At 73.3% G+C, this 57,179-nt stretch carries 49 protein-coding genes (2 of these 49 only partly in view); 30 read left to right on the forward strand and 19 right to left on the reverse strand.

Annotated elements, in window-relative coordinates:
- Window positions 1-852, forward strand: the end of a protein-coding gene (lepA, locus tag FH609_RS05795) for a translation elongation factor 4 (protein ID WP_139666088.1). 1,011 nt of this gene lie to the left of the window's left edge; the window shows 852 of its 1,863 coding nt (coding positions 1,012-1,863); its start codon lies off the left edge, out of view; the stop codon is at window positions 850-852.
- A 160-nt stretch (window positions 853-1,012) separates the two neighbouring features.
- Window positions 1,013-2,884, forward strand: coding sequence for an AMP-dependent synthetase/ligase (locus FH609_RS05800; RefSeq protein ID WP_193317781.1), 1,872 nt, complete (start codon window positions 1,013-1,015; stop codon window positions 2,882-2,884).
- Window positions 2,885-2,968: 84 nt separating this feature from the next.
- Here the strand turns inward: FH609_RS05800 and hemW are convergent, their stop codons facing one another.
- On the reverse strand, window positions 2,969-4,201 hold the full coding sequence (gene hemW, locus FH609_RS05805; RefSeq protein ID WP_139666089.1) for a radical SAM family heme chaperone HemW: 1,233 nt from the start codon (window positions 4,199-4,201) through the stop codon (window positions 2,969-2,971).
- 55 nt (window positions 4,202-4,256) lie between these two features.
- Here hemW and FH609_RS05810 point away from each other — a divergent pair, with 55 nt between their 5' ends.
- On the forward strand, window positions 4,257-4,520 hold the full coding sequence (locus FH609_RS05810) for a hypothetical protein (RefSeq protein WP_122183820.1): 264 nt from the start codon (window positions 4,257-4,259) through the stop codon (window positions 4,518-4,520).
- Between the two features lie 65 nt (window positions 4,521-4,585).
- On the opposite strand, the gene FH609_RS05815 is transcribed toward FH609_RS05810, so the two are convergent.
- Both FH609_RS05815 and FH609_RS05820 read right to left on the reverse strand, forming a co-directional pair.
- The gene (locus tag FH609_RS05815) at window positions 4,586-5,152 is read right to left on the reverse strand and encodes a GNAT family N-acetyltransferase (RefSeq protein WP_139666269.1); all 567 of its coding nucleotides are present in this window, start codon (window positions 5,150-5,152) and stop codon (window positions 4,586-4,588) included.
- Between the two features lie 56 nt (window positions 5,153-5,208).
- Window positions 5,209-6,081, reverse strand: a complete 873-nt coding sequence (locus FH609_RS05820; protein WP_139666090.1) for a DUF3097 domain-containing protein — start codon at window positions 6,079-6,081, stop codon at window positions 5,209-5,211.
- Window positions 6,082-6,228: 147 nt separating this feature from the next.
- On the opposite strand from FH609_RS05820, the gene FH609_RS05825 reads away from it, so the two are divergent.
- Complete coding sequence (locus tag FH609_RS05825; RefSeq protein ID WP_139666091.1) at window positions 6,229-8,352, forward strand: SpoIIE family protein phosphatase; 2,124 nt, start codon at window positions 6,229-6,231, stop codon at window positions 8,350-8,352.
- A 27-nt stretch (window positions 8,353-8,379) separates the two neighbouring features.
- Here FH609_RS05825 and FH609_RS05830 read toward each other — a convergent pair whose 3' ends face one another.
- On the reverse strand, window positions 8,380-9,147 hold the full coding sequence (locus FH609_RS05830) for an MBL fold metallo-hydrolase (protein ID WP_139666092.1): 768 nt from the start codon (window positions 9,145-9,147) through the stop codon (window positions 8,380-8,382).
- Window positions 9,148-9,473: 326 nt separating this feature from the next.
- On the opposite strand from FH609_RS05830, the gene hrcA reads away from it, so the two are divergent.
- From hrcA to FH609_RS05855, 5 genes are all read left to right on the forward strand, one after another.
- Window positions 9,474-10,490 carry a heat-inducible transcriptional repressor HrcA gene (hrcA, locus tag FH609_RS05835; RefSeq protein WP_139666093.1) on the forward strand — a complete coding sequence of 339 codons (1,017 nt, stop codon included), beginning with the start codon at window positions 9,474-9,476 and terminating at the stop codon, window positions 10,488-10,490.
- Complete coding sequence (gene dnaJ / locus FH609_RS05840; RefSeq protein ID WP_139666094.1) at window positions 10,491-11,621, forward strand: molecular chaperone DnaJ; 1,131 nt, start codon at window positions 10,491-10,493, stop codon at window positions 11,619-11,621.
- Window positions 11,618-12,364, forward strand: coding sequence for a 16S rRNA (uracil(1498)-N(3))-methyltransferase (locus FH609_RS05845; RefSeq protein ID WP_139666095.1), 747 nt, complete (start codon window positions 11,618-11,620; stop codon window positions 12,362-12,364). Before dnaJ ends, FH609_RS05845 begins: the two co-directional genes overlap by 4 nt.
- Before the next feature lie 175 nt (window positions 12,365-12,539).
- Window positions 12,540-14,570, forward strand: coding sequence for an elongation factor G (locus tag FH609_RS05850; RefSeq protein WP_226961428.1), 2,031 nt, complete (start codon window positions 12,540-12,542; stop codon window positions 14,568-14,570).
- An 89-nt stretch (window positions 14,571-14,659) separates the two neighbouring features.
- Window positions 14,660-15,838, forward strand: a complete 1,179-nt coding sequence (locus FH609_RS05855) for a helix-turn-helix domain-containing protein (protein ID WP_139666096.1) — start codon at window positions 14,660-14,662, stop codon at window positions 15,836-15,838.
- Window positions 15,839-15,903: 65 nt separating this feature from the next.
- On the opposite strand, the gene FH609_RS05860 is transcribed toward FH609_RS05855, so the two are convergent.
- The gene (locus FH609_RS05860) at window positions 15,904-16,041 is read right to left on the reverse strand and encodes a methionine/alanine import family NSS transporter small subunit (RefSeq protein ID WP_139666097.1); all 138 of its coding nucleotides are present in this window, start codon (window positions 16,039-16,041) and stop codon (window positions 15,904-15,906) included.
- The gene (locus FH609_RS05865) at window positions 16,041-17,609 is read right to left on the reverse strand and encodes a sodium-dependent transporter (RefSeq protein ID WP_139666098.1); all 1,569 of its coding nucleotides are present in this window, start codon (window positions 17,607-17,609) and stop codon (window positions 16,041-16,043) included. Before FH609_RS05865 ends, FH609_RS05860 begins: the two co-directional genes overlap by 1 nt.
- 281 nt (window positions 17,610-17,890) lie before the next feature.
- Between FH609_RS05865 and FH609_RS05870 the strand changes: the two genes are divergently transcribed.
- Window positions 17,891-18,250: a histidine triad nucleotide-binding protein gene (locus tag FH609_RS05870; RefSeq protein ID WP_139666099.1), complete on the forward strand. Its 360-nt coding sequence runs from the start codon at window positions 17,891-17,893 to the stop codon at window positions 18,248-18,250.
- A gap of 13 nt (window positions 18,251-18,263) precedes the next feature.
- Entirely contained in the window at window positions 18,264-19,172 is a 909-nt protein-coding gene (locus tag FH609_RS05875) for a ribonuclease Z (protein WP_139666100.1), read from the forward strand.
- A 260-nt stretch (window positions 19,173-19,432) separates the two neighbouring features.
- Here the strand turns inward: FH609_RS05875 and FH609_RS05880 are convergent, their stop codons facing one another.
- Window positions 19,433-20,803 carry a 6-phospho-beta-glucosidase gene (locus FH609_RS05880; RefSeq protein WP_139666101.1) on the reverse strand — a complete coding sequence of 457 codons (1,371 nt, stop codon included), beginning with the start codon at window positions 20,801-20,803 and terminating at the stop codon, window positions 19,433-19,435.
- Between the two features lie 82 nt (window positions 20,804-20,885).
- Between FH609_RS05880 and FH609_RS05885 the strand changes: the two genes are divergently transcribed.
- The 6 genes from FH609_RS05885 (at window position 20,886) to FH609_RS05910 (ending at window position 26,321) form a co-directional block, all read left to right on the forward strand.
- Window positions 20,886-22,010, forward strand: coding sequence for a carbohydrate kinase family protein (locus FH609_RS05885; protein WP_139666271.1), 1,125 nt, complete (start codon window positions 20,886-20,888; stop codon window positions 22,008-22,010).
- A gap of 162 nt (window positions 22,011-22,172) precedes the next feature.
- Window positions 22,173-23,180: a PhoH family protein gene (locus FH609_RS05890; RefSeq protein WP_139666102.1), complete on the forward strand. Its 1,008-nt coding sequence runs from the start codon at window positions 22,173-22,175 to the stop codon at window positions 23,178-23,180.
- Between the two features lie 12 nt (window positions 23,181-23,192).
- Window positions 23,193-23,690 (forward strand): rRNA maturation RNase YbeY, encoded by a 498-nt coding sequence (gene ybeY, locus FH609_RS05895; RefSeq protein WP_122183804.1) that lies wholly within the window; start codon window positions 23,193-23,195, stop codon window positions 23,688-23,690.
- Entirely contained in the window at window positions 23,687-25,021 is a 1,335-nt protein-coding gene (locus FH609_RS05900) for a hemolysin family protein (RefSeq protein WP_139666103.1), read from the forward strand. Before ybeY ends, FH609_RS05900 begins: the two co-directional genes overlap by 4 nt.
- Before the next feature lie 112 nt (window positions 25,022-25,133).
- Window positions 25,134-25,847, forward strand: coding sequence for a sensor domain-containing protein (locus FH609_RS05905; protein ID WP_193317782.1), 714 nt, complete (start codon window positions 25,134-25,136; stop codon window positions 25,845-25,847).
- 96 nt (window positions 25,848-25,943) lie between these two features.
- Window positions 25,944-26,321 (forward strand): cytidine deaminase, encoded by a 378-nt coding sequence (locus FH609_RS05910; protein ID WP_139666105.1) that lies wholly within the window; start codon window positions 25,944-25,946, stop codon window positions 26,319-26,321.
- Window positions 26,322-26,334: 13 nt separating this feature from the next.
- Here the strand turns inward: FH609_RS05910 and FH609_RS05915 are convergent, their stop codons facing one another.
- Entirely contained in the window at window positions 26,335-27,543 is a 1,209-nt protein-coding gene (locus FH609_RS05915) for an RNA-guided endonuclease InsQ/TnpB family protein (RefSeq protein ID WP_139666106.1), read from the reverse strand.
- Between the two features lie 161 nt (window positions 27,544-27,704).
- Between FH609_RS05915 and era the strand changes: the two genes are divergently transcribed.
- Entirely contained in the window at window positions 27,705-28,652 is a 948-nt protein-coding gene (era, locus tag FH609_RS05920; RefSeq protein WP_139666107.1) for a GTPase Era, read from the forward strand.
- A 208-nt stretch (window positions 28,653-28,860) separates the two neighbouring features.
- Here era and FH609_RS05925 read toward each other — a convergent pair whose 3' ends face one another.
- On the reverse strand, window positions 28,861-29,502 hold the full coding sequence (locus FH609_RS05925) for a TerB family tellurite resistance protein (protein ID WP_226961429.1): 642 nt from the start codon (window positions 29,500-29,502) through the stop codon (window positions 28,861-28,863).
- Between the two features lie 196 nt (window positions 29,503-29,698).
- On the reverse strand, window positions 29,699-31,459 hold the full coding sequence (gene leuA / locus FH609_RS05930; RefSeq protein ID WP_139666108.1) for a 2-isopropylmalate synthase: 1,761 nt from the start codon (window positions 31,457-31,459) through the stop codon (window positions 29,699-29,701).
- Between the two features lie 657 nt (window positions 31,460-32,116).
- On the opposite strand from leuA, the gene FH609_RS05935 reads away from it, so the two are divergent.
- From FH609_RS05935 to FH609_RS05945, 3 genes are read left to right on the forward strand one after another with little or no spacing between them, the layout of a single operon-like run.
- The gene (locus FH609_RS05935; protein WP_226961430.1) at window positions 32,117-34,279 is read left to right on the forward strand and encodes an MMPL family transporter; all 2,163 of its coding nucleotides are present in this window, start codon (window positions 32,117-32,119) and stop codon (window positions 34,277-34,279) included.
- 7 nt (window positions 34,280-34,286) lie between these two features.
- Window positions 34,287-35,504: a sensor histidine kinase gene (locus FH609_RS05940; protein WP_226961431.1), complete on the forward strand. Its 1,218-nt coding sequence runs from the start codon at window positions 34,287-34,289 to the stop codon at window positions 35,502-35,504.
- Complete coding sequence (locus tag FH609_RS05945; RefSeq protein WP_226961432.1) at window positions 35,501-36,214, forward strand: response regulator transcription factor; 714 nt, start codon at window positions 35,501-35,503, stop codon at window positions 36,212-36,214. Before FH609_RS05940 ends, FH609_RS05945 begins: the two co-directional genes overlap by 4 nt.
- Window positions 36,215-37,239: 1,025 nt before the next feature.
- Here the strand turns inward: FH609_RS05945 and FH609_RS05950 are convergent.
- Window positions 37,240-38,202 (reverse strand): hypothetical protein, encoded by a 963-nt coding sequence (locus FH609_RS05950; RefSeq protein ID WP_139666111.1) that lies wholly within the window; start codon window positions 38,200-38,202, stop codon window positions 37,240-37,242.
- 215 nt (window positions 38,203-38,417) lie between these two features.
- Window positions 38,418-39,590, reverse strand: a complete 1,173-nt coding sequence (locus FH609_RS05955) for a PP2C family protein-serine/threonine phosphatase (protein ID WP_226961433.1) — start codon at window positions 39,588-39,590, stop codon at window positions 38,418-38,420.
- A gap of 117 nt (window positions 39,591-39,707) precedes the next feature.
- On the opposite strand from FH609_RS05955, the gene recO reads away from it, so the two are divergent.
- Window positions 39,708-40,457: a DNA repair protein RecO gene (gene recO / locus FH609_RS05960; RefSeq protein ID WP_193317783.1), complete on the forward strand. Its 750-nt coding sequence runs from the start codon at window positions 39,708-39,710 to the stop codon at window positions 40,455-40,457.
- Between the two features lie 166 nt (window positions 40,458-40,623).
- Entirely contained in the window at window positions 40,624-41,466 is an 843-nt protein-coding gene (locus tag FH609_RS05965; protein WP_139666113.1) for an isoprenyl transferase, read from the forward strand.
- Between the two features lie 32 nt (window positions 41,467-41,498).
- On the opposite strand, the gene FH609_RS05970 is transcribed toward FH609_RS05965, so the two are convergent.
- The 4 genes from FH609_RS05970 to FH609_RS05985 form a co-directional block, all read right to left on the reverse strand.
- Window positions 41,499-41,930 (reverse strand): Fur family transcriptional regulator, encoded by a 432-nt coding sequence (locus FH609_RS05970; protein ID WP_139666114.1) that lies wholly within the window; start codon window positions 41,928-41,930, stop codon window positions 41,499-41,501.
- A gap of 120 nt (window positions 41,931-42,050) precedes the next feature.
- Window positions 42,051-42,983, reverse strand: coding sequence for a metal ABC transporter permease (locus tag FH609_RS05975; protein WP_226961434.1), 933 nt, complete (start codon window positions 42,981-42,983; stop codon window positions 42,051-42,053).
- On the reverse strand, window positions 42,983-43,759 hold the full coding sequence (locus FH609_RS05980; RefSeq protein ID WP_139666115.1) for a metal ABC transporter ATP-binding protein: 777 nt from the start codon (window positions 43,757-43,759) through the stop codon (window positions 42,983-42,985). Before FH609_RS05980 ends, FH609_RS05975 begins: the two co-directional genes overlap by 1 nt.
- A gap of 148 nt (window positions 43,760-43,907) precedes the next feature.
- A complete protein-coding gene (locus FH609_RS05985) occupies window positions 43,908-44,984 on the reverse strand; it encodes a metal ABC transporter substrate-binding protein (protein ID WP_139666116.1) in 1,077 nt (358 codons plus the stop codon).
- A 217-nt stretch (window positions 44,985-45,201) separates the two neighbouring features.
- On the opposite strand from FH609_RS05985, the gene FH609_RS05990 reads away from it, so the two are divergent.
- From FH609_RS05990 to FH609_RS06000, 3 genes are all read left to right on the forward strand, one after another.
- Window positions 45,202-46,584, forward strand: a complete 1,383-nt coding sequence (locus FH609_RS05990) for a glycine--tRNA ligase (RefSeq protein ID WP_139666117.1) — start codon at window positions 45,202-45,204, stop codon at window positions 46,582-46,584.
- A gap of 108 nt (window positions 46,585-46,692) precedes the next feature.
- Entirely contained in the window at window positions 46,693-47,838 is a 1,146-nt protein-coding gene (dusB, locus tag FH609_RS05995; protein WP_139666118.1) for a tRNA dihydrouridine synthase DusB, read from the forward strand.
- Between the two features lie 64 nt (window positions 47,839-47,902).
- On the forward strand, window positions 47,903-48,445 hold the full coding sequence (locus FH609_RS06000) for a hypothetical protein (RefSeq protein WP_139666119.1): 543 nt from the start codon (window positions 47,903-47,905) through the stop codon (window positions 48,443-48,445).
- A gap of 56 nt (window positions 48,446-48,501) precedes the next feature.
- Here FH609_RS06000 and FH609_RS06005 read toward each other — a convergent pair whose 3' ends face one another.
- Window positions 48,502-49,764 (reverse strand): DUF3500 domain-containing protein, encoded by a 1,263-nt coding sequence (locus FH609_RS06005; RefSeq protein ID WP_139666120.1) that lies wholly within the window; start codon window positions 49,762-49,764, stop codon window positions 48,502-48,504.
- A 151-nt stretch (window positions 49,765-49,915) separates the two neighbouring features.
- Between FH609_RS06005 and FH609_RS06010 the strand changes: the two genes are divergently transcribed.
- The 3 genes from FH609_RS06010 to FH609_RS06020 all read left to right on the forward strand — a co-directional run bounded on the left by FH609_RS06010 (window position 49,916) and on the right by FH609_RS06020 (window position 52,839).
- Complete coding sequence (locus FH609_RS06010; protein WP_139666121.1) at window positions 49,916-50,647, forward strand: response regulator transcription factor; 732 nt, start codon at window positions 49,916-49,918, stop codon at window positions 50,645-50,647.
- The gene (locus FH609_RS06015) at window positions 50,644-52,116 is read left to right on the forward strand and encodes a sensor histidine kinase (protein WP_226961435.1); all 1,473 of its coding nucleotides are present in this window, start codon (window positions 50,644-50,646) and stop codon (window positions 52,114-52,116) included. Before FH609_RS06010 ends, FH609_RS06015 begins: the two co-directional genes overlap by 4 nt.
- Before the next feature lie 105 nt (window positions 52,117-52,221).
- Window positions 52,222-52,839: a DUF4291 domain-containing protein gene (locus FH609_RS06020; protein WP_139666122.1), complete on the forward strand. Its 618-nt coding sequence runs from the start codon at window positions 52,222-52,224 to the stop codon at window positions 52,837-52,839.
- 168 nt (window positions 52,840-53,007) lie between these two features.
- Here the strand turns inward: FH609_RS06020 and FH609_RS06025 are convergent, their stop codons facing one another.
- A complete protein-coding gene (locus tag FH609_RS06025; protein ID WP_139666277.1) occupies window positions 53,008-54,909 on the reverse strand; it encodes a glycogen debranching N-terminal domain-containing protein in 1,902 nt (633 codons plus the stop codon).
- Between the two features lie 99 nt (window positions 54,910-55,008).
- Window positions 55,009-56,466, reverse strand: coding sequence for an MGH1-like glycoside hydrolase domain-containing protein (locus FH609_RS06030; RefSeq protein WP_139666123.1), 1,458 nt, complete (start codon window positions 56,464-56,466; stop codon window positions 55,009-55,011).
- 128 nt (window positions 56,467-56,594) lie between these two features.
- Between FH609_RS06030 and FH609_RS06035 the strand changes: the two genes are divergently transcribed.
- Window positions 56,595-57,179, forward strand: partial view of an ROK family protein gene (locus tag FH609_RS06035; RefSeq protein WP_139666124.1) — the start only. It continues 612 nt past the right edge of the window; 585 of the gene's 1,197 nt are visible here — the first part of the coding sequence; its start codon is at window positions 56,595-56,597; the stop codon falls past the right edge of the window.

The raw sequence follows: 57,179 nt of genomic DNA on the forward strand, positions 1-57,179 counted from the left end.
GCGCTGGTCTACGAGCCGGAGACCTCGGCCGCACTCGGCTTCGGCTTTCGGGTGGGCTTCCTCGGCCTGCTGCACCTTGAGGTGATCCGTGAGCGGTTGGAGCGCGAGTTCAATCTGGATCTGATCGCCACCGCTCCGAACGTGATCTATGGCGTGACCATGGAGGACGGTTCGGAGCACACCGTGACCAACCCCAGCGAGTTCCCCGGCGGGAAGATCGCCGAGGTCCGCGAGCCCGTGGTGCGGGCGACGCTGATCGCGCCCAGCGAGTTCATCGGCGCGATCATGGAGCTGTGCCAGAACCGCAGGGGCGCGCTCCAGGGCATGGACTACCTCTCCGAGGAGCGCGTCGAACTGCGCTACACCATGCCGCTGGCGGAGATCGTCTTCGACTTCTTCGACGCCCTGAAGTCCAAGACCAGGGGCTATGCCTCGCTCGACTACGAGCCGACCGGCGAGCAGGCCGCAGCGCTGGTGAAGGTGGACATCCTGCTGCACGGCGACAAGGTGGACGCGTTCTCCGCCATCGTGCACAAGGACAAGGCATATGCGTATGGCGTCAAGATGGCAGGAAAGTTGCGGGAGTTGATTCCCAGGCAGCAGTTCGAGGTGCCGATCCAGGCCGCCATCGGATCGCGTGTGATCGCCAGGGAAACGGTCCGCGCCATCCGCAAGGACGTGCTCTCCAAGTGCTACGGCGGTGACATCTCGCGGAAGCGGAAGTTGCTGGAGAAGCAGAAGGAGGGGAAGAAGCGGATGAAGATGGTGGGCCGGGTCGAGGTGCCCCAGGAGGCGTTTATCGCCGCGCTCTCCTCGGACTCCGACGGCGGCGAGGCCAAGGCCAAGAAATAGCGTGCGCACGGTCCACTCCTGTGGAGGCCCCTGCCCTCACGGCCGGAGCCACTGTTGACCATCCCCCTTACGGAAGTGGGCCGCTCCGCTTAGTCTGTTCGCCCCGGCGGAAAGTTACCCGCAGGTTACCCCCGTCGCAGCGTGGCACCCGGAGGAATTCGTGAGCGTGAGTGAGCAGGCCATGGAGAACCGGCCCCCGTCCGTGGCGCATCTCTTCCTGGAACGGGTGGAGACCACGCCCGACCGGGAGGCGTACCGCTACCCGGTGCCCAGCTCCTCGGGCCCGGACGACTGGCACACCTACACCTGGGCGGAGGCCGGCTCCCGGGTCTTCGCCATCGCCGCCGGGCTGATGGACCTGGGCGTGCGCCCCGAGGAGCGGGTCGCCGTCGCCTCCAGCACCCGGGTCGACTGGGTGCTGGCCGACTTCGGGATCATGTGCGCCGGCGCCGCGACCACCACGGTCTACCCGCAGACCGACGCCGAGGAGACGGCGTTCATCCTGGCGGACTCCGGCAGCCGGGTGCTGGTCGCGGAGAACGCCGAGCAGCTGGCCAAGGTGCGCGAGCGCCGCGCCGAACTGCCGGACCTGGCGCACGTGGTGGTGATCGAGAGCGCCGACGCGGCGCCGGCCGAGGGCGACCCGGAGGGTTGGGTGCTGTCGCTGGCCGAGCTGGCCGAGCGCGGCGCCCGCTATCTGGAGGGGAAGCCGGACGCGGTGAAGGACACCGTCTCCGCGCTGCGCGGAGACCAGCTGGCGACCCTGATCTACACCTCGGGCACCACAGGACGCCCCAAGGGCGTGCGGCTGCGCCAGGACACCTGGTCCTACATGGGGTACGGCATCGAGCGGATCGACATGATGCTGCCCGACGACGTCCAGTACCTGTGGCTGCCGCTGGCCCACGTCTTCGGCAAGGTGCTGCTGGCCGGCCAGGTCAAGGTCGGTCACGTTCTGGCCGTCGACGGTCGAGTAGACAAGATCATCGAGAACCTGCCCATGGTGCAGCCGACCGCGATGTGTGCCGTTCCGCGCATCTTCGAACGCGTCTACAACGGGGTCGCGGCCAAGGCCAAGGCGGGCGGCGGCGCCAAGTACAAGATCTTCACCTGGGCCGCCGGCGTCGCCCAGGAGTACGCCAAGGTGGCGCAGGACACCAGGCGCCGCACCGGCCGGGCCACCGTGCCGCCGGCCCTGGCGCTCAAGCACCGGATCGCCGACCGGCTGGTCTTCGCGAAGATCAGGGCCGCCTTCGGCGGACGGATGAAGGCCTGCGTCTCCGGCTCCGCCGCGCTCACCCCCGAGCTTGGCTTCTTCTTCGTCGGCGCCGGCATCCCCGTCCTGGAGGGCTACGGGCTCACCGAGTCCGCCGCCGCCAGCTTCGTCAACCGCAGGGAATCCAACCGCGTCGGCACCGTCGGCAAGGCGCTGCCCGGCCTCGAGGTGCGGATCGCCGACGACGGCGAGGTGCTGCTGCGCGGCCCCGGCATCATGGACGGCTACCACGGCCGACCGGATCTGACCGCCGAGGTGCTGACCGAGGACGGTTGGTTCCACACCGGGGACATCGGCGAGCTGTCGGACGACGGCTATCTGACCATCACCGACCGCAAGAAGGACCTCTTCAAGACCTCGCTGGGCAAGTACGTGGCGCCCACCGAGATCGAGGGCCGCTTCAAGGTGCTCTGTCCGCTCGCCTCCCAGATGCTGGTGATCGGCGCCGGCCGCAAGTTCTGCTCCGCGCTGATCGCCCTCGACGAGCCGGCCCTGATGAACTGGGCCAAGGAGAACGAGGTCCCCGGCGACTACGCCCAGGTGATCGCCGACCAGCGCACCGTGCAGGCGGTCGAGGGCTATGTCGACCAGCTCAACGCGACCCTCCAGCGCTGGCAGACGATCAAGACCTTCCGGCTGCTACCCCGCGAACTGGACGTCGAACACGGCGAGTTGACCCCGAGCCTGAAGCTCAAGCGGCCGGTCGTCGAGGGCGAGTACCAGCACCTGATCGACGAGATGTACCCCACGCCCTGAGCCCGGTGCCCGGGCGGGCCCACGACCCGGGCCAGGTGCCCGGCGGGGCCCCGCCCCGAACCGTGTGGGGGCCGGGCGGCGCGTTCAGTCCACCAGGTCCCGCACCAGGGCGTCCGCCAGCAGGCGGCCGCGCAGCGTCAGCGCCGCGCGGCCGTCGGCGAAGGCGTCCGCCACCAGCAGCCCGTCGTCCAGCGCCCGCCGCGCGGCGGCCAGCCCGGCCGGCCGCAGCAGCGTCAGCGGGCACCCATCGACCAGCCGCAGCTCCAGCAGAACGCGTTCCACGCGCCGGTCCTCCTCGGTCAGGACCTCGCGGCCGGCCCCCGGGGAACGCCCCTCCGCGAGCGCTTGGGCATATGCGCCGGGGTGCTTCACGTTCCACCAACGCACCCCGCCGACGTGGCTGTGCGCCCCCGGGCCCGCGCCCCACCAGTCGGCGCCCGTCCAGTACAGCTCGTTGTGCCGGCACCGACCGGCCCGCGTGGTGGCCCAGTTGGAGACCTCGTACCAGCCGAAGCCGGCCGCGCCCAGCACCCGGTCCGCCTGGAGGTAGCGGTCGGCGTGCACGTCGTCGTCCGTCATCGGCACCTCGCCGCGCCGCACCCGCTGCCCGAGCCGGGTGCCCTCCTCGACGATCAGCGAATAGGCCGAGATGTGGTCGGGGCCGGCCGCGACGGCGGCCTCAAGCGACGCCTGCCAGTCGGCCTCGCTCTCGCCCGGCGTGCCGTAGATCAGGTCGAGGTTGACGTGGTCGAAGCCCGCCGCCCGCGCTTCGGCGACCGCGCGCTCCGGCCGGCCCGGGGTGTGGGTGCGCTCCAGCAGCCGCAGCACATGCGGGCTGGCGCTCTGCATCCCGAACGAGACCCGGGTGAACCCGGCCTCCCGCAGCGCGGCCAGCCCGGCGCCGTCCACCGAGTCGGGGTTGGCCTCCGTGGTCACCTCGGCGTCCTCGGCCAGCCCGAACTCCTGGCGCACCGCGTCCAGCATCGCCGCCAGGTCGGCCGGCGGCAGCAGCGTCGGGGTGCCGCCGCCGACGAAGACGGTGATGACCCGGCGCGGGTCGTCGCCCAGCACCTTGCGGGCCAGCCGGATCTCCTCGGTCAGCACCGCCGCGTAGTTCTCCCGGGAGGCCAGCGCCCCGCCCGAGCCGCGCAGCTCGCCGGCGGTGTAGGTGTTGAAGTCGCAGTAGCCGCAGCGGGTCGCGCAGTAGGGCACATGGAGATAGAAGGCGAGCGGCCGCGTCTCGGCGCCGGCCAGCGCGGCGGCGGGCAGGGCGCCGTCGCGCGGCATGGGGTCGCCTTCGGGCAGGGCGGAGGGCATACTCGCCATTGTCCGGCATCGAGGAGGCAGGACCGCGAGGCGGGGAGGAGGCACCGTGTTCGATCTGCGGATCTCCTTCACCACGGAGGCCGCCGAGTCCGCCGAGCGGATGGCGCCGCACCGCAAGGAGCTGCTGGACCGGGGCCTGGCGAAGCTGGCCAGGGACCCGTACCACAAGGCGAGCGCCCCGGTCGGCACCCACGAGGACAACCGCAAGGCGCAGGTCGCCCCCGGCATCCTGATCGAGTACCTGATCGGCCAGGGGCTGATGGTGGTCGTGGTGGTGACCGTCTTCGACGAGGACCTGTTCCTGGTGTGACCGAGTCGGTGCGAGTGACCGGCCACGGACCGACCGGCGCCCGACCGGCGACCGGTCAGCGCCGGTCAGCGCACCGGGGGCCGCTCCCGGGTGGCCCAGAACTCGTCGGCCGTGATGCCCAGCAGCACGACGTCGTGTCGGCGTCCCGCGAGGAACTCGTGCTCGCGCAGCCGGCCCTCCTCGACGAAGCCCAGCGAGCGGTAGAGCGCCAGCGAGGCGTCGTTGAACGCGTACACCTCGACGGCGCACTTGTGGTGGCGCTGCTCCGCGAACATGTAGGCGAGCACGAGTTCGGTGGCCTCCGCCGCGTAGCCCCGGCGGCGGTGCGCGCGGACGATCTCGACGCCGGTCAGGAACCGCCCCGCGCGGCTGTCCGCCAGGCCGACGGTCACCGACCCCGCGAAAGCGCCGTCCGCCAGCACCTCGACGACCAGCCGGAACGTGTCCCCGCCCGGTGGGCGCTCGGCCCGCTCTGCGGTCCAGGTCCGCCAGCCCGCGTCGGAACGCGGCGGGCTCACCGCGCCGGCGGCCCGCACGTCGACGCTGTGCCGGGCCAGCTCCCTGAAGCCCGTCCAGTCCTCCGGCTCGACGGCGCGCAGCCGCACCCGCGCGCCGGTCCACAGGTCGTCCACGGCGCGCCGCTCCCTCCCGTCACCCGTCACGGCGCCGCCCGTCACGGTGTCACCCGTCACGGCGCCAGCTCCCCGACCGGGCCCGCCGGCGAGCCCACGGTGACATGGTCGATCAGGTGCTCCACGGGCCCCAGCAGCCCCGGGTCCAGATCGCGGTAGTCCCGCACGCTCCGCAGCACCCGCTGCCAGGCGGCGCCCGTGTTCTCCGGCCAGCCCAGCGCCCGGCACACCCCCGTTTTCCAGTCCTGGCCGCGCGGCACCTCGGGCCAGGCGGGGATGCCGACCGCCGCCGGCTTCACCGCCGCCCAGATGTCGACAAAGGGATGCCCGACGACCAGCACCACCTCCTCGCCGTGCGCCGCCCGCACCGCCTCCGCGATCCGCCACTCCTTGGAACCCGGCACCAGATGGTCGACCAGCACCCCCAGCCGGGCGTCCGGCGTCGGCCCGAACTCCTCGACCACGGACGGCAGATCGTCCACGCCCGCCAGAAACTCCACCACCACGCCCTCGACCCGCAGGTCGTCGCCCCAGACCCGTTCCACCAGCTCGGCGTCGTGCCGCCCCTCCACAAAGATCCGCCCGGCGCGCGCCACCCGCGCCCGCGCCCGGGGCGCGGCGACGGAGCCCGAGGCGGTGCGCGCCGGCGCGCGCTTCCCCGCGCCCGCCGGCTTCGGGCGCACCAGCGTGACCTCGCGCCCCTCCAGCAGAAAGCCGCGCGCCACCATCGGAAAGACCCGGTGCGCGCCGAAGCGGTCCTCCAGGGTGACCGTCGGCCCCTCGGCCGTCTTCTCCCAACGGATCACCGCCCCGCAGAAGCCGGTGGTGACCTCCTCGACCACCAGCCCCGGATCGGCCGGCACCTCGGGCGCGGCCCGGGGGCGCTTCCACGGCGGGGTCAGGTCCGGATCATAGGAACGCGCGCGCATGGGCCCATTCGATCACGGCCGGCCCGCCACCCGACCGGCCGCGTCGGCCCTAACTCCGGGCGCGGTCCGGCCACCCGGAAGCGCCCCGAGGACCCGGGCCGCCCAGCAGAACGGGCGCCACCGGCCGACCCGTCGCATGATCGTGCCATGGACGTCCCAGGCGGTGGTCGAGACGAGACGGCCCGCGTGACGGCGGGCGGTCTCCCCCTGTTGCCCGACGGGCCCGAACGCGAGGCGCGGCTCGACGCGGCCGTGCTGCGCGCGCTCTTCGAGAGGTCTCCGACGGGCCTGCACGTGCTCGACACCGAGCTGCGCATCGTCCGGTTCAGCACGGCGGCGCCCGGGATGCGACACGTCGACCTCGACGCTGCCAGGGGCCACACCTGGGCGGAACTGGGCCTGCCCGGCGCCGAGCCGTTGCAGCGGAAGCTGCGCGGGGTCCTCGCGACCGGGGACGCGGTCCGGGACCACTTCTACGCCCACCGCGTCGAGGAGGACGAACGGCCGCGTCGCCTCTATCTCTCGGCGTACCGGCTGGAGGAGGCCGACGGCCGGGTCCTGGGCGTCGTCGTCACCGTCGCCGACCGCACCGACCGGGACCGGTACCGCGAGGGGCTGCGGCTGGTCAACGAGGCGGGGCGGCGCATCGGTTCGACGCTGGACCTCTTCCGCACCGCGCAGGAGCTGGCCGAGCTGGCGGTGTCCGACTTCGCGCAGGTCGCCTCGGTCGACATCCTGGACCTGACCGTGCACGGCGACGCCCCGGCGCGCGGACCGTTGCCGCACACCGTCACCCTGCGCCGCGCCGGCTTCGCCCACGCGCTGCGGCCCGAGGCCACGGGCGTGGTGCCCGTCGGGCAGGTCAGGCTCCTGGACTTCGGCACCCCGCAGGCGCAGACCCTGATGGACCCGCGCCCCCGCCTGGTGCGCCAGGTGCGACCCGACGACGACTGGCTGCTCCGCGACCCGGTGCTGGCGCGGCTGCTGCGGGCCGGCGTCTACTCCCTGCTGGTGGTGCCGCTGGTCGCCAGGGGCATGGTGCTGGGCCTGGCGACCCTCTACCGGCTCCCGGGGCGGCCCCCGTTCGACGAAGAGGACCTGACCGTCGCGGCCGAACTCGCCGACCGCACCGCGCTGTCCCTGGACAACGCCCGCCTCTACACCCGCGAGCACTCCCTGGCCAGTCTGGTCAGGCGCCGCATGATCCCCTCCGGGCTGCCCCGCCACAGCGCGGTGGACACCGCCCACTCGTATCTGCCCGCCCACTCGGCCGGCACCTGGTACGACGTGCTGCCCCTCTCTGGGGCGCGCGTCGGGCTCGGCGTCGGCGAGGTGCTGGGGGAGGGGCTGGCCGCCGTGACGGTCATGGGGCGGCTGCGGGCCGCCGTCAGCGCGCTGGCCGCCCTCGATCTCGACCCCGCCGAGCTGCTGCACCGCCTGCACGAGCTGACCACGCGGCTCTTCGCCGAGCGCCCCGACCCGTCCGACGACGCCGCCACCGAACCCCTGCGGGCCCGCTGCCTGGTGGTGGTCTACGACCCGGTCACCACCCGCTGCGCCCTGGCCTCCGCCGACCACCCGTTGCCGCTGCTGCTGTCGCCCGGGGAGCGGCCCCGGCAGGTCGGGCCCACGCCGGGGCCGCCGCTGGGGCAGGACGAGCCGGACTACGCCGTCACGGAACTCGACCTGCCCCGGGGCAGCGTCCTCGCCCTGCACAACGCGCCCTGGTCCGACGCGTCCGCCGAGGCGCTCCGGGGCGCGCTCGCCCGCGACGCCGAAGGACCGCTCCAGGAGGCGTGCGACCGGGCGGCCGGCACCCTCTTCCCCGAGCCGCCGCCCAAGGACATGCTGCTGCTCCTGGCCCGCACCCGACGGCTGGCCGACGACCGGACCGTGCGGTGGCAGCTCACGAACGACCCGGAGAGCCCGGGCCACGCCCGCCGACTGGCCGTCGGGCGGCTGCACGAGTGGGACCTCGGGGACCTGTCCTTCGCCACCGAGATGATCGTCAGCGAGCTGGTCACCAACGCCGTCCGCTACACCGAGGGCCCCATCAGCCTGCGGCTGATCAGGGAGTCCGCCCTCATCTGCGAGGTCAGCGACGGCAGCAGCACCGCCGCGCACGTGCGGCACGCGGCACCCGACCACGAGGGGGGACGCGGGCTGTTCCTCGTCGCCCAGGTGGCCTCCGCCTGGGGAACGCGGTTCCACGCCGAGGGCAAGACCATCTGGGCCGAACAGCCGCTGCCCGAGCACGTCGAGGCCCCCTGACCGCCCGCGCCACACGCCCGCGCCACCTCAGCCGTCCGGCACGCCGAACCGCCGTGCCAGCGCCGCCCGTTGGGCCCGGACGAACGCCGCGTCCACCACCGCGCCATGCCCGGGAACGTAGGCGGCCCGCTCCCCGCCCAGCGCCAGCAGCCGGTCCAGGGCCGCCGGCCAGCGCGCCGGCTCGGCGTCGGAGCCGGCCTGCGGTTCGCCCGACTCCTCGACCAGGTCCCCGCAGAACACCACCGAGGGCTCCGCCCCGCCGTCGCGCACCGCGACCACCAGGTCATGGCCGGAGTGGGCCGCGCCCAGGCTCACCAGCTCGGCTGCGCGCCCGCCGCCCAGCGGCAGCGTCAGCCGGTCGGCGACCAGCCGGCCCGGCTCGGGCAGCGCGGCGGCCGAGCGTTCCGCCGCCGCGCGGTCCACCCCCTGCGCCACCGCGTCGCCGGCGACCTCCGCGTCCCCGCGCGTCCAGGGCGGCCGGCGGCCCGCCGCCGCCAGCACCTCGGCGTCGGCGAACGCGCCGGCGCCCAGCAGATGGTCGAAGTGCGGATGCGTCACCGCCAGCCAGCGCACCGGGGGCCAGCCGCGTTCCGCCAGCTGTGCGCGGAGCGCGGCGCCCGCCGCCAGCGAGGGCCCGGCGTCCACGAGCAGCGTGCCCCCCGGCCCGGACACGGCGCCCACCGTCTCGTCCCAGCCCGACAGCCGCCGGCGCACGACCCCCGGCGCGATCTCCTCCCACCCGCGCCCCGGCGCACCCGCCTCGTTCCCCGCGCCCCCGCCGTCTGTCGCCGTCATGGCCCACGACCGTACCCGGGCGGCAGCCGGCCGCCGGGCCCAACGGCCGCCGTCGCGCGCCGCGTTCACGCACCGTCGCCCGACGGTTTCCGGCCGTTCTCCCCCTGACTTCCGGTCGTTCTCCCCGTAACTTCCGGTCGACTTCGGCCCGCGCTCGCCGCCCGCAGCACATCCCGTTCACTCCCCGTCTTTCTCCACCGCCGCTCGTTCCCCGCGCGGGCTACCCCGCCGTACACTGGACCAGGCGTTGGCACTCTGTCCGCCTGAGTGCCAGGAGCCGACAGGCACGGGACGAGTTGGACCGGATGGGACGGGAGGTGTGCGGCGTGCTCAGTGAGCGCAGGCTGGAGGTGCTGCGGGCCATCGTCCAGGACTATGTGGGCACCGAGGAGCCCGTCGGTTCGAAGGCGTTGACCGAGCGGCACAACCTCCAGGTGTCCCCGGCCACCGTGCGCAACGACATGGCCGCGCTGGAGGAGGAGGGCTATATCGCCCAGCCCCACACCAGCGCGGGACGGGTGCCCACGGACAAGGGCTACCGCCTCTTCGTCGACCGGCTCGCCGGCGTCAAGCCGCTGTCCTCGCCGGAGCGCCGCGCGATCCAGAACTTCCTCGACGGCGCGGTCGACCTCGACGACGTGATCGCCCGCACCGTGCGGCTGTTGGCCCAGCTCACCCGCCAGGTCGCCGTCGTCCAGTACCCCTCGCTCAGCCGCTCGACGGTCCGCCATGTCGAGCTGCTCGCGCTCGCGCCGGCGCGCGTGATGCTGGTGCTGATCACCGACACCGGCCGGGTCGAGCAGCGCATGATCGACTGCCCGGCGCCGCTCGGCGAGACCTCGCTCGCCGACCTGCGAGCCCGGCTCAACAGCCGCATCGTGGGCCAGCGTTTCTCCGAGGTGCCCCGGCTGGTGGCCGACCTGCCCGAGGCGTTCGGCCTGGAGGAGCGGGGCGCGGTCGCGACCGTGCTGTCCTCCCTGCTGGAGACCCTGGTCGAGGAGACCGAGGAGCGGCTGATGATCGGCGGCACCGCCAATCTGACGCGCTTCGCCCAGGACTTCCCGCTCACCATCCGCCCGGTGCTGGAGGCGCTGGAGGAACAGGTGGTGCTGCTGCGGCTGCTGGGGGAGGCCAAGGGCTCGGAGATGACGGTGCGCATCGGGCATGAGAACCCTCACGAGGGCCTGACCTCCACATCGGTTGTGTCGGTCGGCTACGGTTCAGGGGACGAAGCGGTCGCGAAGCTCGGAGTCGTCGGACCGACCCGGATGGACTACCCCGGAACGATGGGAGCGGTGCGCGCGGTGGCACGGTACGTCGGACAAATCCTCGCGGAGAACTAGGTGGCGACGGACTACTACGCGGTCTTGGGTGTGCAGCGTGACGCCTCGCAAGACGAGATCAAGAAGGCCTTCCGCCGGCTGGCCCGGGAGCTGCACCCGGATGTGAACCCGGACCCCAAGACGCAGGAGCGGTTCAAGGAGATCAACACCGCCTACGAGGTGCTCTCCGACCCGCAGAAGAAGCAGATGTACGACCTGGGCGGCGATCCGCTCGGGGGCGCCTCCGGCGCGGGCGCCGGGTTCGGCGCCGGCTTCGGGAACTTCTCCGACATCATGGACGCCTTCTTCGGCACCGCGTCCCAGCGCGGCCCCAAGTCGCGCACCCGGCGCGGCCAGGACGCCATGATCCGGCTGACCATCGACCTCAACGAGGCGGCCTTCGGCACCACCCGCGAGATCCAGGTGGACACCGCCACGGTCTGCAACTCCTGCAACGGCGAGGGCGCGGCGCCCGGCACCTCGGCCCAGACCTGCGACATGTGTCGCGGCCGGGGCGAGGTGTCCCAGGTGACGCGCTCGTTCCTCGGCCAGGTCATGACCTCGCGGCCCTGCCCGCAGTGCCAGGGCTTCGGCACCGTGGTGCCCAACCCGTGCCCGGAGTGCGCCGGCGACGGCCGGGTCCGCACCCGCCGCCCGCTGAACGTCAAGATCCCGGCCGGCGTGGACAACGGCACCCGCATCCAGCTCGCCGGCGAGGGCGAGGTCGGCCCCGGCGGCGGCCCACCCGGCGACCTCTATGTCGAGATCCAGGAGAAGCCGCACGCCGTCTTCCAGCGGCGCGGCGACGACCTGCACTGCACGGTCACCATCCCGATGACGGCGGCGGCGCTCGGCACCCAGGTCCCGTTGGACACCCTGGACGGCCGCGAGGAGGTGGACATCCGCCCGGGCACCCAGTCCGGCCAGTCCATCCCGCTGCACGGCCGGGGCATCACGCACCTGCGTGGCAACGGCCGGGGCGACCTGGTGGTGCATGTCGAGGTGCAGACGCCCCACAAGCTGGACCCGGAGCAGGAGGAGCTGCTGCGGCGGCTGGCCAAGCTGCGCGGTGAGGAGCGGCCGACGGGCCAGTTCCAGCCGGGGCAGCAGGGGTTGTTCTCCCGCCTGAAGGACGCGTTCAACGGTCGATGAGCAGCGCTCCGGTCTTTCTCGTCGGGTCGCTGGCGGGCGCCGAGCCCGGCGCCTCGCTGACCCTGGACGGCGCCGAGGGGCGGCACGCGGTCGCGGTGCGCCGGCTGCGGGTCGGCGAGGAGATCGTGCTGAGCGACGGCGCGGGCGCGGGCTGGCTGGGGCGGGTCGCCGAGGTCGGCGGCCGGGACCGGCTCGCGGTGACGGCCCTGGAGCGCCGCGCGGAGCCCGAGCCCACGCCGCACATCACGGTGGTGCAGGCGCTGCCCAAGGGCGACCGGGGCGAGCTGGCCGTGAGTACCATGACGGAGACCGGAGTGGACGCCATCGTTCCCTGGTCCGCCGACCGCTGCGTCACCCAGTGGCGGGGCGAGCGCGGCGCGAAGTCGCTGGCGCGGTGGCGGGCCGCCGCCCGCGAGGCGGCGAAGCAGGCCCGCCGGCTGCGGGTGCCCGAGGTCACCGAGGTGCGGGACGCGGCGGGCGTGGCGCGGCTGTTGGCCGACGCGGCGTTCGCCGGCGTGCTTCACGAGAGCGCCACGCTGCCGCTGGCCGCCGCCCAACTCCCGGCCGAGGGACGGCTGGTGCTGGTGGTCGGCCCCGAAGGGGGCATCACCGAGGCCGAGTTGACGGCCTTCGCCGCCGCCGGCGCGACCCCCTACCGGCTGGGCCCCACGGTGCTGCGCACCTCCACGGCTGGCCCCGCCGCCACGGCCCTGCTGCTGACCCGCACCGGCCGCTGGTCCTGACCCGTCCCCCGGTACCCGCCACCACCCGCCGCCGATAAGTCGGTTGCGACCGCGACGCGGCGCGTGAGACAAAGCTCCGCGACCCGACGGACGGCAGGAGAGGAACGAACGATGAGGCAGACGTCTGTGTCCCGACCGGAAGGATTCACCTCGAACCCAAGGACCAGACGTTTCCGTGCGTATCTCGCAACGTGTTCTCAACCTCGGCATCCTGGCGCATGTTGACGCCGGCAAGACATCCCTGACCGAACGGCTGCTGTTCTCCGCCGGCGTCATCGACGCGGTGGGCAGCGTCGACCGGGGCAGCACCACCACCGACTCGCTCGCCCTGGAGCGGGAACGCGGCATCACCATCCGGTCGGCCGTCGTCTCCTTCCCGCTGGGCGCCACCGGCACCACGGTCAACCTGATCGACACCCCGGGCCACCCCGACTTCATCGCCGAGGTCGAGCGGGTGCTCGGCGTGCTGGACGGCGCCGTGCTGGTGGTCTCCGCCGTGGAGGGCGTGCAGGCCCAGACGCGGGTGCTGATGCGCACGCTGCGGCGGCTGCGGGTGCCCACCCTGATCCTCGTCAACAAGATCGACCGCGCCGGCGCCAGGGACACGTCCCTGCTGGCCGAGATCGCGGCCCGGCTCAGCCCGGGCGCCGTCGCCCTCGGCCGGCCCGAGGGGCTCGGCACCCGGGGCGCGCATTACGTTCCGCACGCCCCCGACGATCCCGCCTTCCGCGAACGGCTCCAGCTGACGCTCGCCGAGCACAGCGAGCCGCTGCTCGCCGCGTATGTGGAGGACGTCCAGGTCGCCCCGGACGCGCTGGCCGCCCAACTCGCCGCCCAGACCGGGCGGGCGCTGGTCCACCCCGTGCTCTTCGGCTCGGCCGCCACCGGCGCCGGGATCGAGGAGCTGACGAACGCCGTCGCCCGCCTGCTGCCGCCCGCCGAGGGCGCCCCCGAGGCCCCGCCGTCCGGCGCCGTCTTCGCCATCGAACGCGGCCCCGCCGGCGAACGCCTCGCCCTCGCCCGGATGTTCGCCGGCACGGTCCGGGTCAGGGACCGGCTGCCCTACGGCCCGCCGGGGGCGACCGTCGAACCGGCGCGGGCCAAGCTCACCTCCCTCGCTGTCTTCGAACGCGGCACCGCCCGCCCCGCCGAGGCGGCAGGACCGGGCCGGATCGTCCAACTGCGGGGCCTGCCCGGGGTCCGCGTCGGCGACGTGGTGGGGCGCGCGCCCGAACGCGCGGCGGGCGCCCGGCACTTCGCGCCCCCAACGCTGGAGACCGTGGTGGTCCCCGAACGGGAGGCGGAACGCGGGGCGTTGCACGCCGCGCTCAGCCAACTCGCCGAGCAGGACCCGTTGATCAACCTGCGCCAGGACACCAGGCGCCGGGAGATCTCCGTCTCCCTCTACGGCGAGGTGCAGAAGGAGGTCATCGAGGCCACGCTGCGCGACGAGTTCGGCCTCGCGGTCGGCTTCCGGGAGACCACCACGCTCCACATCGAGCGGCCGGTGGGCACCGGCGAGGCGGTCGAGTTCATCAAGAAGGACGGCAACCCGTTCCTCGCCACCGTGGGCCTGCGCGTCGAGCCGGCGCCGGTGGACGCCGGGGTGAGCTTCCGGCTCGGCATCGAACTCGGCGCGCTGCCCCTCGCGTTCCTGCGGGCCGTCGAGGAGACGGTGCGCGGCACCCTCGCCGAGGGCCTGTGCGGCTGGCCGGTGCGGGACTGCGTGGTGACGCTGACCACCTCCGGCTACTGGGCGCGGCAGAGCCACGCCCACGCGGTGTTCGACAAGAGCATGTCGTCGACGGCCGGGGACTTCCGTGGCCTGACCCCGCTGGTGCTGATGGACGCGCTGCGGCGGGCCGGAACGCGGGTGCTGGAGCCGTGGCACCGGTTCCGGCTGGAGTTTCCCGCCGCGATGGCCGGCACGGTGGTGCCGGCCATCGCGCGGCTGGGCGCGCGACCCGGCGAACAGCTCACGGAGGGCGCGGCGCTGGTGGTCGGCGGCGTGGTGCCGGCCGGCCGGGTGCACGCGGTCGAGCGCCGCCTGCCCGAACTCACCAGCGGCGAGGCCCTGTTCGAGACGGAGTTCGCCGACTACCGCCCCGTCCCCGGCCCCCACCCCCCGACCCGCGCCCGCACGGACGACGACCCGCTGCACCGCGAGGAGTACCTCCTGACGGTGGTCCGCCACGTGCGGAAGTGACCGGACACCGCGCCGGCCCGGGGGGCCGACGCGGCGGGGGGCTGCGCCGCTTCCGGGGCCGGCGGCCCGGTGTGGGGAAGGCTCAGTCCATGACCGCGAAGAGGACTCCGGGACCGGGTGCGAACGTGGCTCTCTGCCGCAAGGCGCGGGGGCTCAGTCAGGTGGCTCTCGCCCGCCGGGCGGGCATGTCCGTGTCCCTGCTCAGCAAGGTCGAGATCGGCGACCGGGCCCTGACGCACGGGATGGGCGCCGCTCTCGCCCGGGCCATGGGCATGACGCTGGACGAACTCCTCGGCAAGGCGCCCGTCACACCGACAAACGAGGAGGGCCTGACCGCCCTGAGCTTTGCCATCCGGCGGTTCGACCTGCCCGGCGAGCCCCCGGCGCACCCCGAGGAACTGCCCCGCGCCCTGGCCGAGTTGAACGAGCACCGCCACCGGACCGAGCTGGCCGCCGTGTTCCGGAAGCTCCCTGGCGTGCTGGCGGACGTGACCAACCACGCGCACGCGTTCCCGTCTCCCGACGCCTGGACGCGCGTCGCCGACACCTACTCGGTGGTCTACTGGTTGGCCGCCCGGCACCGCTGGATGCACCTGGCCGAGCTGGCCGTCCTCAAGCAGCGCCTCGCGGCCGAGCGCGGCCACCCGGTCGCCGCGACCGTGGCGGCGCGCGACGAGGCCGGGACGTTCCTCAACTCCGGTGACTTCGCCGGAGGTCTGGCCGTCATCGACCGGGCCGTGGTCCAGGCCGAGACGACGCTCCGGGGGCGCGACCGCGCCTACGGCCTGGGCATCCTGCACCTGCGCGGGCTCACGCTGGCCGGGCGGGCCAGGGAGCGCGGCGCCGCCGAGCGCCATATCGACGCGGCCTGGCGGGCGGCCGAGGAGTTCGCGGGGAACGCCGGGGACGTCGAGGAGCACGGCCTCCACTTCGGCCCGGAGAACACCGCCGTCCATGTGATCGCGACCTCGACCGACCTGGAGCGGCACCGGGCCGCCCTGGAGACGGCCCGCGACCTGCTCCGCTCCGGAACCTCCCTGCCCGCCACCCGGGTTGGCCCGTTGCACATGACGCTGAGCCGTTCCCACCTGGCACTCGGGGACCGCGACGCGGCGCTCTCCTCGCTTGAGGACGCCTGGGAGGCGGCCCCCGAGCTGGCGCGCGTGCACCCGACCTGCCAGGAACTCGTCCGGGTCCTGACCTCCCTGCACCGCCGCGCCAACCCCCGCCTCACCCACCTCGCCCGCCGGGCCGGGGTGCCGCTCTGACCGGGTACGGCCCCCGGGCCGTCCGGGGCCCGTGCGGGCCGTCAGGCCGCTACAGCTGGGTGGGCCTACAGCTGGTGGGGCACGTCGTCGGGGCCCGGTTCCGGTTGGTCGGGGTTGCCGCGCAGGTTGAGGACGGCCAGGGCGAGGCCGCCCCACACCACCAGCATGGCGACGATCATCATCACGATGGCCGAGGTGGACATCAGCCGTTCCTCTCCGTCGGGTTGGCGGCGTCGGAGGCCGCGGCGGCGTCCCAGCGGGTCGCCGGGCGGCGGCGGGAGAGCAGGGTCAGCAGGACACCGACCAGCAGCGCCCCGCCGGCCACGCCCCAGCCGGCCCAGAGCAGGAAGGAGGTCGAGTAGCCCGCGTAGTTCTCGTCCAGCTCGGTGACCAGGCTGTCCACCATCATCCAGGCCAGCACCACCGGCGTGATCACGCCGAGGCAGATCCGCCACCACACGCCCAGGCCGATCGACGAGGTCGCGTCGGCGTTCCGTTGCAGCGCGGGGAGTTGGCGCAGGCCCCAGCTGACCGTGATCAGCACCACCAGGCCGGCCAGCGCGATCCCGTACTGGTTGATGAAGTGGTCGGCGACGTCCAGCAGATACAGCCCGCTGTCGTTGGCGAACAGCAGCACCGAGACCACCGTCACCGCGCCGCCGACGCTCAGCACGGCGGCCGTGCGGCCAAGACCGGTCCGGTCCTGAACGGCGGCGATGATGACCTGAACGATGCTGATCAGCGAGGTAAAGCCCGCGATCACCAACGAGACAAAGAAGAGCACGCCGAAGAACGCACCCATCGGCATCTCCGAGATGATCTGCGGGAACGCGACAAACGCCAGCCCGACGCCGCTGGACGTGACGTCCGCGACGCCGACCCCGGCGGCCTGCGCCATGAAGCCCAGCGTCGCGAACACCGCGACGCCCGCCAGGATCTCGAACGAGCTGTTGGCGAACGCCGCCACCATCGCCGAGCCCGACAGGTCGGACTTCCGGTGCAGATAGGAGGCGTAGGTGATCATGATGCCGAAGCCCACCGACAGCGAGAAGAAGATCTGCCCGTAGGCCGCCACCCACACGCTGCCCTCGGTCAACGCGCCCCAGTCGGGCGTGAACAGCGCGTCCAGGCCCTCGGCCGCGCCGTCCAGCGTGAGCGCCCGCACCACCAGGATCAGGAAGAAGCCGACGAGCAGCGGGATGGTCACGATGTTGGCCCGTTCGATCCCGCGCCGGATGCCCAGCAGCAGCACCGCCAGCGTCAGCACCCAGATCAGCAGCAACGGCCAGGCCACGCCGGGAACGAACGTCGAGATCTCGCCGGGCGTCTCGTTCAGCTTCAGGAACTCGTTGTTGAGGAAGCCCTCGGGGTCGTCGCCCCACGCCTGGTCGAACGAGAAGCCGGTGTAGCGCACCGCCCACGCCAGGATCGCCGCGTAGTAGGTGGCCACCACGAAGCAGATCGCCACCTGCCACCAGCCGATCGTCTCGGCCGGCCGGGCCAACTGCCGCAGCGCGCCCGGCGGCGAGGAACGGTACTTCCGGCCGATCGTGTACTCCAGGATCAGCAGCGGGATGCCGGCGGTCAGCAGCGCGGCCAGGTACGGGATCAGGAACGCGCCGCCGCCGTGCTCGTAGGTCACGGCGGGGAAGCGCCAGATGTTCCCCAGCCCGATGGCCGACCCGATGGCGGCCATCAGGAAGCCCAGACGGCTGCTCCACTGTTCGCGCTGCGGCTGTCCGCCCTGCGGCTGGGTGGCCTTGGTCGACATGGTTCCGGCGGGCTCCTCGCTCCTCGGAGGGTGCTTTCGTGGCTTGTTCGGTGCTTATCCGGTGGTTGTTCGGCTTTGGTGGGTAGATGCGACGACTGGGGCACGTTACCAGCAGGTCACTTCGGGCGGCGGTCGACTCCGGCCCTCGCGTACCCGACCTCGCCGCGTCCGCAAACCCAAGGGCCCGTGCGCGGCGCCGCTCGACGGGCCGTCAGCGCGGCGGGAGGCGGTACCATCCTTCGGTCACTGCCCAGCGCCAAGGCCGAGGAGGACCCCGGGGGATGGCGGGAGAACCGCAGGCTGACTGCCTGTTCTGCAAGATCGTGGCCGGCGACGTTCCGGCGACGGTGGTGCGGGAGACCGAGACCACCGTCGCGTTCCGGGACATCAACCCGCAGGCCCCCAGCCATGTGCTGGTGATCCCCAGGGCGCACTACCCGGACGCCGCCTCGCTCGCCGAGGCCGAGCCCGAGATCGCCGCCGACGTGCTGCGCGAGGCGGGCGCGGTCGCCGCGCAGGAGAAGGTCGCCGACGGCGGGTACCGCGTCGTCTTCAACACCGGTTCCGGCGCGGGGCAGACCGTCTTCCACGCGCACGCCCACGTGCTGGGCGGGCGCGGCCTCAACTGGCCGCCCGGCTGACCGGGGCGGCGCGGTGTCAGCGCGCGAGCTGGTGGTGCTCGGCACCGCCAGCCAGGTGCCCACGCGCCGGCGCAACCACAACGGCTATGTGCTGCGTTGGGACGGCGAGGGCATCCTCTTCGACCCGGGCGAGGGCACCCAGCGCCAGTTGACCCTCGCCGGCGTCAGCGCGCACGCGCTGACCCGGATCTGCGTCAGCCACTTCCACGGCGATCACTCGCTGGGGCTGGCCGGGGTCATCCAGCGGATCAACCTCGACCGGGTGCCGCACCCGGTGCCCGTGCACTATCCGGCCAGCGGGCAGCGGTACTTCGACCGGCTGCGCTACGCCACCGCCTACCAGGAGACCGCCGAGCTGCGGCCGGCGCCGGTCGCCGGGGACGGCGTGCTGGAACGGACGGTCGGCTTCACGCTGAGCGCGGCGCGGCTCTCCCACCCGGTGGAGGCGTTCGGCTACCGGCTGGAGGAGCCGACGGGGCGGCGGATGCTGCCGGAACGGCTGGCCGCGCTCGGCGTCACAGGCCCCGAGATCAGCCGGCTGCGGCGGACGGGGCGGCTGCGCGGGGTCACGCTGGAGCAGGTCAGCGAGGAACGTCCCGGGCAGCGCTTCGCGTTCGTGATGGACACCAGGCTCTGCGAGGCGGTGTACCAACTGGCCGACGGCTGCGACCTGTTGGTGATCGAGTCCACGTTCAGGGCGGGGGACGCGGCGCTGGCCGAGGAGTACGGGCACCTGACGGCCGGGCAGGCCGCGCGGGTCGCGGTGGAGTGCGGGGTGCGGCATCTGGTGCTGACGCACTTCTCGCAGCGGTACCGGGACCCGGAGGGGTTCGCGGAGGAGGCGAGGGCGGCCGGGTTCGTCGGGGAACTCACCGTGGCGGAGGACGTGACACGCATCCCGGTCCCCCGACGGAGCCCCTGAGGAGCCCTCGCAGCCGACCACGCGCCGTGGCCGCCCCCGGACCGTTGTCGTCTGCGGCCCGTCCCGAACACTTCGCGCAGTTCCCCGCGCCCCCGAGGTGGTGCCGGGCGAGCGACCGTCGGCGTCCGGCAGTCGACCACGCGCCCTGGCCGCCCCCGGACCGTTGTCGTCTGCGGCCCGCCCCGAACACTTCGCGCAGTTCCCCGCGCCCCTTCAGGTGCCACCGGCTTCAGGGGCGCGGGGAACTGCGCGAGCAATGGTCAACGGCCCGCAGACGACCACGCGCCGTGGCCACCCCGGGGACCGCCGCCGTCAGCGGAACGGGCCAGCACCCGTTCCGCGACCCGCGCCGAGTCGACCAGCGGGTGGAGCGTCAGCGCGTGCCGCGCCAACTCGGCGGAACCCGTCGCCGCCGCCTCGATCGTGGTCCGTTCCACCGCCTTGACCTGGAGCATCAGCCCCACCTCGGCCAGCCCGAGGCGCAACGCCGGCACCGGATGGGCGCCCTGCGCGTCCACGTCGCAGACGGTCTCCACGATCGCGTCGTCCGGCAGCTCCGGAACGGTCCCCGCGTTGCGCACGTTGAGGATCAGCCGGGTGCGGCGGTCCTCGGCGATCGCCCGCATCAGCGCGAGCGCCACCCCGTCGTAGCCGCCGCCCTCCAGGTCGTGGCTGTCCCGCTCCCCGCCGCCGGCGGCCGCCCGCTGCTCCGCGCCATAGGTGCGCTCGCGCTCACGCCGGGCCTCCACCCACAGCGCCGGCGCGCGTTCCAGGTCGCGCGCCGCCTCGGCGAAGAACGCGCCCTGCTGGGCGGCGAGATACGCGCCCCGCGTCTGCTCCGCCTCCGCCACCGCCCGCCGGGTCTCCCGCGCCAGGTAGTAGTAGTGCAGGTACTCGTTGGGCAACGCGCCCAGCGCGCGCAGCAGTTCGCCGCCGAACAGCCGCCCCTCCTCGAAGCTCGCCAGCGCCGCGTCGTCCGCGAGCAGCCCGCTCAGCAGGTCAACGCCCCGGTGGCTGAGCGAGTTGAGCCAGCCCAGGTGGTTGAGCCCCACATAGCCGTAGGACACCTCCGCCGGATCGACCCCGACCGCCCGGGCCGCCCGGTGCAGCAGTCCCACCGGCGAGTCGCAGATCCCGATCACCCGGTGGCCCAGCCGGGCGGCCATCGCCTCGGTCACCATCCCCGCCGGGTTGGTGAAGTTGATCAGCCAGGCGTTCGGCGCCAACTCCGCGACCCGGTCCGCCACTTCGAGCGCCACGGGCACCGTGCGCAGCCCGTAGAGCACCCCGGACGCGCCCACCGTCTCCTGCCCCAGCAGGCCCTCGTCCAGCGCCGCGCGCTCGTCCCGCACCCGGCCCTCGACGCCGCCGACCCGGATCGCGTGGAAGACGAAGTCGGCGCCCCGCACCGCCTCGTCCAACGTCTCGGCGACCCGCAGCGCCGGCGCCCCCGGCACGCCCTCCGCCAATGCCGCGCACACCCGGGCGATCACCCGCAGCCGCAGCGGGTCGGTGTCGAAGAGCGTGACCTCGTCGGGCCGATCGGACGAGCGCTCGCCCGCCGTTGTCAGTAGCGCCCGGTATACCAGGGGGACACGGAACCCACCGCCCCCGATGATCGTGAGCCTCATGGGCCGGAACGTACCGTAGAAACGACCACGAACCAGCTCGGAGCTTCAGGTGACCCTCAGGAACGAGCCCCCGGCGCGCTGCATGATCGACCCGCTCGCCCGCGTCCGCACCCCGGCCGACCCGGCCTGCGACGTCTACCTCACGGGCGCCGTCTTTCTGGACATCATCTTCACCGGCCTCGACTCGGCCCCGGTGCGCGGCACCGAGTCCTGGGCCAGGGGCATGGGTTCGAGCCCGGGCGGCGTGGCCAACATGGCCACCGCCCTCGCCAGGCTCGGCCTGCACACCAGCCTCGCCGCCGCCTTCGGCGACGACAAGTACGGCGAGTACTGCTGGGAGACGTTGGAGCGCGGCGAGGGCATCGACCTCTCCCGCTCCCGCACGCCCCCGGGCTGGCACTCGCCGGTCACCGTCTCGATGGCCTACGAGGGTGAGCGCACCATGGTCTCGCACGGGCACGAGGCGCCCCCGCCCGGGCCCGAGCCGGCCGCCGCCAGCGTGCCCGAGACCAGGTCGGCGGTCGTCTCGCTGGCCCCCGACCGCCCCCAGGAGTGGATCGCCAAGGCGTCGGCGGCCGGCAGCCTGGTCTTCGCCGACACCGGCTGGGACGAGTCCGGCCGCTGGGACCTGGCGGCCCTCCCCGACCTGGCGCACTGCGAGGCGTTCCTGCCCAACGCGGCCGAGGCCGTGCGCTACACCCGCACCGACGACCCCAGGGCCGCCGCCCACGCACTGGCCGAGTTGGTGCCGCTGGCCGTGGTCACCATGGGCGCGGACGGCGCCTACGGCGTGGACGCCCGCACCGGGGAGACCGCCCATGTCCCGGCGATCGTGGTGGAGGCGCTGGACACCACGGGCGCCGGGGACGTGTTCATGGCCGGCTTCGTCACCGGCTCGCTCGCCGGCTGGCCGCTGGCCGACCGGCTGGCCCTCGCCGGGCTGACCGCGTCGCTCTCGGTGCAGGAGTTCGGCGGCTCGCTCTCCGCGCCCGGCTGGAACGAGATCGAGACCTGGTGGCGCAACGCCCAGGCGCTCACCCCGCCGCGCGGCGCCGAGTCCGGCGGCGCGTCCGGCGCCGAGTCAGGCGCCGAGGGCGAGGGGCCTTCGCTGGTCGAGCGGTACGCGTTCCTGACCGGGCTGCTGCCGGCCGCCGGCGAGCCCTGGCCGCGCCGCAGGGCCGTGCCCACGCTCGGCTTCCGGGGCTGACCGGTGCCGCCGGCACCCCGGCCCGCCCCGCCGCCAACACCCCAGCGCGGCAGGCCGATCGCGCTCCGTAATGTCCTACGGAAACGGCCGGTTCGCGTCGTACCCTGGGGACCCACGGCCAGCCCAGTGAGAGAGGGATGAGCAGGTCCGTCCGGGCCGCCCATGACGCAGACACCCACACACCAGCCGAGCCCCACCCACGAGGCGACCGCGCGGTTCACCGTTCCGGCCAAGCACCCGATGGTCACCGTGCTCGGCTCGGGAGACGCGCTGCTTCGCGTGATCGAGAGGGCCTTCCCCGCCACCGACATCCATGTCCGGGGCAACGAGATCCGCGCGACCGGCGACGAGGCGGAAGTCCAACTCGTGCAGCGCCTGTTCGACGAGATGATGCTGGTGCTCCGCACCGGCCAGCCCCTCACCGAGGACGCCGTCGAGCGCTCCATCGCCATGCTGCGCGGCTCCGGCGGCGAGGACGCGAGCCCGGCCCAGGTGCTCACCCAGAACATCCTGTCCAACCGTGGAAAGACGATCCGCCCCAAGACGCTCAACCAGAAGCGCTATGTGGACGCGATTGATCAGCACACGGTCGTCTTCGGTATCGGCCCGGCCGGCACCGGAAAGACGTATCTGGCGATGGCCAAGGCCGTCCAGGCCCTCCAGTCCAAGCAGGTCAACCGCATCATCCTGACCCGCCCCGCCGTCGAGGCCGGCGAGCGGCTGGGCTTCCTGCCCGGCACGCTCTACGAGAAGATCGACCCGTATCTGCGCCCGCTCTACGACGCGCTCCACGACATGCTGGACCCGGACTCGATCCCCCGGCTGCTGAGCGCCGGCACCATCGAGGTCGCGCCGCTGGCGTACATGCGCGGCCGGACGCTCAACGACGCGTTCATCATCCTCGACGAGGCGCAGAACACGAACCCCGAGCAGATGAAGATGTTCCTGACCCGGCTCGGGTTCGAGTCCAAGATCGTGATCACCGGCGACGTCACCCAGGTCGACCTGCCCGGCAGCACCGTCAGCGGGCTGCGCCAGGTGCAGGACATCCTCGACGGCGTCGACGACGTGCACTTCTCGCGGCTCACCACCCAGGACGTGGTGCGCCACAAGCTCGTCGGGCGCATCGTGGACGCGTACGACCGTTACGACGTACGGATCGGAAAGTAGCCACCGCGCATCATGGCGATCGAGGTCAACAACGAGTCCGGCCAGCCGCTCGACGAGCACGCCCTGCTCGACATCGCCCGCTACACGCTGGCCCGGATGCGGATTCACCCGCTCTCCGAGCTGTCCGTGATCGCGGTCGACGCGGCGGCCATGGAGCGGCTCCATCTCCAGTGGATGGACCTGCCGGGCCCCACCGATGTGATGTCCTTCCCGATGGACGAGCTGCGGCCGCCCGCCAAGGAGGACGAGGAACCCGTCCAGGGGCTGCTGGGAGACGTGGTGCTCTGCCCCGAGGTCGCGGCCGAGCAGGGCCGCGCCGCGCCCACCCGGCACTCCATGGACGCCGAGCTGCAACTGCTCACCGTGCACGGGGTGTTGCACCTGCTGGGCTACGACCACGACGAGCCGGCCGAGCGGGCCGAGATGTTCGGGCTCCAGCAGGCCATCGTTGACGGCTGGCGCGCCGAGCGCGGCCTGTCCGGGCCCTCGCCGGCCCCCACGCTGACATGACCGGCACCCTGCTGGTCGCCGTGGTGGCGCTGCTCGCCGTCGGCTGGCTCTCCTCCTGCGCCGAGGCCGGCCTGGCGGTGATCACCAGCTACCGGGCCGAGGAGGCCGTGCGCGCCGGGCGGCGCGGCGCGGCCCGGCTCGCGGAGGTGGCCGAGGACCCCACCCGCTACCTCAACCTGGCGCTGCTGCTGCGGGTGGCCAGCGAGATGGCCGCCGCCGTGCTGGTCGCCTACGCCTGCCTGGAGACCTTCGACGGGCTGCTGCCTGCGCTGTCGGTGGCGTTCGGCATCATGGTGCTGCTGTCCTTCGTCGCGGTCGGCGTCTCGCCCCGCACCATCGGGCGGCAGCACCCGCTGACCACCACCATCGCCGCCTCGTTCGTGCTGGTCCCGCTCGTGCGGGTGCTCAACCCGCTGACCCAGGCGCTGATCATCCTGGGCAACGCGGTCACCCCGGGCCGGGGCTTCCGCAAGGGTCCTTTCGCCTCCGAGGCGGAGCTGCGCGCCATGGTGGACCTGGCCGAGCGGGAGTCGCTGATCGAGGACGAGGAGCGCCGGATGGTGCACTCCGTCTTCGAGTTGGGCGACACCCTGGTGCGCGAGGTGATGGTGCCCCGCACCGACCTGGTCTCCATCGACCGGGACAAGACGCTGCGCCAGGCGCTGAGCCTCGCGCTGCGCTCCGGCTTCTCGCGGATACCGGTCACCGGCGAGAGCGACGACGACATCGTCGGCATCGTCTACCTCAAGGACCTGGCCCGGCAGACGCATGTGCGCCGGGAGTCGGAGAACGAGGCGGTGGAGGCCGTGATGCGGCCGGCCACGTTCGTGCCCGACACCAAGAACGCGGGTGACCTGCTGCGCGAGATGCAGCGCGACCACATCCATGTGGCGGTGGTAATCGACGAGTACGGCGGGACGGCCGGCCTGGTCACCATCGAGGACATCCTGGAGGAGATCGTCGGCGAGATCACCGACGAGTACGACATCGAGCTGCCCCCGGTCGAGGACCTGGGCGGCGGCGCCTACCGGGTCACCGCCCGGCTCGACCTGGGCGCGCTGGGCGAGCTGTACCACCTCAGGCTGGACGACGAGGACGTCGAGACCGTCGGCGGGCTGCTGGCCAAGGCGCTGGGTCGGGTGCCGATCGCCGGCGCCCGTGCGGTGGTCGACGTCTCGGAGGAGCAGCCGCTGGATGCGGGCGGCCCGGCGCTGGCCGCGCTGCGGCTGACCGCCGAGTCGCCGGCCGGCCGCCGCAACCGGATCGAGCGGGTGCTGGTGGAGCCGGTGGTCGCCCAGCCGACGGCGAACGAGGCCGAGCCCGGCGAGTGACCCGGCCCCTCGCCCCGCCCGGCGGGAGTGACCGCGCGGCCACCGTCGGCCGTTCACCCGAACGGGGGAGCGAGGGTGGCCGGGGGCCCGTTCGGGTGGCGCCATGGGAGCCATGAACGCGCATCTGAGGACGGTCATGATCGCCGGGCTCGCGACGCTCAGCCTCGGCCTGGCCCCCGGCCAGCCGGCGGCCTCGGACACCCTGGGCGAGACCCAGCTGAAGGAGGCGCTGCTGGACCCGGTGGACTTCCCCGAGGGCTGGGCCAGCGACAGCGAGGAGGCCGCGGAGGAACGCGGCTTCGGCGTTCCCCGGCCGAGCGAGGGCGACTGCCGCGAGCTGTTCGACAGCGAGGCCGAGGGCACCCAGCGCGCCGGCTTCGCCAAGACCCAGACCGGCCCCTTCGTCACCACGGCGGCCACCGCCCACGACTCCTCCGGCGAGGCGCGGGCCGCGCTCGACGCCTTCCGGGCGGCCGCCGAGCGCTGCGACACGTTCCACACCGAGGAGGGCCCCGGGGAGAACGCCGTCACCGTCGCCTATGACGAGGAGCCGCGCGGCGACCCCGAGGGCCTGGGCGAGGAGAGCGCCGCCGTGCGCTACAACCGCAGGCTCGACGGCGAGAACGCCGGCACCCCGGTGCTGGTCGAGGTCGTGATCGCGCGGGTCGGGCCGCAGCTGGTGCGGGTCGCCCAGGCCGGCCGCGAGGACCCGGACACCGGCAGCCTCACCGCCATCGCCGAGCGCGCCGTCGCCAAGCTGACCGAGGTCGCGCGCGGGGACACCCCGGCGCCCAGGCCCGACCAGCCCGGCACCACGCGGCTGTGACCCGGGCCGCGCCGTACCCGGCTGTGACCCCGGGCCCGGCGGTGACCGGCTGCCCTCCCGGCCGCCGGCCGCCGGGCACCGCATAAGCTCGGGGACATGACCGATGGCGTTGCCTCCCCGGCGGCCGGGTCCGGCGAGTTGGACCCCGAGGACCGCAAGATCATCACGTTGGCGCGCAGCGCCCGCGCCCGCAACGGCACCCCTGAGGGGGCCGCCGTGCGCGACGAGATGGGCCGCACCTATGTGGCCAGCACCGTGGCGCTGGACTCGCTGCGGCTGAGCGCGCTGCGCACCGCCGTGGCCATGGCGGTCGCCAGCGGAGCCCGGTCCCTGGAGGCGGCGGCCGTGGTGACCGGCGCCGAGGCGCCGGCCGGCGAGGACCTGGCGGCCGTGCGGGACCTGGGCGGCGCGGGCACCCCCGTGCTGCTGGCTGGCCCCGACGGCGTGCTTCGTGCGACCATCTCCGCCTCTTGACTTCCTCCCCCGCCTAGAGGCGGGGGATTCCCACGGTCGCCCGTGGGGGTTCCTGCTTCACCGACGACCGCCCCGTCCGGGAGGACTCCCGTTGAGGTCTTACACCGTCTCCACAGGCGGACACCGCCAGCCCGGCGGTCAGGATGTTGCGTGCCGCGTTCACATCACGGTCATGCACAGCGCCGCAGTCACACGTCCACTCCCGGACGTTCAGCGGCAGCTTCTCGCGGACCCTCCCGCAAGCGCCGCACAGCTTCGAGCTGGGGAACCATCGGTCGATCACGACCAGTTCACGCCCGTACCAGGCGCACTTGTACTCCAGCATGGAGCGCAGCTCGCCCCAGGCGGCGTCGGAGATGCCGCGTGCAAGCTTGCCGTTCTTGATCAGGTTGCGGACGGTGAGATCCTCGATCACGACCGTTTGGTTCTCACGGACGAGCCGAGTCGAAAGCTTGTGCAGGAAGTCGCGGCGCCGGTCGGCGATCCGCGCGTGGACCTCGGCGACGCGGCGTCGGGCCTTGGCCCGGTTGTTGGAGCCCTTCGCCTTCCGCGACAGCTCCCGCTGCGCCCTGGCGAGCCGGGCTCGGTCACGGCGCTCATGCCGGGGGTTGGTGACCTTTTCCCCGGAGGAAAGAGTCACCAGGGAGGTTATGCCCGCGTCGATGCCGACCGCATTCGTGGTGGCCGGGGCCCGGGTGACGCGGTCATCGCACAGCATCGACACAAACCAGCGTCCGGCACTGTCGCGGGAGACGGTCACCGTCGTCGGTACCGCCCCCTCCGGAAGGGGACGCGACCAGCGGATATCCAACGGAGCGGCCATCTTTGCCAAAGTCAGCTTCCCGTCCCGGAACGTAAAGCCGGAGCGGGTGTACTCGGCCGAAGCCCGAGACCTCTTCTTCGACTTGAAACGCGGGTACTTCACCCGTTGAGCGAAGAAATTGGCGAACGCCGTCTGAAGGTGGCGGAGCGCCTGCTGGAGCGGGACGGAGGACACCTCCGACAGGAAGGCGAGTTCCTCGGTCTTCTTCCACTCCGTCAGCGCGGCGGAGGACTGCACGTAGGAGATGCGGCGCTGCTCCCCGTACCAGGCCCGCGTGCGCTCCTCCAGCGCCTTGTTGTAGACGAGGCGGACGCAGCCGAACGTGCGCGACAGCTCGGCTGCCTGCTTGTCCGTGGGGTAGAAGCGGTACCGAAAAGCCCGCTTGACCTGCCGCGTCACGCCTCACAAGCTATCAGCTCCCGTGTGAGCGACGGCTGTTGTCCAGTGGATGGTGGACGCCGGTCCGCCCTGGCGGCGAACCGGCATTCCCTGCCCCGCTCCGCAGGAGCTTCGTTTCCTCCCCCGGCTGAAGCCGGGGGTATCCACGAAGAAAGGCGCCGATGAACTCCCCTGACGCCACGGCCGGCTCGGCCGCTCCGCACCGTTCCGGCTTCGCCTGCTTCGTCGGCCGTCCCAACGCCGGCAAGTCCACGTTGACCAACGCGCTGGTCGGCACGAAGGTGGCCATCACCTCGAACCGGCCGCAGACCACCCGCCACTCGGTGCGCGGCATCGTGCACCGGCCGGACGCGCAGCTGGTGTTGGTGGACACCCCGGGCCTGCACAAGCCGCGCACGCTGCTGGGGCAGCGCCTCAACGACGTGGTCCGCACCACCTGGGCCGAGGTCGACGTGATCGGCTTCTGCCTGCCGGCCGACCAGAAGGTGGGCCCGGGCGACCGCTTCATCGCCAAGGAGCTGGCGCAGGTCAAGCGCACGCCCAAGGTCGCCGTGGTCACCAAGACCGACCTGGCCGACCGCGAGCGGATGACCGAACAGCTCATCGCCGTCGACCAGTTGGGTCGGGAGGCGGGCATCGAGTGGGCCGAGATCGTGCCCGTGTCCGCGGTCTCGGGGGAGCAGGTGGGGCTGCTGGCCGACCTGCTGGTGCCGCTGCTGCCCGAGGGGCCGCCGCTCTACCCGGAGGGCGACCTCACGGACGAGCCCGAGCAGGTCATGATCGCGGAGCTGATCCGCGAGGCGGCCCTGGAGGGCGTGCGGGACGAACTCCCGCACTCCATCGCCGTGGTGGTGGAGGAGATGCTGCCGCGCGAGGACCGGCCGGCCGACCGGCCGCTGCTGGACGTGCACGCCAACCTGTTCATCGAGCGCCCCAGCCAGAAGGGCATCGTGATCGGCCCCAAGGGCCAGCGTCTCAAGGATGTCGGCACCAAGGCGAGGCGGCAGATCGAGGCGCTGCTCGGCACGCCGGTCTTCCTCGACCTGCATGTCAAGGTCGCCAAGGACTGGCAGCGGGACCCCAAGCAGCTGCGCCGGCTGGGCTTCTGAGACCGCCTTCCGCGACTGCTTTCCGAGACGGCGGCGGGCGGGCGCAACGCTTGGCCGAACGGCGGGCGGCCCGTTCGACGCGACGGCGACGGCGGCGACAGGGCGCCGCGCGGGCGGCGGGACGCCAACGGCGCCCGGGGGCGTCAACGCGCGGGCGCGCGCCGGCGGTTGGGCCGCCGGCCCGGCGCTGTCCAGACGCCGCGCGCCGTCAGTTGCTGGCCGTGGCGGCGGCCGCCAGGAGGCGTTCGGTGTCGGCCGGCGGCAGCCACAGCGCCTCGCCGACCGCGTTCAACATGTGGCGCTCGGCCTCCCGGTAGGGGCCGTCGGCCAGCGCGATCCTGGCCCCGCGCAGCAGCAGGCTCTCCCGCCCCGGCGTCGCCAGGTGTGGGGTGAGGGCCGCGACCGTCTCGCCCACCTCGGTGGCCACCAGCGGCAGCGCGCGCGCCGCCAGCGTCGCCTGGAGGGTCAGCAGCCGCTCCTCGGAACAGTCGGGGAAGCCGGCGTCCCGCACCGCCTCCAGCGCCAGCCGGCGGGCCGGCTCGGCCTCCGTGCCGCCGGCGGCCAGCACGCCGAGGGCGACCGAGTGCACCGCCTCGCGCAGCAGCGTGGCCAGCCGCGTGGTGGTCGGCAGGACCAGCACCCGCTCGGGGAACCTGCCCCGGCAGGAGACGCACTCCACCACCGGGCCGGCCGTGCCGCGCCGCAGCAGGGGGATGGCCAGCACGGTCAACCGCCGTCGGCCTTCGAGCCGTTGGTACCTGCGGTCGCCGCCGCAGTCGGGGCAGAAGAAGTCCCCGTCGTCAGTGACCTGCCAGACGGTCCTGACCCCGGCCAACCGGGAGTGCACCACGTCGTACCTCCGTTACCCGCTGGCGACGATGCCGCGTCCGTGATGTTAACCACAGTCGACGGCCGCCGTCAGTAGTGCGTAACGAAGTGATCGCGCCCGATGGTTCCCGGCCCGGAAAACCCGAGGCCGGGGCGGGTCGTGGCGACCCGCCCCGGCCGGGCGGCGACAACGCGCCGCAGGGTCCGCAGCGTTGACGTCAGCGGGCCGCGCGGTTGACGGCGGAGACCACGGCCTTGAGGGAGGCGCGCACGATGTTGGCGTCGATCCCCACGCCCCACAGCACCCGGTCGCCCACCGCGCACTCGATGTAGGCGGCGGCCTGGGAGCCGGCGCCCTCGCTCATGGTGTGCTCGACGTAGTCCAGCAGCCGGATGTCGGCGTCGATGACCCCGGTTCCGGCCAGCGCGTCGAAGAACGCGGCGATCGGCCCGTTGCCGGTGCCGGTCAGCGTCGTCTCGGCGCCGTCCACCACGGCCGCCACGGTGAGCGCGTCCTCGCCGTCCCTGGTGCTGGTGGTCTGCGCGTCGCGCAGCGCGATCCGGCCCCAGCCGGGGGCGCCGGTCTCCTGCGGCAGGTACTCGTCGGAGAAGATGCCCCAGATCGCGGCGGGGGTCAGCTCGCCGCCCTCCGCGTCGGTCCGCTCCTGGATGATCTTGGAGAACTCCACCTGCATCCGGCGCGGCAGGTCCAGCGCGTGCTCGGTCTTCAACACATACGCCACACCGCCCTTGCCGGACTGGGAGTTGACCCGGATCACGGCCTCGTAGCTGCGGCCCACGTCCTTGGGGTCGATCGGCAGGTAGGGCACGTCCCAGGGCAGCTCGTCGACCGGTGTGCCCGTCGCCTTCGCCTGGTCGGCCATGGCGTCGAAGCCCTTCTTGATGGCGTCCTGGTGGGAGCCGGAGAAGGCGGTGTAGACCAGGTCCCCCACGTACGGGTGGCGCGGCGGGACCTCCATCTGGTTGCAGTACTCCCAGGTGCGACGGATCTCGTCGATCTGGGAGAAGTCGATCTGCGGGTCGATGCCCTGGGAGAACAGGTTCATCCCCAGCGTCACCAGGTCGACGTTGCCGGTGCGCTCGCCCTGGCCGAAGAGACAGCCCTCGATCCGGTCGGCGCCGGCCATCAGCGCCAGTTCGGCGGCGGCCACGGCGGTGCCCCGGTCGTTGTGCGGGTGGACCGACAGGCAGACGAACTCGCGGCGGCTGAGGTGGCGGCCCATCCACTCGAAGCGGTCGGCGTGGGTGGAGGGCGTCGAACGCTCCACGGTGGCCGGCAGGTTGAGGATGATCTCGCGGCCCTCGCCCGGCTGCCAGACGTCCATCACGCTCTCGCAGATCTCCAGCGCGAAGTCCAGCTCGGTGTCGGTGAAGATCTCCGGGCTGTACTGGTAGCCGAAGGTGGTGCGGTCGTCCAGCAGCTTCTCGGCGTACTCCATCACCAGCCGGGTGCCGTCCACCGCGATCCCGCGCACCGCGTCCCGACCGCCCCGGAAGACCACCCGGCGGAAGGTGGGCGCGGTCGCGTTGTACAGGTGGACGGTGGCCCGGTGCGCGCCGACCAGGGACTCGACGGTCCGCTCGATCAGCTCCTCCCTGGCCTGGGTCAGCACCGAGATGGTCACGTCGTCGGGGATCGCGTCCTCCTCGATGATGGACCGTACGAAGTCGAAGTCCGTCTGTCCGGAGGAGGGGAATCCGACCTCGATCTCCTTGTAGCCCATCTTCACCAGCAGGTCGAACATGGCGCGTTTCCTGACCGGCGACATGGGGTCGATCAGCGCCTGGTTGCCGTCGCGCAGGTCGGTGGAGAGCCAGCGGGGGGCCTGGGTGACGCGGTTGTCGGGCCAGGTGCGGTCGGGAATGTCCACCCACTCGAAGGGGCGGTAGCGGTGGGTCGGCATCCCGGAGGGCTGCTGGGTGCCGGTGGCGTTGGTCTGCGGCGTCGGCTTCTTCATGGGCGATGGACTCCTTGGGCCCGGCGGCGGGTTGAGCGCCGTGGGGGATCGACGGACGAGAGGACCGACAGACAGCACCGAACTCCGCGGGGAGGGGGTCGGTCTGTGGCCTACAGACCCTCGCCGCGGCGGCTAAGGAGGAGCGTCCAGGTTCGCATCGCAGCGACCACCCTAGTCGGCTCCGGCGTGCCGGGGGCCCACCGTCCCAGCATCCGAGACATCTCTCACAGCGCCGCTCGGGTCTCACGGGGACGTCGCTCGGGGGCGGCCTCCGGCGGCTCGCGGGGCGTGGGTTATCCCGGGGGATTAGTCCCGTGGGCGTAGCGCGGGGGCCGTGGGGCTGAGCGCGCGGGCGTAACGGGGTTGCGCGCTCCTGCTGGGGGATAAGGCGAAGACTAGCCCGTGGGCCGATGAAAAGGGCAGGTCAGGGAGGGGAACCTGGGTTCGTCGCGGCCCGTGGTGGGCCGCGGCGCGACAGCCGAACTCCCGCGAGGAGGCCCCTCCATGGGCGCGCCAGATGCTCGATCCGTCCACTCCCATCGCTCCTTCCGGTCCCATCGCTCCTTCCGGTCCCATCGCTCCTTCCGGTCCCATCGCTCCTTCCGGTCCCATCGCTCCTTCCGGCCGCCCGGGTCGCCGCCCCGGCGGGGTCGGGGGGTGGCGTGGGCGCTGCTCGGGCTGTGGCTGGCGGCGGTGGTCCTGGCGCTGCCGTTCGCCGGGCGGCTGGGGGAGTCCGTCCAGGACGAGGGCGTGGAGTACCTCCCGGCCAGCGCCGAGTCCACGGAGGTGGCCCGGCTGACGGAGCTGCTGCCCGGCGGCGAGACCACCGACCTGCTGCTGGTCGCGCAGCGGGCCGGCGGGCTCACGGCGGAGGACCGCGCGCTAGTCGAGGAGCGGCTGGCCACGATCGCCGGGCGGTACGAGCTGGCGTCCGGGCCCCCGGACGGTGCCGGGGTGGTCTCCGAGGACGGGGCGACGGCGCTCCACCCGTTCGCACTGGACGAGTTGGGCGAGGAGGAGCAGGCCGAGGCGGTCGGCGGGATCAGGGAGCTGATCGCCGACCCGCCCGACGGGCTGACGCTGGCGCTGGGCGGCCCGGGGGCGCTGGGCGTGGACGCGGAGGCCGTCTTCGAGTCGATCGACGTCACGCTGATGCTCGCCACCGCCGGCATCGTGGCCGTGCTGCTGGTGATCACCTACCGCAGCCCGCTGCTGTGGCTGCTGCCGCTGGTCGCCGTCGGGGTGGCGGCCGTCGCGGCGATGGCGGTGGTGTACGGGCTCGTCCAGCTCTTCGACCTGACGGTCACCACCATGTCCAGCTCGATCATGACGGTGCTGATCTTCGGCGCCGGCACGGACTACGCGCTGCTGCTGGTCGCGCGGTACCGCGAGGAGCTGCGCCGGCTGCCCGGCGCGGGCGAGGCGATGGTGGCGGCGCTGCGCGGCTGCGGCCCGGCGCTGTTGGCCTCCTCGGGGACGGTCTCGCTGGGGCTGCTCTGCCTCACGGTGGCCGACCTCAACAGCAGCAGCGGCCTGGGCCCGGTGGGCGCCGTGGGGGTGCTCTGCGCGCTGGCCGTGATGGTCACGCTGCTGCCGGCGCTGCTGGTGCTGTGCGGGCGCGGCGTCTTCTGGCCGCTGGTGCCGCGCCACGGTCAGCAGCGACCGGCCGGCGGCGGCTCGTTCTTCGCGCGGCTCGGCTCCTCGATCAGCCGCCGCCCGGTCGCGGTCCTCGTCGGGGGCACGCTGCTGCTCGGCGCGCTCTCGCTGGGCGCGTTCCGGCTGCCGGGGCCGCTGGGCGAGCAGGACAACTTCACCGAGACGCCGGAGTCGGTGCGGGCGATGGAGCTGGTGGCCGACGCGTTCCCCGAGCGCAGCGGCCAGCCGATCACCGTGCTGGCCGACGCGGGGCGGGCCGACGCCGTGGTGTCGGCCGCGCTCGGCGTCGAGGGCGTCGCCGAGGCGGAGCCGGGCCGCGAGGGCGGCGGCTGGCGGGAGATCCAGGTCCACGCCACCGATCCGCCGGAGTCGGCGGGGGAGCAGCGCACCGTCACCGCCCTGCGGGAGCGGCTCGCGGAGCTGCCGGAGGCGCGGGCCCTGGTCGGCGGCCCGACGGCCCAGTTGATGGATCTGGCGAGCACCAGCGCCCGGGACCAACTGCTGGTCATACCCCTGGTGTTGGGGGTGGTGCTGCTGGTGCTGGCGGCCTTGCTGCGGGGGCTGGTCGCGCCGGTGCTGCTGCTGGCCGCCGTGGTCGCCTCCTGGGGCGCGGCCATGGGCCTGGGCGGGCTGTTCTTCGGCCCGGTGTTCGGCTTCGAGGGGCTGGACGCCCAGGTGCCGCTGCTGTCCTTCGTCTTCTGCGTGGCCCTCGGCGTGGACTACGGCATCTTCCTGATGCACCGGATGCGCGAGGAGGCCCTGGGCGGGGCCAGCACCCGGCGGGCCGCGCTGGGCGCGCTGCGGACCACGGGCGGGGTGATCGCCTCGGCGGGCGTGGTGCTGGCGGCCACGTTCTGCGTGCTGGCCACCATGCCGATGGTGGTCATGGCGGAGCTGGGCTTCGTGGTGGCGGTGGGGGTGCTGTTGGACACGTTCCTGGTCCGCACCTACCTGGTCACGTCGGCCAGTTGGCTGCTGGACCGGCGGGTGTGGTGGCCGGGTCCGCTCTCCCGCCGTCCGGCGGCGACGCCGGACGGTCCGGGCGGTGACCTCGCGCCGGTCGAGCCGGCCGGCCTGGTCGGGGCGGCCGCCGTGGCCCAGGGGGCGCCGGCTGCGCGGGGTCCGGTCCCCGACGGGCCCGCGCGCGGCGGCGATGGCGGATGATGAACGGGTGAGCGTCGTGGTGTCAGCCGTCCGCCGCCGACTTCCCGAAGTCCCGTCGCGGCTCGGGCCGTTCGGGCTCGACGCCCTGCTCGCCCTCGCGCTGGCCCTGACCTGCGGCGCCATCGCCCTGCTGCTGCCGCACGACGGCAGGGCGGTGGACGGGCTGGCGTTGGCGCTGCTGGTCGGCGTGACGGTGCCGTTGGCGTGGCGGCGGCGGGCGCCGCTGGGGGCGCTGCTGGTCTCGCTCGCCTTCACCGCCGCCTACCACCGGCTGGACTACCAGCATGTCGCCCCGTTCGCCGCGACCGCCGTCGGCGCCTACACGGTGGCCGCCGTCGGCCCCCGGCGGCGCACCCTCGTGCTGGCCGGCGGGGTGCTGCTGGTGGTGGTGTTCGTCTGGTACGGCAACGGCGGCGGCCCGGCGTTGAAGCTGCTGCGGATCTCCGGCTGGCTGCTCTGCATCCTCGCCGTGGGGGAGACGGTCCGGCTGCACCGCCGGCTGCTGGCCGCCGCCAGGGAACGCGCCGAACGGGCCGAGCGCACCCGCGAGGAGGAGGCGGCCCGCCGGGTCGCCGAGGAGCGGCTGCGGATCGCCAGGGACCTGCACGACCTGCTGGCGCACAGCATCACCGTGATCGGCGTGCGCGCCTCGGTGGCCGCCCATCTGCTGTCCGTGGAGCGCGGGGCCAGGGTCGACCTGCCGACGGTGGCCGCCACGCTGGACGGCATAGCCGATGTCTGCCGCGACGCCCGCGCCGAACTCCGCTACACCCTGCGCGGGTTGCGGGGCGACGAGCCCGAGCCCGCCGGGCCGCCGCCCGGCGTGGCCGGCATCCCCGACCTGGTGCGGGCCGCCGAAGGTGCCGGCGCCTCCGTTGAGTTGACCGTGGAGCCCGACCTCGGTCCGCTGCCGGGGCTGGTCGGCGCCGCCGCCTACCGCATCGTTCAGGAGGCGCTCACCAACGCCGTTCACCACGCGGGGCCGGGGGCGCGGATAGCGGTCGCGCTGCGCCGGGCCGACGACGCCCTCCGGCTGACCGTAGCCGACGGTGGACCGAGCCCGGGCTCCCGCCCGGCGCGCGCCCCCGGCAGCGGGCTCGGCCTGGCGGGGATGCGGGAGCGTGCCCGGGGCGTCGGCGGGCGCCTCACCGCCGGGCCCCGTCCGTCGGGCGGCCCTGGCTTCGAGGTCGCCGCCGAACTGCCCCTGAAGGGAAGCTCGTTGTGAGCCTGCCATCCGAGGAGCCGGCCACCCGGGACACGCGGGTGATCCTCGCCGACGACCAGCAACTGGTGCGCTCCGCCTTCGCGATGCTGATCTCGGCCACGCCGGGCATGGCGGTGGTCGGCGAGGCCGGCACCGGCCGCGCGGTGGTGGAGCTGGCCCGTCGCACGCCGGCCGACGTGGTGGTGATGGACATCCGGATGCCCGACCTCGACGGCATCGAGGCCACCCGGCTGATCGCCGCCGACGAACAGCTCGCCGGCCTGCGGGTGTTGGTCCTGACGACCTATGACACCGACGACCATGTGCTCTCCGCGCTGCGCGCCGGCGCCTCCGGCTTCCTGGTCAAGGACACCAGGCCGGCCGACCTGCTCACCGCCATCCGCACCGTCGCCGCCGGCGAGGCCCTCCTGTCGCCCGGCCCGACGGCCCGCCTGATCGCCCGAACCCTGGCGGCGACCCCCGAGACCCCGCCCCCGCCACCCGCCGCCCTCGACCGGCTCACCGACCGTGAACGCCAGGTGCTCACCCTGGTCGGCCGTGGCCTGAACAACGCGGAGATAGCCGGGCGGCTGGGGCTCTCGCCGTTGACGGCGAAGACGCATGTGAGCCGGGTGATGGGCAAGCTGGCCGCCCGGGACCGCGCCCAACTGGTCATCGCCGCCTACGAGTCGGGCCTCATCACCCCGGGGCCGGGGGCCGGACCCACCTGACGGCGGGGCCGGCGAAGTGCCGCCGGCCGTTCGCGGGGCGGCTTGGGCGACTCGCGGGCGGCTCGGGCCGCCGGGCCCCGCCGGTTTTCGCCCGCCCGTCGTGCCGGCACGCGGCTGCGCGGCCCGGCCCCTGCCGGCTCGGCGCCGGGCCGTGGGGTCCTGGTGGCCGTTCGTCCGGATCGTGCCCGCCGGGCGCGGCTCGCACCTGACCCGGCCTGCCGGGCTTCCGCCCGCGCCGGAACCGCCAGGCATTCGCATGTCCCGTCGGGCCTTTGTCGCCTTCGGCGCCTACGCCCGTCCTGTCGGGCTCCCGGTTGTCCCGGGCGTTCCGGCCTCGGGGCCTGCTGGCCCGGCGCTGGGCCGTGGGGGCCTGGTGATCGTGTCCGCTGCGTGGTCCCCTCTTCCGCCGGGCTCCGCCCGCCCCGGGTGGACGGAGCCGTCGTCGGCACATGTCCCGCCGGACGTTGGTCCTCCCTCGTCCTGGCCTCGGAGCCTGCCCGGCCCGGCGGCTGGGCCGCAGGCCCCGGTGGTTGTGCGTCCGGATCGTGCCGGTGCGCCCGTCGCCGGCCTCCGCCCCGCCGGGCTTTCGTCCGCCCGGGTGGATGGAGCCGTTGTGCATCGCCTCCGCCTGCGGGGTCCTGCCGGCCTCGCCGCCCGCAGCTGTCCCACTGTCCGCTCATGCCACGCGGGCTTTCGGCTGTCCTGCCGGCCGCATCGGAAGGCCCCTCCGGCCGCGCCCTGCCCCGTGCCAGCCGGGGCGTCCACGGCATCCCCCCGCCGGCCGGCTCCCGCCCCGCCGCTCGCGCCCGCCGGGCGCGAGCCGGACCCGCGCCCGGGGCCGGCAGGCCCGCCCCGCCGCTCGCACCGGCCCCGGGCGCGCCGCCCCGCGATGGCTTCGCCCGCCGCGCTCGCCGTGCCGCCCGCGTCCCTCCCGGCGGGCCCGGCAGGGGCGCTCGCTCCCGCCCTGGGGGCGCCGCCTCGCGCGGGCTTCGCCCGCCCCGACCTGGCGCGGCAAGCGCTCCGCGCTACAGCGTGCGGAGGGCGTCCGTGAGGTCGGTGTCCTCGGCGAGGAGGCGGCCCGGGCGTTGCTCGGGGCGGTCGGGCACGGTCACCCGCACCCCCGGCGAGCCGCCCTCCGCCTCCAGCGGCGCCGCCTCCGCCCCCGCATAGCGGGTCTGCCCCTCCTCGATCTCCTCCCGCAGCCGCTCCAGCGCGGCCTCGGCCGTCGCCTCGTCCTCGGTCACCGCGCACAGCACCGTCGAGGTGTCGTCCGCCGCCTCCGCCCGGTGGCCCACCGCATACACCGGCACCTCGGCGCCCTCGGCGGCCTGCACGAGGTCGGCCCGGTAGACCGTTCCCAGGCAGGCGGCCAGGTCGCGGTAGACCTCCTGTTCGGCGAGTGGTTCCCCGACCGCCTCGGTTCGGGACGGGTCGAGCTGTTCGTCCCCCCAGCGGATGCGGTCGTCCTCGACCATCAGCCCCAGGCCACGGTCGTGGTTGACCCAGACGGGACCCGCGTCGGTCTCCCGTTCGGTGAAGCCGTCCGCGGCCAGCTGCTCCCTGATCTCCGCCGCGTCGAAGTCCCCGTCCCACTGCCCGAAGGGCGCCGCGAAGTCGACGGTCACCGTCGTCTCGGCGCGGTCCGGGTCGAGGCCGTAGCGCTCGGCGGGCAGGTCCCTGAGGTTGAGCAGGGGCGTGCCGAGCGCCTCGACGAAGGCGAAGCGCTCGGGGTCCTCGGCGCGCAGCTCGTTGGCGCGCGCCGCGTTCACAAAGGTGAGCCCGGTCGGCGGGGGCGACTCGTAGCGGACCTCGCCCAGCGCGGCCAGCAGCTCCTCGCCAGGCCCGGCGCGCTCGTCGAGCGTGCAGCCCCCGCCCGCGAGCGCCGCCAGCGCCGCGAACGCGCTCAGCGCGCCGACGCCCCGCGTCGCGCCGGCGCGACCAACTCGCGCCCCCCGCGCCCCGGTTCCGTGAACTCCCACAGCTGACATGGCCAGGAGCGTAGCCGCCCCATCCACCGGTTCATCACCCCGGGTAGTTCTCTCGCCACGGGCGGCAGACGGGCGGCAGGCCGGCGGCGCGGCGGCCCCACCGCCCAGCCGGGCGCCCCGCCGCCCCGCGCCGCAGGCCGCCGCCCCGCGCCGCAGGCGGCAACGTCCCGCCAGCCGCAACGTCCCGGCGTCGGGCAACGTCCCGGCGGGGGCCGTCACTCCAGCGCCAGGCCCTCCGGCGGCGGGTCGGGGTCCCGGCGCACCGCGAGGATCGCGGTGTCGTCGGTGAGCCGGCCGCCGGTGTGCCGCAGCACCGCCTCCTCCAACCGCTCCACCAGCGCCTGCGGCGCAGTGTCCGAGGCCCCACGCAGCTCGTCGACCACCGGCAGGAACCGGCCGCGCCGGTCCCGCGCCTCGCTGACCCCGTCCGTGTAGAGCAGCAGGCTGGCCTCCGCCGGAAACGCCACCCGCCGCACCGGCGGCAGCGCGCCCGTCAGCTCCGTCAGGCCCAGCGGCGCCCCGTCCCCCTCCGGGAGTTCCCAGACCCGCTCCCGGGCGATCGCCAGCGGCGCCGCATGGCCGAAGTTGACCATCTCCAGCCAGCCCCGGTCCTCGACGGGCAGCCCCACCAGCACCGCCGTGGCGAACCGTTCGCCGCGCTCGCCGAGCAGCGAGACATAGTGGTTCTGCCGCCGCATCCGGTTCTCCAGCCGCTCGGCCACCACCGCCAGGTCCGCCTCGTAGTAGGCGGACTCGCGGAAGGCGCTCAGCAGCGCCGCCGCCGCGTCCACCGCGCTGGTGCCCTTGCCCTGCACGTCGCCCAGCAGCACCCGGGCGCCGTGCGGCGTCGGCTGCACGTCGAAGAAGTCCCCGCCGACCTTGGTCGCGCGCTCGGCCGCCAGATACACGTTGGCCGTCTCCACCCCGCCGATCCTGGCCGGGATGGGCCGCAGCACCGCGAGCCTGGTGGCCTGCGCCGCGTCCTCCAGCTGCCGCACCTGGCGGTAGGCCCGCACCCGCAGCCCCGAGGCGAACACCGAGAGCACACAGGCCGTGGCGACCAGCAGGGAGTCACTGAGGCCGATCGGATAGCGGTGGTTCAGCGACTGCTCCAGCAGCCCCGCCGTCACCAGGGTCGCGACCGCGAAGCCGGCCGTGGTCCACAGCCCACACGTCGCCGCGGCGAACACCGGCACCAGGCCGATCCAGGTGACGATCCGCAGGTGCTCGGCCGCGTTCCAGTCGGCCACCACGACGGCGACCAGCAGCAGTGCGGGCAGAATCCAGGAGACGTTCCAGCGCCCCACCGTGATCGGCGGTTCCAGCGCGGGAACGTCGGACTCCGTCGCCCGCTCGCTGCGCGTGCGGGTCCGGACGCGGCGGTTCACCCTCTCACCATCGCCGAAGCGCGGCCCCGCCGCGCGGCCGACGTCCGCTGAACGGGCCCGAGGGTCCCCGCCGCCCGGGCAACCCGGCCCCCGCCGCGCCGCGCGACAATGGGCGGCATGAGCCTGTTCCGCGACGACGGCATTGTGCTGCGCACCCAGAAGCTGGGCGAGGCAGACCGGATCATCACCCTGCTCACCCGGGGCCACGGCCGGGTGCGGGCGGTGGCGCGCGGGGTGCGCAGGACCAAGTCCAAGTTCGGCGCGCGGCTGGAGCCGTTCAGCCATGTCGACGTGCAGTTCTTCGCCCGGGGCAGCGCGCTGGTCGGGCGCGGCCTGCCGCTGTGCACCCAGACCGAGTCGATCGCCCCCTACGGCCGCTCCATCGTCGCCGACTACGCCCGCTACACCGCCGGCACCGCGATGCTGGAGACGGCGGAACGGTTCACCGACCACGAGGGCGAGCCCAACGTCCAGCAGTACCTGCTGCTGGTCGGCGGCCTGCGGACGCTGGCCGCCGGGGAGCACGCGCCGGGGCTCGTGCTGGACGCCTTCCTGCTGCGCTCGTTGGCGGTCGGCGGCTACGCGCCGAGCTTCGCCGACTGCGCGCGGTGCGGGCTGCCGGGACCCAACCGGTTCTTCTCGGTGGCCGCCGGCGGCTCGATATGCGTGGACTGTCGGGTGCCGGGCAGCGTGGTGCCGTCGCCCGAGGCGCTGCTGCTGCTGGGCGCGCTGCTCACCGGGGACTGGCAGACCGCCGACGCCGCCGAGTCCCGCCACGTCAGGGAGGGCAGCGGGCTGGTCTCCGCCTATCTGCACTGGCACCTCGAACGGGGCCTGCGTTCCCTGCGGTTCGTCCACAAGGCGTGACCGGCGGCTCCGCGCGCCCGCGCCGGCGGGTCCGCGCGCCCGCGCCGGCGCGCGGGCCGTTCCCCGGGTTCGCGCCGGGTTCGTGACGGCTTCTCGCCGGGTTCGATCGGGCGGCGCGGGAGGGGATACGCTCCCGATGAGGACCGTCCGACCACTGGAGTGCCCCATGAGCCGCCGCGGAATACTGTCCCGGCAGCGTCGCGACTATCGCGCCCCCGACCCCCACCCGAGCGGGGCCCGCCCGCCCCGGCTGCCGTCCGACCTGATCCCGCGCCATGTGGCGATCGTCATGGACGGCAACGGCCGCTGGGCCAAGGAGCGCGGGCTGCCGCGCACCGAGGGGCACAAGATCGGCGAGTCCGTGGTGCTCGACGTGGTGGCCGGCTGTCTGGAGCTGGGCGTCAAGAACCTCTCGCTGTACGCCTTTTCGACCGAGAACTGGAAGCGTTCGCCCGACGAGGTGCGTTTCCTGATGGAGTTCAACCGGGACGTGATCGCCCGGCGGACCGTGCAGCTCAAGGAGCTGGGCGTGCGAGTCCGTTGGGCCGGCCGCGAGCCCAAGCTGTGGAAGTCGGTCGTCAACCAGCTGAAGCACGCCGAGGAGGTCACCCGCGACAACGACGCCATGACGCTCTACATGTGCGTCAACTACGGCGGCCGCGCGGAGATCGTGGACGCCACCACCCGGCTCGCCCGGGACGTGCGGGACGGCCGGCTCAACCCGGAGCGGATCAACGAGAAGACCATCGCGCGCTACCTGTACCACCCGGACATGCCGGACGTCGACCTCTTCCTGCGCCCCTCGGGCGAGCAGCGGACGTCCAACTACCTGATCTGGCAGAGCGCCTACGCGGAGATGGTCTACCAGGACGTCCTGTGGCCCGACTTCGACCGCCGCAACCTGTGGCAGGCCTGCGTCGAGTACGCCTCCCGCGACCGACGCTTCGGCGGCGCGATCCCCAACGAGGCCCACGCCGCCGGCGGCACGCCCGGCCACCAGCCCCGCTGACCGCCGCGTCCGGGCGCGGCGGCGTCCCGCCGCTACGGCGCCCGGTCGTCGCGGTGTCCGCCCGCGCAGTCGTCGCAGGTGCCGAAGACCTCCAGCGTGTGGTCCACGTCCACGAAGCCGTGTTCGCGGGCGATCGCGTCCGCCCAGCGCTCAACGGCCGGCCCCTCCACCTCGACGGCCTTGCCGCAGGAGCGGCAGACCAGGTGGTGGTGATGGTCCCCGGTGCTGCACCTGCGGTAGACGGCCTCGCCCTCGTTGGTGCGCAGCACGTCCACCTCGCCCGCCTCCGCGAGCGACTGGAGGGTGCGATAGACCGTGGTCAGCCCGACGGAGTCGCCCCGGTGCTTGAGCATGTCGTGCAGCTCCTGCGCGCTGCGGAACTCGTCGACGTCGGCCAGCGCCGCGGCGACCGCCGCGCGCTGCCGGGTCGAACGTCCGCGAACCGGCGGTTCTGCCGTCCCCACGGGTACCTCCCTGCCCTGGTCCTCAGGGGCTCCTCGCGCTTCCTCGCGTCGCCTCGCACTCGCACAGCTCCGCGAGCCCGCGCATCCCCTGCCGGCCCAGGGTAGCCCCTCGCCGACCGGCTAAGGACGCCCAGCCGGCACGGGTTCCGCCGGCCGCTCGGCCGCAGTGCCCCCGTGGCCTCCGCCGCCCCGCCCCGCGCGGCGTCTGGCCAGCGGCAGCGCCAGCAGCGAGACCACGGCGAACAGCCCGATCGCCAGCAGCACGATCGTCGCGCCCGGCGGCACATCCGCGTAGTACGAGGTGGTCGTCCCGGCCAGCGAGACCACCACGCCGAAGGTCACCGCCAGCGCCAGCGTCGTCGCGAAGCCCCGGCTGACCTGCTGCGCCGCCACCACCGGGATCACCATCAGCGCGCTCACCAGCAGCAGCCCCACCACCCGCATCGCCACCGTGACCGTGGCCGCCGCCGTCACCGCGAGCAGCAGGTTGAGCGCCCGCACCGGCAGCCCGGTGACGCGGGCGAACTCCTCGTCCTGGCAGACCGCGAACAGCTGCCGCCGCAGGCCGAGCGTGACCAGCAGCACCAGCGCCGACAGCAGCATGATCGCGATGATGTCGGCCGGCGAGACCGTGGTCACCGAGCCCCACAGGAACGAGGTCAGGTTCGCCGTCGAGCCGCCCGGCGCCAGGTTGACGATCATCACGCCGCCCGCCATGCCGCCGTAGAAGAGCATCGCCAGCGCCACGTCGCCCCGCGCCCGGCCCGAGGAGCGCAGCAGCTCCATGGCCACCGCGCCCACCGTCGACACGGCGACCGCCATCCACACCGGGTTCGCGTTGAGCAGGAAGCCCAGCGCGACGCCGGTCAGCGCGACATGCCCGATGCCGTCGCCGAGCAGTGCCTGCCGCCGCTGCACCAGATAGATCCCGACGGCCGGCGCCGCCAGGCCGATCAGCAGCGCGGACAGCAACGCCCGCCGCATGAACGGGTAGTCGAGGAGTTCGAGGACGCCCGAGCCGGCGAGCGTGCTGGTCATGGTGGTGCCGCTCATCACAGGACTCCGGTCTGGAGGGTGGGCTCGGCCGACGGCTCCAGCTCGTCCGCCGGGTGGCACGGGTGGCTGCCCTCCGGTAGCCGCGCCGGCCGGTCCACGGTGCGCTCGACCCGCCCGTGGCCGAGCACCACCGCCCGGTCGATCAACGGCGCCAGCGGCCCCAGCTCGTGCAGCACCAGCAGCACCGAGGCCCCGCCCTCCACCTGGGTACGCAGGGTCTCGGCGAGCACCCGCTGGCTGTCCAGGTCGACGCCGGCCAGCGGCTCGTCCATGATCAACAGCTCGGGTTCGGCGGTCAGCGCCCTGGCGATCAACACCCGCTGGTGCTGCCCGCCGGAGAGCGCGTCCACCGGCTCCGAGGCCCGCTCGGCGAGCCCGACCCGTTCGATCGCCCGGTCCACGGCCGCCCGGTCGGCCCGCCGCAGCGGGCGCAGCCGCCGCCTGGCCAGCCGCCCGGCCGCCACCACCTCCCGCACGGTCGCCGGAACGCCGCCGGCGGCCGTGGAACGCTGCGGAACGTAGCCGATCCGCGCCCAGGCCCCGAAGCTCCGCACCGGGTGGCCGAAGAGCCGCAGCCCGCCGCCGGTGACGGGCACCTGCCCCACGACGGCGCGCACGGCGGTGGACTTGCCCGAGCCGTTGGCGCCCAGCAGCGCCACCACCTCGCCGCGCCCGACCGTCAGGCTGACACCGCGCAGCACGGTCCGCCCGCCCAGCTCGGCGGTCACCTCGTCCAGCTCTATGACGGGCTCGGGCTCGGCCTCGCGCTCCATGGTCCTGCCTCGACTTTCCTTGGCCGGCTCCCGGTCTCCCCGGCTGGTTCCCGGTGACCGGTGTGCTTCTCACGATCCGGTGTGCTTCTCACGATGGGGGATGGCGACCGCCGCCGCCCGGGGACGGGCGGCGGGACGGTGCCGCGGGTCAGGCCGCGCCCAGCGCCTCCCGCAGGGCGGCGAGGTTGGCGCGCATGACCTCGGGATAGTCAGCGCCGGGGGAGTCCTCGGTGATTCCCTCCAGCGGGTCGAGCACCGCCGTCTCAAGGCCCAGGTCGTCCGCGAGGGTGCGGGCGGTCTCGTCGCTGACCAGCGTCTCGAAGAAGACGGTGGTCACCCCGTCCTGCTCGGCGATCTCGCGCAGCTCCCGCATCCGCGCCCCGCTCGGCTCGGACTCCGGGTCGAGCCCGGTGATCGACTCCTCGTGGAGCCCGTAGCGGGCGGCCAGATAGCCGAACGCGGAGTGCGTGGTGATGAACGTGCCGCCCTCGACGTCGGCCAGGCCCTCGGCGAACTCCGCGTCCAGCGCGTTCAGTTCCTCGACCAGCGCGGCGGTGTTCCGCTCGTAGTCGGCCATGTTGTCGGGGTCGGCGTTGGTCAGGGCCGCGCCCACGCCCTCGGCGATCTGCCCGTACTTCACCGGGTCCAGCCACAGGTGCGGGTCGAGGCCGTCGATGTCGTGGCTGTGCTCGTGCTCGTGGTCGTGCCCCTCCTCGCCGGCCTCCTCGCCCTCCTCGGCGTGGTCGTGCCCCTCCTCGCCCTCCTCGGCGTGTTCCTCGCCCTCGCCGTGCTCGCCGTGCTCGTCCGCCGGCTCGTGGCTCTCCAGGGAGGTGTAGCGGGTCGCCTCGGCGACCTCGCCGGTGGCCGACTGCTCGACGGTCTCGTCGACGGCCGGCTGGAGGCCCCTGAGGTAGACGACGACCTCGGCGTCCGCGACGGCGGCGGTCTGCTGCGGGGAGATGTCCAGGTCGTGCGGCTCGACGCCGGGCTCGGTGAGGGTGGTGACCGAGACGTGCTCGCCGCCGATCCGCTCGGCGAGGTAGGCCATGGGATAGAAGGAGGCGACCACGTCCAGGGTGCCGTCGGAGGAGTTGCCGCCCCCGTCACCCCCGCCGCTCTCGTCGTCGAGGAGGCCGCAGCCGGTCAGCCCCAGCAGGCTGGAGGCGGCGAGGGCGGCGATGGCTATTCGGGTGCGCGAGCGGCGTCGTCCGGTCATGACAGCCATTTTCAAGTTAGATGGAAACGGTTGTCAAATGGGTCATGTGGGTGAACGAAAGTGATCTCGGTGCGAAAGGGAACTCCCGCCCGATGTTCCCCAAGCGTCCCCAAGCACCCCCGGAATGCCCCGGCGGCCGGTACCCGGCAACCGATTTGCCGCCGCCCTGGGAGGCGCCGGTAACCTGAGGCGATTCCCTGTCTCCCCTCGTCCTGAAGAGAGCACCGTGGCCGCCGACAAGATCGACACTATCGTCAGCCTCAGCAAGCGCCGTGGCTTCGTCTACCCCAGCAGTGAGATCTACGGCGGACAGCGCGCCGCCTGGGACTACGGCCCGCTGGGCGTCGAGTTGAAGGAGAACATCAAGCGCCAGTGGTGGCGGGCCATGGTGACCTCGCGCGACGACGTGGTGGGGATCGACTCCTCGGTCATCCTGGCCACCGAGGTCTGGGAGGCTTCCGGCCATGTCGCCACCTTCACCGATCCGCTCACCGAGTGCACCTCGTGTCACAAGCGGTTCCGGGCCGACCACCTGGAGGAGGCGTACGAGGCCAAGCACGGGCACCTGCCCGCGCAGGGCCTGGCCGACGTGAACTGCCCCAACTGCGGCAACAAGGGCGCGTTCACCGAGCCCAAGCAGTTCTCCGGGCTGCTCGCCACCCACCTCGGCCCGGCCCAGGACTCCGCCTCCGTCGCCTATCTCCGGCCGGAGACCGCGCAGGGCATCTTCACCAACTTCGCCGCCGTGCAGCAGACCTCGCGCCGCAAGCCGCCGTTCGGCATCGCGCAGATGGGCAAGTCCTTCCGGAACGAGATCACGCCGGGCAACTTCATCTTCCGCACCCGCGAGTTCGAGCAGATGGAGATGGAGTTCTTCGTCAAGCCGGGCGAGGACGAGCAGTGGCACGTCTACTGGATGGAGCAGCGCTGGAACTGGTACCGCGACCTCGGCCTCACCGAGGAGAACATGCGCTGGTTCGAGCACCCCAAGGAGAAGCTCTCCCACTACTCCAAGCGGACCGCCGACATCGAGTACCGCTTCCGGTTCGCCGGCTCCGAGTGGGGTGAGCTGGAGGGCGTCGCCAACCGCACCGACTACGACCTCGGCGCGCACGCCAAGGCGTCGGGCCAGGACCTCAGCTACTTCGACCAGGAGGCCGGCGAGCGCTGGACCCCCTACGTCATCGAGCCGGCGGCCGGCGTGGGCCGCACCATGCTGGCGTTCATGCTCGACGCCTACTGGGAGGACGAGGCCCCCAACGCCAAGGGCAAGATGGAGAAGCGCGTCGTGATGCGCTTCGACCCGAGGCTGGCCCCGGTGAAGGTCGCCGTGCTGCCGCTCTCCCGCAACCCGCAACTGTCGCCGAAGGCCAAGGAGTTGGCCACCGCGCTGCGCCGCAACTGGAACATCGAGTTCGACGACGCCGGCGCCATCGGCCGCCGCTACCGCCGCCAGGACGAGATCGGCACGCCGTTCTGCGTGACCATCGACTTCGACACGCTGGAGGACAACGCGGTCACCGTCCGCGAGCGGGACAGCATGAAGCAGGAGCGGGTCTCCCTCGACCAGGTGGAGGGCTACCTCGCCACCCGCCTGATCGGCTGCTGAACCTGATCGGCCGCTGAAGCCGAAGGCCCCAAGGCGACGGCCGGGACCCCGCGCGGGCCCCGGCCGTCGACCGGCACCACCCGAGAACGTCCCAGTGAGGAACGCCCGATGTCCCAGCCGCTCCAGATCGGCCCGCACGCGGTGACCCCGCCCGTGGTGCTGGCGCCCATGGCGGGGATCACCAACGCGCCGTTCCGCACGCTCTGCCGCGAGTTCTCCGGCGGGCGCGGCCTGTTCGTCAGCGAGATGATCACCACCAGGGCGCTGGTGGAACGGAACGCCAAGACCATGCGGCTGGTGCACTTCGACGCGACCGAGAAGCCGCGTTCCCTCCAGCTCTACGGGGTCGACCCGGAGACGGTCGGCCGCGCGGTCCGCATGATCGCGGACGAGGACCTGGCCGACCACATCGACCTCAACTTCGGCTGCCCCGTTCCCAAGGTGACCCGCAAGGGCGGCGGCTCCGCGCTGCCGTACAAGCGGCCGCTGCTGCGCGCGATCCTGCGTGCCGCCGTCGGCAACGCGGGCGGGCTGCCGGTCACCATGAAGATGCGCAAGGGCATCGACGACGACCACCTGACGTATCTCGACGCGGCCCGGATCGCGGTCGACGAGGGCGTCACCGCCATCGCGCTGCACGGCCGCACCGCCGCCCAGCACTACGGCGGCCAGGCCGACTGGTCGGCGATCGCCCGCCTGAAGGAGGCCGTGCCCGAGATCCCGGTGCTGGGCAACGGGGACATCTGGTCGGCCGACGACGCACTGCGGATGGTGCGGGAGACCGGCTGCGACGGGGTGGTCGTCGGGCGCGGCTGCCTGGGCCGGCCCTGGCTCTTCGCCGACCTGGTCGCGGCGTTCGACGCGCTCGCCACCGGGCGCGAACCGGCATACGCGCGCCCCTCGTTGCGCGAGGTGGCCGAGGTGATGCTGCGGCACGCCCGGCTGTTGGGCGAGTGGCAGGAGGACGAGGCGCGCGGGGTGATCGACTTCCGCAAGCATGTCGCCTGGTACACCAAGGGCTTCACGGTCGGCTCCGACCTGCGCCGGGCGCTGGCCGTCGCTGGCTCGCTGGACGAACTGGCCTCGCTGCTCGACCGGTTGGACCTCGACCAGCCCTGGCCGGCCGGCGCGGACGGCCCCAGGGGCCGCACCTCGGGCCGCAACCGGGTCACCCTCCCCGACGGCTGGCTCGACGACCCGAACGCGGTCGCCACGATCGGCGCGGACGCGGAACTGGCCACCTCCGGTGGCTAGTTCGGGCCAGCGAGCCCCGGCCCCCGCATTGCTCCTCGTGCTCGGGCCGCCGGCCGTCGGCAAGATGACCGTCGGGAACGAGATCACCCGGCTGACCGGGATGCCGGTGCTCCACAACCACCTCACCATCGAGCCCGTGCTGCCGTTCTTCGCGTTCGGCACCCCGCCGTTCCGGCGGCTGGTGGGCGGCTTCCGGCGGCGGCTGGTGGAGGAGATCGCCGCGAGCGACCTGCCGGGGCTGGTGTTCACCTTCGTCCGGGACTTCGACGACCCGGAGGACGAGCGCGTGGTGCGGGAGTTCGCCGAGCCGTTCGCCCGGCGCGGCGGCCGGGTGCTCCACCTGGAGTTGTCGGCCGACCTCGCCGAGCGGCTCCGCAGGAACGAGGGCGCGGACCGGCTCGCCGCCAAGCCGTCCAAGCGGGACCTGGCCGGCTCCCGGCGGCATCTGCTGGAGGCCGACGCCGCCCACCGGCTCAACTCACGCGGCGAGTACGACGGTTGCCGAGACTACCTGGTGATCGACAACACCCGGCTCTCTCCGGGCGAGGTCGCCCGGCGCACCGTCGACCACTTCGGGCTGCCGCGCGAAGCGCGCCCCGGCGCCTGAAGCGGCCCGCGCGCCGGGAAAGTCGTTGCCGCCGGAGGCTGCGCGGGATGTGAGACTCACCCCTCGGAGCCAGGGGCGGCCCCCGGCGGGGTGTCGCCAGCGTCACCGGCGGGACCGCCCGGAGACATGCCCCCGCCGCCACCGGGACCGCCACTCATGCCGCTGGCTTCCTGCTGGGTGACGCTGTTCGCGTAGTCGTTCGTCGGGTCTCGATAGATGGTGTGGACATGGCCCCAGCCGGAGGTGGACACCCCGTCGACGTCGGCACCGGCCGAGCCCTGCTGCGCTTGGAAGGCGACGTAGACGTTCGGTCCTGAGACGGAGAAGGAGATGCCCTCCCCGGTGCTCATGTCGTAGGAGGTCTCGCCCGACCATGCGACGACCGTGTCGTCGAGGGTGGCCTCGATCTCCGCCAGAGCGTCCGCGGTGGTCTCCTCGTCGGCCATGCCCGCCCAGTTCGCGATCAGTTCCAGCAGCAGTCGCTTCTGCTCGTCCGTCAGGTCGGCGCCGGTGAGCCCGGAACCGGTGGCGAAGTCGCACGTGTCGCCGGGGGCGCACATGCTGACGTCGCCGGAGGTGAGCGTCGCCTGCTGCTCCTCGGTGAGGCTGTCGAAGAACGCGAACGCATCGGTGTAGATGCCGTCGAACGGCTGCACCTTGTTGCCCTCCTCGTCCGTGTACACGGCGGGTTGCACGCCCAGGTGGGTCGGCGCGAAGGTGATCGCGTCGGACGCGGCGTCGAGCGTGGCGTTGATCCCGAGGTGATGCCCCCCGAACTGCACCTCGTAGGCGCTCTCACCGGTCGGGTCGCCGAAGAAGGCGATGTAGTACTGGCCGAGGGACGTCTCGGTGGTGCTCGAGTTCTCAAGCAGGTACTCGTCGCCCCCGACGATCCCGGTGACCGTCTCGTAGCCCTCCTCGCTCAACAGGGCCTCCAGCACCTCCATGGCCGCGTCCCGTTGCTCGTCGGTGAGGTCGTTCAGGTTGAGGCCGGCGCGGTCGACGAACGTGACGGGGAAATTCGACCAGGACGTCGTCTTGGTCTCGTCGTCGTAGTCGTACAGCACGGCCTCCCGCTGCTCGTCGGAGAGCGTCGCGAGGAACGCCTCGGCGGCCGTCGAGACGCTGGAGATCGTCTCGCTCGTCGTGGTCGCGTCGGCGCTGTCCGCCGAACCGGTGGAGGTCGCCGTCGCCGAGCTCGTCGAGGCCGAGGCGGTGGTGGTGTCGGTGCCGGTGGCGCAGCCGGTCAGCAGCGGGCCGGACACGAGCACACACGCGGCGGCGCTGAGCAGCCGCTTCTTCGTCTTTGATGTCAACATGGTTCGTCTTCCTTCGCGGAATCGCCTGTGACCACGATCCAAGCGGCGCGACATTCACGAACGACAAGAGGCGCCCGAACGGCGGATAAGACTTGCTCGTGCAAGCCGCCGGAGCCTTCGCGAGCCGGCCTTGATAGGCGAACCTGGACGCATGAGCAATGCCGTGTTCCCGCAGCGGTTCACTCGCGCCGACGGTTCGCCCGTGCGGGCGGTCGTGGTCGATGACGAGCGGAACCTCGCCGAACTGCTGGTGATGGCGTTGGGCAACGAGGGCTGGCTCGTCGAGAGCGCGGGGAACGGGCAGGAGGCGCTGAACCTGGTGCGCGAGTTCGGCCCCGACGTCGTGGTGCTCGACGTCATGATGCCCGGCCTCGACGGGCTCGAGGTGCTGCGGCGACTGCGCGCCGCGGGTAACGACGTCCCGGTGCTGTTCCTCACCGCCAAGGACGGGGTCGACGACAGGATCGAGGCGATCACGTCCGGCGGCGACGACTACGTCACGAAGCCGTTCCACCTCCAGGAGGTCGTGGCTCGGGTCCGGGGCATGGCCCGGCGGTACGTCGGGGTGAAGAGCGACGACGGCCCGCTCGTCGTGGGCGATCTGACGCTGGACGAGCGCAGCTACGAGGTGCGGCGCGGCGGCGTGCCGATCCGGTTGACGGCAAAGGAGTTCGAGCTGCTGCGCTACCTCATGCGGAACCAGCGGCAGGTGCTGACGCGCGCGCAGATCCTCGAGAACGTGTGGAGCTACGACTTCGGCGGTCGATCAGGTGTCGTGGAGATCTACATCTCCTACCTGCGCAAGAAGATCGATTCCTCCGGCCCGCCCCTCATCCACACGGTGAGGGGTGTGGGCTACATGATCAAGCAGGCCGACTCGTGACCCCGCTCCGGCTGCTACAACGCTGGCCCCTACGCCGGAAACTCATCTTCGGCACGACCACGCTGGTGCTCGTCCCCCTCATCCTCTCCGCGGCGGTGACGGTGCTCTCGCTCCGGGCCTCGCTCTACAAGCGTCTCGACGAGGACGTCCGCACCGGCCTCCAACTCGCCATCGGACCGGAAGGAGTCGGACCGGACGCGGGGTCCCCTGAGGACGACGGGCCGGAGCGCGCCGGGCCACGCCCGCGGGTGGACAGCCTCGAAGTGGTCTTCGCGGCCGACGGCTCCACGGTCAGCTCCGCGTATGTCGGCCGGGACGGGAGCACCGTCTCGCTGACACCCGCGCAGCTTTCGGAGATCGCGGCAGCGGTGGAGGACGAGGGAACGCCCGCGACGGTTGAGCTCGGGGGAGAGATCGGGTCCTTCCGCGTCGCCGCCCAGTCAGTCGAGGACTCCCTCGTGGTCGCCGGTCTGTCGACGCGGGATGTCTCGGCGACCGTCGCCTCGCTCTCCTCGATCCTCGTGGTGGTGGTCGGCGCCGCGCTCCTCGTCGCGGTTCTGGGCCTCGCATGGTTGGTGACCGCAGCCCTGCGGCCGCTGCGACGGATCGCCGACACGGCCGAACGCGTGTCGCGGCGGCCCCTTGAGGCAGGAGCGGTGACGATGCCCGAACGCGCCGGACTCGCCGAGGACTCGCGAACCGAGGTGGGCAGGGTCGGCGCCGCACTCGACACGCTGCTCAACCACGTCGAGGCGGCACTCATGTCGAGACAGGAGAGCGAGGACCGGCTTCGCGCCTTTGTCGCCGATGCCAGCCACGAGTTGCGTACCCCTCTCGCCTCGGTCCGGGGCTACGCGCTCCTCGCCCAGTCCGACGAGACCGAGATGAGCGCGACTCAGGCGCGATCGCTCGACCGGATCGGGTCAGAGGCCGAGCGGATGGCGTCCCTCGTGGAAGACCTGCTGCTCCTGGCACGGCTCGACGCGGGACAGGCACTCCGACGCGAGCCGGTGGACGTCTCCCTGCTCGCGATCGAGACCGCCGACGACGCGCACGCGGCGTACCCGGATCACGAGTGGCTCGTCGAGGTGGACGAATCGATCGAGGTCGTCGGTGACGAACACCGGCTGCGCCAGGTGCTCATCAACCTTCTCGGCAACGCGGGGAAGCACACCCCCGCCGGCACGCGCGTGACCACGTCCGTCACGGACGGTACCGAGGCGGTGAGAATTGTCGTAGCCGACGACGGTCCAGGCATCGACCCGGGCCTCCTGCCCAAGCTTTTCGACCGCTTCACCCGTGGCGATCTCGCACGAAACCGCACCTCCGGCAGTACCGGACTCGGGCTGTCCATCGCGGCCGCGATCGTGCGGGCGCACGGCGGAAACATCGTGGTCGAGAGCGATCACAACGGCACCGAATTCACGGTCACCCTGCCGCCGGAAGGCCATGGTCCTGCTCCGGAGTGAGGCGGGCTCCGCTGCCGTCCACGACGGCCTGGCCATCCCCGGCGCCTGAAGCGGCGCGCGGAAAGCCGTTGCCGCCGTCGGCTGCCGGGGGCGAGCATCGTCGGCATGTCAACGACCGTTCCCGCGCGGGAGATTCGCGCGGTGTACACCGAGGAGACCGTCACCGTCTACCAGGCCTACGAGCCGGGCATCGGCCTGCCGGCCGCCCGCGAGGGGCGGTTCCCGCCGGGCTGGAAGCGGGACCGGATGACCTGGATCAAGCCGTCCTTCCGCTGGATGATGTACCGCTGCGGCTGGGGCACCAAGCCGGGCCAGGAGACGGTGCTGGCCGTCGAGATGAGCCGCGCCGGCCTCGGCTGGGCGCTGCGCCATGCCGCGCTCTCCCACTTCGACCCGGCCGTGCACGCGGACCGCGACGCCTGGCGCTCCGCCCTGCGCGCCGCCCCGACCCGGGTCCAGTGGGACCCCGAACGCGACCTGCGGCTGCGCCCGTTGGACCACCGCTCCCTGCAACTCGGCCTGGCGGGCGCGGCGGTGGCGCGCTACGCCGACGAGTGGATCGTCGCCATCCGCGACGTCACCCCGCTCGCCCACGAGGTCCACACCCTGGTCCGCGCCGGCGACCTCGACGCTGCGGCAGCGCTGCTGCCGCCCGAACGTCCGTACCCTGTCGCCGAGCTGGACCTGTCCCACCTGACGCCGCCGGCCGCCGCCGCCGGCTGAACCGGCGCCGTGGGCGCCGCGAGCGGCCCGGCTGCCGCCGGCGGCTGACCGCTACCGCGTGGGGCCTGCGGCGCTGCCGGAGCGCCGGCGCGTGGCCGGCGGTGTCTGGCGGCCGCTGGCCGGCCGTGGCCGATCGCCGCCGGCGCCGAGCCGGCGGCGGCTCGGCACTCACGGCCCGGCAAGGGCCTCGTGGAGGGCGAACGGGGTGGCCGCCGCCCAGGACTGGGGGGAGCAGGCGTGCGGGTAGGGCACCGGCGCGGGGTGGTCGTCGCGGCCGTGCCCGGTGATGACCTCCGGCATCCGGTAGTCGTGCGCGGCGGCCAGCGCCAGCAGCCCGTCGGCCAGCGTCCTGGCCCGCTCGTGCTGGCCGTGCCGGGCCAGCCCGAGCGCGGCGATCGCGCTGTCGTGCGGCCAGACCGCGCCCCGGTGGTAGGCCAGCGGATGGTAGGCGTCCTGCCCGGTGGCCAGCGTGCGGATGCCCCAGCCGGAGAAGAACGCGGGCGACAGCAGCCGTTCCCCGACCACCTCGGCCCGCGCCGCGTCCAGAATGCCGGTCCACAGCAGGTGCCCGGCGTCCGAGCCGAGGGTGGTCACGCGGCGGCCCTCGCCGTCCAGGGCCAGGGCGGTGAAGCCGGCCTCGGGCAGCCAGAAGTCCGCCAGAAAACGTTCCCGCAACGCGTCGGCGGCGCCGGCCAGTTGCTCGGCCCAGGCCGGGTCGGCCCAGACGGAGCCGGCCAGTTCGGCGGCGCGGACCAGCGCGGCGTAGGCGTAGCCCTGCGGCGCCGCCGCAACGATGGCGCCGCGCGCCGGGGTGCCGTCGGGGAAGCAGATCGCGTCGGGGGAGTCCTTCCAGCTCTGGTTGGCCAGCCCACCCTCGTCGGCGCGGTAGCGCAGATAGCCGTGCTCGGTCAGGCCCCCGTGGTCGAACATCCAGGAGACGGCGGCCCGCGCGTGCCGCTCCAGGCGGTGCGCCAGTTTGTCGTCGCCGGTCCGCTCGGCGTGCGCGCCCAGCAGCACCAGGAACAGCGGCGTGGCGTCCACGGAGCCGAAGTACCGGGCGTAGGGCACCTGTTGGAAGTACGCCAGTTCGCCGTGGCGGACCTCGTGCACGATCTTGCCGGGCTGGGCGATACGTTCCGGCGCCTCGTCCGTGGCCTGGGTCGCCGCCAGCGCCAGCAGGGTGTCGTGGCCCAGCTCGGGGTGGCTGTCCAGGGTCAGCAGCGAGGTGATCAGCGCGTGGCGGCCGAGCAGCGTCACGAACCACGGCACGCCGGCCGCCGGCACCCGCAGCGCCTCGCCCTCGGGCCCGGTGGCGGCCAGCCGCAGCGCGGCCAGGTCGGCGTCGCCCTGGGCGCAGGCCCGCCCCAACGCGCCCTCGCCGAACGGGACTCGACGCGGCTCCGGCGCCTCGCCGGCCGGCTCGGCCGCGCCGTGCGGGTGCGCCGTGACCCGCAGCCGCAGCGTGGTGCTGCCGTGCGGCGGCAGCTCGATCCGCCAGCACAGCCGGCGCGCGCCGCTGCCGGTCTCCTCGACGGCGTCGGGCGCCGGGTCTGCGGTGACCACCGTCCGGGAGTGCCACTCGCGCCGCCGGTAGCCGAACTCCACGCCGTCGTCGCGCTTCTGACGGGTGCGCACGGCGTGCGGCTTCTGGTACCAGCGGTGGTCGTCGCGCAGCTCGAACTGGTCGGCGAAGTCGGCGTCCACGGTCAGCGCGAGCAGCACGGTGACCGGCCGCGAGCCGTTGCCGTTGATCCGGATGTGGTCGGTCAACTCCGCTTCCCGCACGGTCTGTTCGCGGAAGAGGGTCAGCGCGGGCGTGTCCGTGCGGGCGGCCGGCTGGGTGAGCACGGCGGTGGCGCGGGCTGGGACGGCGCCGGTGGGCCCGGTCGGCGTCGGCACCAGCACGGTCGGGGCGGCGCCGTCCACGGTGAGCTGCCAGCGGCTGAGGTGCCTGGCGTCACGCGCGAACAGCCCGTCGGGGCTCGCGCCCCGCTCGCCGGTGATGTCACCGCCCTCGCCGACGGCGGCGAACGTGCCGTCCTGGACGAGCAGACAGTGGTGCGTCGGGATCACCGCGACTCCTTTGGTCCTTATGAACTTGGCGAAGAGTAGGGGCGCGTGCGCGGGGCGTGCGTGAGGGGCGCGCGCGGGCGGCCGGGCGGCCGGCGGTCAGTCAGCGGAAACGGGAACGGGAACGGACGCGGGAACGAGCCGCTCCTCGGCGTGGTGCGGTGCGGGCAGCAGGCCGCCGGCCGGCAGTGGCGGCTCGGCCAGCAGGTCGATGGTGACGGCGGCCGTCCAGCTGAAGTCGCGGGTGCCGCGCGCCTCGCCCGTGACCGGGTCGACATACTCGGCGTACCGCGAACTGGCCGCCAGCCGCGTCAGGTTGGCGCGCAGCTCGTTGGCCAGCGCCAGCTCGCCGTGGCGCCGCAGGCCGCGTTCGACCAGCCAGTTGACGTTGAACCAGGCCGGTCCGCGCCAGTAGCGGGCCGGGTCGAAGGCGTGGCCGGTCAGGTCGTAGCTGGGCACCATCCGGGTGCTGACGCCGAGGCCGAAGCGTGGGCCGGTGGCCGTCGCGACCAGGGCGCGCACCGTCTCCTCCGGCAGCCCGGGCAGCACCAGCGGGATCAGCCCCGCCGCGCTGTGCTCGGCGATGGGCTCGTCGGCGATCACGTCGTGCGCGAGGAACTGCCCGGACTCCGCGTGCCACAGCCGTTTGACCAGCGCGGTCGTCAACTCCTCGGCGCGCACCAGGTGATCGCTCGGGTCGCGCCCCAGCGCGCCGGCGATCTCCGCGAGGGCGTGCTCGGAGAGGATCAGCAGCGCGTTGACCGCCGGGTCCTCGACGGCGAACGGGTGGCCGCAGTCCCGGTCCAGGTACCCGTGGTCGCGGTAGTTCTCCGCGAGCCGCACATAGCGGCCGTAGTCCAGGTCGGTCGGGCGGTCGGCGGGCCGGCTGTGGTGCAGGTCGGCGCGGTGGAACGTGTCGCTGCCGACGGGATCGATCCGGGCCAACGGCGGGTCCCAGCACGGGCTGTTGTCCATCCCCGACTCCCAGGGGTGGACGATCGACGCCAGCCCGTGGCCGCCCAGGTCGCGGGCGCCGGTGAGATAGCGCTGCCAGGCGACCAGGCGCGGGTAGACCCGCCGCAGGAAGCCCCGCTGGTGCGAGGCGACCGGGTCGGCCCGGTGCGTCAGCCAGGCGGCCACCGCGTGCACCGGCGGCTGGACGAGCCCGGAGGTCTCCGTCCCGGCCGGCGCTCCGCAGCCGGCGCCCTCCGAGGAGGAGCGCCAGAAGTCGGGGCTCGGGAAGTACGCGGCCAGCGGCACCGAGGGGTTGAAGACGATGTGCGGCACCCGCCCGTCCTGCCACTGCGCGGCCAGCAGCGTCTCCAGCTCGCGCTGCGCACGCAGCGGCCAGAGGTGCCGGAGCCCGATCGCGACGAAGGCGGAGTCCCAACTCCACTGGTGCGGATAGAGCGAACGCGACGGAACGGTGGAGGCGCCCACCCAGTTCCCCGTGAGTACGCGGCGCGCTCCGTTGTATGCGGTTGTGTGCGGGCTGGTGGACTGGTCAGCGCGATCCACGTGATCTCCGATGGACGGTGGCGCCGGCGTCGGGGGCATGACGGCACGCGGTGTTTTGTCGAAGGTACCGTAGAGTTACGTCTACTTAACACGCAAAAGTACCGCTGTAATATCTACTTCACAAGCTCCGGGGGGTGAGATATCCGCCCCAGGGGAAGGCAGCGGGCATGAACCAGTCGAGCGCGGGTCACCTTCTGCGGCTGATCCGTACCGGTCGCGCGACCACGCGGGGGGAGCTGCAACGCGTCACCGGCCTCTCCCGATCCACCGTCGGCGGCCGCCTCGAACAGCTCTTCCGCGCCGGCTGGGTCAAGGAGAGCGCGGGCGACCCCGTGGAGGCGCCCACCGGTGGACGGCCCGCCGTGCGGCTGCACTTCGACACCACCCACGCCGTCGTCCTCTGCGCCGACCTGGAGACCCGCCACGCCCGCGCCGCCGTCCTCGACCTCGGCGGAACGGTGCTCGCCGAGCACTCCGGCGCGCTGCTGATCAGCCAGGGCCCGGAGGAGGTGCTCCAACGGCTCGGCCAGTGGTTCGCGTTGCTCGTCGAGAAGGCGGGCGTCTCCGTAGACGCGGTGTGTGGCATAGGTCTCGCCGTCCCGGGGCCGGTGGACGCGGGCCTGGGGCAGGTCGTCCAGCCGCCGATGATGCCCGGCTGGGACCGGCACCCGATCGCGGAAACGATGCGCGCGGCGTTCGCGGCCCAGGTGGGCGAGGCCGGCGCGGCGATACCCGTGCTGGTCGAGAACGAC

Origin of the sequence: Streptomyces sp. 3MP-14, from assembly GCF_006334905.2 — a bacterium.
GTDB lineage: Bacteria > Actinomycetota > Actinomycetes > Streptomycetales > Streptomycetaceae > Streptomyces > Streptomyces triticirhizae.

Excerpts from the sequence above, each read along its gene's own strand:
- FH609_RS05870 (WP_139666099.1), top strand. The coding sequence starts at position 17,891 with ATGGCGGGAGAACCGCAGGCTGACTGCCTGTTCTGCAAGATCGTGGCC.
- recO (WP_193317783.1), top strand. The coding sequence starts at position 39,708 with ATGAGCCTGTTCCGCGACGACGGCATTGTGCTGCGCACCCAGAAGCTG.
- dusB (WP_139666118.1), top strand. The coding sequence starts at position 46,693 with ATGTCCCAGCCGCTCCAGATCGGCCCGCACGCGGTGACCCCGCCCGTG.
- FH609_RS05905 (WP_193317782.1), top strand. The coding sequence starts at position 25,134 with ATGAACGCGCATCTGAGGACGGTCATGATCGCCGGGCTCGCGACGCTC.
- FH609_RS05950 (WP_139666111.1), bottom strand. The coding sequence starts at position 38,202 with ATGTCAGCTGTGGGAGTTCACGGAACCGGGGCGCGGGGGGCGCGAGTT.
- FH609_RS05965 (WP_139666113.1), top strand. The coding sequence starts at position 40,624 with ATGAGCCGCCGCGGAATACTGTCCCGGCAGCGTCGCGACTATCGCGCC.
- FH609_RS05985 (WP_139666116.1), bottom strand. The coding sequence starts at position 44,984 with ATGGCTGTCATGACCGGACGACGCCGCTCGCGCACCCGAATAGCCATC.
- FH609_RS05820 (WP_139666090.1), bottom strand. The coding sequence starts at position 6,081 with ATGCGCGCGCGTTCCTATGATCCGGACCTGACCCCGCCGTGGAAGCGC.
- FH609_RS05900 (WP_139666103.1), top strand. The coding sequence starts at position 23,687 with ATGACCGGCACCCTGCTGGTCGCCGTGGTGGCGCTGCTCGCCGTCGGC.
- FH609_RS05865 (WP_139666098.1), bottom strand. The coding sequence starts at position 17,609 with ATGTCGACCAAGGCCACCCAGCCGCAGGGCGGACAGCCGCAGCGCGAA.
- FH609_RS06000 (WP_139666119.1), top strand. The coding sequence starts at position 47,903 with ATGACCGTCGGGAACGAGATCACCCGGCTGACCGGGATGCCGGTGCTC.
- FH609_RS05975 (WP_226961434.1), bottom strand. The coding sequence starts at position 42,983 with ATGAGCGGCACCACCATGACCAGCACGCTCGCCGGCTCGGGCGTCCTC.
- hemW (WP_139666089.1), bottom strand. The coding sequence starts at position 4,201 with ATGCCCTCCGCCCTGCCCGAAGGCGACCCCATGCCGCGCGACGGCGCC.
- FH609_RS05845 (WP_139666095.1), top strand. The coding sequence starts at position 11,618 with ATGAGCAGCGCTCCGGTCTTTCTCGTCGGGTCGCTGGCGGGCGCCGAG.
- FH609_RS06005 (WP_139666120.1), bottom strand. The coding sequence starts at position 49,764 with ATGTTGACATCAAAGACGAAGAAGCGGCTGCTCAGCGCCGCCGCGTGT.
- FH609_RS05855 (WP_139666096.1), top strand. The coding sequence starts at position 14,660 with ATGACCGCGAAGAGGACTCCGGGACCGGGTGCGAACGTGGCTCTCTGC.
- FH609_RS05830 (WP_139666092.1), bottom strand. The coding sequence starts at position 9,147 with ATGACGGCGACAGACGGCGGGGGCGCGGGGAACGAGGCGGGTGCGCCG.
- FH609_RS06010 (WP_139666121.1), top strand. The coding sequence starts at position 49,916 with ATGAGCAATGCCGTGTTCCCGCAGCGGTTCACTCGCGCCGACGGTTCG.
- FH609_RS05885 (WP_139666271.1), top strand. The coding sequence starts at position 20,886 with ATGATCGACCCGCTCGCCCGCGTCCGCACCCCGGCCGACCCGGCCTGC.
- FH609_RS05860 (WP_139666097.1), bottom strand. The coding sequence starts at position 16,041 with ATGTCCACCTCGGCCATCGTGATGATGATCGTCGCCATGCTGGTGGTG.
- FH609_RS05825 (WP_139666091.1), top strand. The coding sequence starts at position 6,229 with ATGGACGTCCCAGGCGGTGGTCGAGACGAGACGGCCCGCGTGACGGCG.
- FH609_RS06020 (WP_139666122.1), top strand. The coding sequence starts at position 52,222 with ATGTCAACGACCGTTCCCGCGCGGGAGATTCGCGCGGTGTACACCGAG.
- FH609_RS05910 (WP_139666105.1), top strand. The coding sequence starts at position 25,944 with ATGACCGATGGCGTTGCCTCCCCGGCGGCCGGGTCCGGCGAGTTGGAC.
- FH609_RS05880 (WP_139666101.1), bottom strand. The coding sequence starts at position 20,803 with ATGAGGCTCACGATCATCGGGGGCGGTGGGTTCCGTGTCCCCCTGGTA.
- ybeY (WP_122183804.1), top strand. The coding sequence starts at position 23,193 with ATGGCGATCGAGGTCAACAACGAGTCCGGCCAGCCGCTCGACGAGCAC.
- FH609_RS06030 (WP_139666123.1), bottom strand. The coding sequence starts at position 56,466 with ATGCCCCCGACGCCGGCGCCACCGTCCATCGGAGATCACGTGGATCGC.
- FH609_RS05890 (WP_139666102.1), top strand. The coding sequence starts at position 22,173 with ATGACGCAGACACCCACACACCAGCCGAGCCCCACCCACGAGGCGACC.
- leuA (WP_139666108.1), bottom strand. The coding sequence starts at position 31,459 with ATGAAGAAGCCGACGCCGCAGACCAACGCCACCGGCACCCAGCAGCCC.
- era (WP_139666107.1), top strand. The coding sequence starts at position 27,705 with ATGAACTCCCCTGACGCCACGGCCGGCTCGGCCGCTCCGCACCGTTCC.
- FH609_RS05980 (WP_139666115.1), bottom strand. The coding sequence starts at position 43,759 with ATGGAGCGCGAGGCCGAGCCCGAGCCCGTCATAGAGCTGGACGAGGTG.